At 53.8% G+C, this 57,671-nt stretch carries 38 protein-coding genes, 1 tRNA gene and 2 rRNA genes (2 of these 41 cut by a window edge); 24 read left to right on the top strand and 17 right to left on the bottom strand.

Annotated features, from left to right (window positions below):
- Together PORAS_RS03200 and PORAS_RS03195 are read left to right on the top strand one after the other, a co-directional pair.
- Nucleotides 1–483, top strand: the 3' portion of a protein-coding gene (locus PORAS_RS03200) for a rhomboid family intramembrane serine protease (protein ID WP_013760163.1). 321 nt of this gene lie to the left of the window's left edge; 483 of the gene's 804 nt are visible here — the last part of the coding sequence; its start codon lies beyond the left edge, outside the window; its stop codon occupies nt 481–483.
- Nucleotides 484–496: 13 nt separating this feature from the next.
- The gene (locus tag PORAS_RS03195) at nt 497–1,669 is read left to right on the top strand and encodes an endonuclease/exonuclease/phosphatase family protein (protein ID WP_013760162.1); all 1,173 of its coding nucleotides are present in this window, start codon (nt 497–499) and stop codon (nt 1,667–1,669) included.
- A gap of 30 nt (nt 1,670–1,699) precedes the next feature.
- Here the strand turns inward: PORAS_RS03195 and PORAS_RS03190 are convergent, their stop codons facing one another.
- Entirely contained in the window at nt 1,700–3,574 is a 1,875-nt protein-coding gene (locus PORAS_RS03190) for a leucine-rich repeat domain-containing protein (protein WP_013760161.1), read from the bottom strand.
- Nucleotides 3,575–4,176: 602 nt separating this feature from the next.
- Between PORAS_RS03190 and PORAS_RS03185 the strand changes: the two genes are divergently transcribed.
- The 16 genes from PORAS_RS03185 (at nt 4,177) to PORAS_RS03110 (ending at nt 20,957) form a co-directional block, all read left to right on the top strand.
- Nucleotides 4,177–4,250, top strand: a tRNA-Arg gene (locus tag PORAS_RS03185).
- A 131-nt stretch (nt 4,251–4,381) separates the two neighbouring features.
- Nucleotides 4,382–5,377, top strand: a complete 996-nt coding sequence (gene trpS / locus PORAS_RS03180) for a tryptophan--tRNA ligase (protein WP_013760160.1) — start codon at nt 4,382–4,384, stop codon at nt 5,375–5,377.
- A gap of 42 nt (nt 5,378–5,419) precedes the next feature.
- Nucleotides 5,420–5,905 carry a DUF3127 domain-containing protein gene (locus PORAS_RS03175; RefSeq protein WP_004330751.1) on the top strand — a complete coding sequence of 162 codons (486 nt, stop codon included), beginning with the start codon at nt 5,420–5,422 and terminating at the stop codon, nt 5,903–5,905.
- A gap of 18 nt (nt 5,906–5,923) precedes the next feature.
- The gene (locus PORAS_RS03170; protein WP_004330734.1) at nt 5,924–6,403 is read left to right on the top strand and encodes a 23S rRNA (pseudouridine(1915)-N(3))-methyltransferase RlmH; all 480 of its coding nucleotides are present in this window, start codon (nt 5,924–5,926) and stop codon (nt 6,401–6,403) included.
- A 17-nt stretch (nt 6,404–6,420) separates the two neighbouring features.
- The gene (locus tag PORAS_RS03165) at nt 6,421–6,774 is read left to right on the top strand and encodes a PAS domain-containing protein (RefSeq protein WP_013760159.1); all 354 of its coding nucleotides are present in this window, start codon (nt 6,421–6,423) and stop codon (nt 6,772–6,774) included.
- 2 nt (nt 6,775–6,776) lie between these two features.
- The gene (locus PORAS_RS03160; RefSeq protein ID WP_004330732.1) at nt 6,777–7,001 is read left to right on the top strand and encodes a hypothetical protein; all 225 of its coding nucleotides are present in this window, start codon (nt 6,777–6,779) and stop codon (nt 6,999–7,001) included.
- Between the two features lie 27 nt (nt 7,002–7,028).
- A complete protein-coding gene (locus PORAS_RS03155) occupies nt 7,029–7,964 on the top strand; it encodes a type I phosphomannose isomerase catalytic subunit (protein WP_013760158.1) in 936 nt (311 codons plus the stop codon).
- Complete coding sequence (locus tag PORAS_RS03150) at nt 7,961–8,578, top strand: DUF3109 family protein (protein WP_013760157.1); 618 nt, start codon at nt 7,961–7,963, stop codon at nt 8,576–8,578. Before PORAS_RS03155 ends, PORAS_RS03150 begins: the two co-directional genes overlap by 4 nt.
- Before the next feature lie 31 nt (nt 8,579–8,609).
- Nucleotides 8,610–10,004 carry an SGNH/GDSL hydrolase family protein gene (locus tag PORAS_RS03145; protein WP_013760156.1) on the top strand — a complete coding sequence of 465 codons (1,395 nt, stop codon included), beginning with the start codon at nt 8,610–8,612 and terminating at the stop codon, nt 10,002–10,004.
- Nucleotides 9,994–11,256, top strand: coding sequence for a GDSL-type esterase/lipase family protein (locus PORAS_RS03140; protein ID WP_245528053.1), 1,263 nt, complete (start codon nt 9,994–9,996; stop codon nt 11,254–11,256). The genes PORAS_RS03145 and PORAS_RS03140 overlap by 11 nt, the downstream gene beginning before the upstream one ends.
- A gap of 7 nt (nt 11,257–11,263) precedes the next feature.
- Nucleotides 11,264–12,790: an MBOAT family O-acyltransferase gene (locus PORAS_RS03135; protein WP_013760154.1), complete on the top strand. Its 1,527-nt coding sequence runs from the start codon at nt 11,264–11,266 to the stop codon at nt 12,788–12,790.
- Between the two features lie 166 nt (nt 12,791–12,956).
- Entirely contained in the window at nt 12,957–14,438 is a 1,482-nt protein-coding gene (locus PORAS_RS03130; protein WP_013760153.1) for a butyryl-CoA:acetate CoA transferase, read from the top strand.
- Nucleotides 14,439–14,522: 84 nt separating this feature from the next.
- On the top strand, nt 14,523–15,428 hold the full coding sequence (gene folP, locus PORAS_RS03125; RefSeq protein WP_013760152.1) for a dihydropteroate synthase: 906 nt from the start codon (nt 14,523–14,525) through the stop codon (nt 15,426–15,428).
- A 25-nt stretch (nt 15,429–15,453) separates the two neighbouring features.
- Complete coding sequence (gene cdaA / locus PORAS_RS03120) at nt 15,454–16,236, top strand: diadenylate cyclase CdaA (protein ID WP_004330740.1); 783 nt, start codon at nt 15,454–15,456, stop codon at nt 16,234–16,236.
- A gap of 338 nt (nt 16,237–16,574) precedes the next feature.
- Nucleotides 16,575–19,571 carry a TonB-dependent receptor gene (locus PORAS_RS03115; RefSeq protein WP_013760151.1) on the top strand — a complete coding sequence of 999 codons (2,997 nt, stop codon included), beginning with the start codon at nt 16,575–16,577 and terminating at the stop codon, nt 19,569–19,571.
- Nucleotides 19,572–19,613: 42 nt separating this feature from the next.
- On the top strand, nt 19,614–20,957 hold the full coding sequence (locus tag PORAS_RS03110) for a hypothetical protein (protein ID WP_013760150.1): 1,344 nt from the start codon (nt 19,614–19,616) through the stop codon (nt 20,955–20,957).
- A gap of 174 nt (nt 20,958–21,131) precedes the next feature.
- Here the strand turns inward: PORAS_RS03110 and PORAS_RS03105 are convergent, their stop codons facing one another.
- Complete coding sequence (locus tag PORAS_RS03105) at nt 21,132–21,503, bottom strand: hypothetical protein (RefSeq protein ID WP_155811462.1); 372 nt, start codon at nt 21,501–21,503, stop codon at nt 21,132–21,134.
- A gap of 252 nt (nt 21,504–21,755) precedes the next feature.
- Between PORAS_RS03105 and PORAS_RS03100 the strand changes: the two genes are divergently transcribed.
- From PORAS_RS03100 to PORAS_RS03075, 6 genes are all read left to right on the top strand, one after another.
- Entirely contained in the window at nt 21,756–23,750 is a 1,995-nt protein-coding gene (locus PORAS_RS03100; protein ID WP_004330712.1) for a urocanate hydratase, read from the top strand.
- A gap of 410 nt (nt 23,751–24,160) precedes the next feature.
- Nucleotides 24,161–26,848 (top strand): calcium-translocating P-type ATPase, PMCA-type, encoded by a 2,688-nt coding sequence (locus tag PORAS_RS03095; protein ID WP_013760148.1) that lies wholly within the window; start codon nt 24,161–24,163, stop codon nt 26,846–26,848.
- A 129-nt stretch (nt 26,849–26,977) separates the two neighbouring features.
- Nucleotides 26,978–29,815 (top strand): excinuclease ABC subunit UvrA, encoded by a 2,838-nt coding sequence (uvrA, locus tag PORAS_RS03090; RefSeq protein ID WP_013760147.1) that lies wholly within the window; start codon nt 26,978–26,980, stop codon nt 29,813–29,815.
- Between the two features lie 6 nt (nt 29,816–29,821).
- Nucleotides 29,822–30,205, top strand: a complete 384-nt coding sequence (locus PORAS_RS03085) for a MerR family transcriptional regulator (RefSeq protein ID WP_004330716.1) — start codon at nt 29,822–29,824, stop codon at nt 30,203–30,205.
- 508 nt (nt 30,206–30,713) lie between these two features.
- Entirely contained in the window at nt 30,714–33,308 is a 2,595-nt protein-coding gene (gene mutS / locus PORAS_RS03080; protein ID WP_174258533.1) for a DNA mismatch repair protein MutS, read from the top strand.
- A 278-nt stretch (nt 33,309–33,586) separates the two neighbouring features.
- Nucleotides 33,587–34,897: a DUF6383 domain-containing protein gene (locus PORAS_RS03075; protein WP_013760145.1), complete on the top strand. Its 1,311-nt coding sequence runs from the start codon at nt 33,587–33,589 to the stop codon at nt 34,895–34,897.
- Nucleotides 34,898–35,519: 622 nt separating this feature from the next.
- On the opposite strand, the gene ltrA is transcribed toward PORAS_RS03075, so the two are convergent.
- The 15 genes from ltrA to PORAS_RS02995 form a co-directional block, all read right to left on the bottom strand.
- Nucleotides 35,520–36,800 (bottom strand): group II intron reverse transcriptase/maturase, encoded by a 1,281-nt coding sequence (gene ltrA / locus PORAS_RS03070; RefSeq protein ID WP_013759989.1) that lies wholly within the window; start codon nt 36,798–36,800, stop codon nt 35,520–35,522.
- A 565-nt stretch (nt 36,801–37,365) separates the two neighbouring features.
- The gene (locus tag PORAS_RS03065) at nt 37,366–37,716 is read right to left on the bottom strand and encodes a PG0541 family transporter-associated protein (RefSeq protein ID WP_013760143.1); all 351 of its coding nucleotides are present in this window, start codon (nt 37,714–37,716) and stop codon (nt 37,366–37,368) included.
- 1 nt (nt 37,717) lies between these two features.
- Complete coding sequence (locus tag PORAS_RS03060; RefSeq protein WP_004330847.1) at nt 37,718–40,858, bottom strand: efflux RND transporter permease subunit; 3,141 nt, start codon at nt 40,856–40,858, stop codon at nt 37,718–37,720.
- A 4-nt stretch (nt 40,859–40,862) separates the two neighbouring features.
- The gene (locus tag PORAS_RS03055; protein WP_013760142.1) at nt 40,863–41,942 is read right to left on the bottom strand and encodes an efflux RND transporter periplasmic adaptor subunit; all 1,080 of its coding nucleotides are present in this window, start codon (nt 41,940–41,942) and stop codon (nt 40,863–40,865) included.
- 20 nt (nt 41,943–41,962) lie between these two features.
- Nucleotides 41,963–43,372: a TolC family protein gene (locus PORAS_RS03050; RefSeq protein WP_013760141.1), complete on the bottom strand. Its 1,410-nt coding sequence runs from the start codon at nt 43,370–43,372 to the stop codon at nt 41,963–41,965.
- Between the two features lie 28 nt (nt 43,373–43,400).
- Entirely contained in the window at nt 43,401–44,189 is a 789-nt protein-coding gene (locus tag PORAS_RS03045; protein ID WP_004330848.1) for a LytR/AlgR family response regulator transcription factor, read from the bottom strand.
- Nucleotides 44,186–45,313, bottom strand: a complete 1,128-nt coding sequence (locus PORAS_RS03040; protein ID WP_004330860.1) for a sensor histidine kinase — start codon at nt 45,311–45,313, stop codon at nt 44,186–44,188. Before PORAS_RS03040 ends, PORAS_RS03045 begins: the two co-directional genes overlap by 4 nt.
- A gap of 131 nt (nt 45,314–45,444) precedes the next feature.
- The gene (locus PORAS_RS03035) at nt 45,445–46,149 is read right to left on the bottom strand and encodes a porin family protein (protein WP_013760140.1); all 705 of its coding nucleotides are present in this window, start codon (nt 46,147–46,149) and stop codon (nt 45,445–45,447) included.
- Nucleotides 46,150–46,331: 182 nt separating this feature from the next.
- Complete coding sequence (locus PORAS_RS03030; protein ID WP_013760139.1) at nt 46,332–48,884, bottom strand: S9 family peptidase; 2,553 nt, start codon at nt 48,882–48,884, stop codon at nt 46,332–46,334.
- 191 nt (nt 48,885–49,075) lie between these two features.
- Nucleotides 49,076–50,275, bottom strand: a complete 1,200-nt coding sequence (locus PORAS_RS03025) for a T9SS type A sorting domain-containing protein (RefSeq protein ID WP_013760138.1) — start codon at nt 50,273–50,275, stop codon at nt 49,076–49,078.
- A gap of 29 nt (nt 50,276–50,304) precedes the next feature.
- Complete coding sequence (locus PORAS_RS03020; protein ID WP_013760137.1) at nt 50,305–51,924, bottom strand: InlB B-repeat-containing protein; 1,620 nt, start codon at nt 51,922–51,924, stop codon at nt 50,305–50,307.
- A gap of 146 nt (nt 51,925–52,070) precedes the next feature.
- The gene (locus tag PORAS_RS03015) at nt 52,071–52,727 is read right to left on the bottom strand and encodes an HmuY family protein (RefSeq protein ID WP_245528052.1); all 657 of its coding nucleotides are present in this window, start codon (nt 52,725–52,727) and stop codon (nt 52,071–52,073) included.
- Nucleotides 52,728–53,307: 580 nt separating this feature from the next.
- Nucleotides 53,308–55,788, bottom strand: a complete 2,481-nt coding sequence (locus PORAS_RS03005) for an outer membrane beta-barrel protein (RefSeq protein ID WP_013760135.1) — start codon at nt 55,786–55,788, stop codon at nt 53,308–53,310.
- Nucleotides 55,789–57,019: 1,231 nt separating this feature from the next.
- Nucleotides 57,020–57,130, bottom strand: a 5S ribosomal RNA gene (gene rrf, locus PORAS_RS03000).
- A gap of 129 nt (nt 57,131–57,259) precedes the next feature.
- Nucleotides 57,260–57,671: ribosomal RNA gene (locus PORAS_RS02995) — 23S ribosomal RNA — on the bottom strand (it continues 2,465 nt past the right edge of the window).

Raw genomic sequence — 57,671 nt, 5'->3', positions numbered from 1 at the left:
GGGGGAGCAGTCGTAGGTGGAGGAGCCTTCGTCCTTTTTACCACGCTGCTACGTACTGGTGGGGTGCTTCTGCTGGGACTACCGCTCGTGGGAGCCTCTGCGTCGGTCATTGCCCTCGTAGGCTATATGGTGGGGGCTGCTCCTCGTGAGGAGATACCGCTACCCTTGATCGGCTCGCTCCGTGTGTGGCAGGTAGGGCTATTCGTCTTCCTCCTGCTACTCCTAGCCTATGGTGGGTACAACGTAGGCGGACTGATCGCCCACCTCGCCGGTGTCCTGTGGGGCTGTGGCCTAGGACTGTACCAGCGTCGGCGCCAGCGCACTACTCGCCAGCAGGCGATCCTACAAGATGCTCAGACGGCTCGCTATCGCCAGCTCCTAGAGAAGGTGCAGCAGTCTGGCTACCAGAGCCTATCCGATGAAGAACGGAAGCAGCTCATCGATCACAACAATCAGTGGCTTGACTCGTCAGACCACAACTAATCATGCAGTCTCTATGGATAGCACAACGCCCACGCCCGTAGCTCCTAGCCAGAAGCATACGCAGCAACCCGCGAAGAGACGTACCCTCTGGGGTATGATCCGCGGCTTCTGGCACACTTTCGTCTCCTTTGGCAATCTGCTGCTCTTGCTGCTCTTCGTAGGAGCGCTGCTCAGTCGCTATATCTCGCCGACGACGATGACGCTCTTTGCTTATCTAGGATTGTTCTTTCCCCTGCTCTTTGCACTGGTCGTACTGCAGGCGATCTATTGGTTTATCATCCGTGCCTGGAGTCGCGCCGTGATCAATACGGTGATGCTACTCATCTCCCTCCCGACGCTCCTACTATACGCCCCGATACGAGTGCTTCAGACGCCCCCGATCGATCGTGAGAACTGGATCAAAGTGGTGAGTCTCAATGCCAACGCCTTTCAATTTGCCGAGCTAGGAGCACACGATCAGCACCCAGCCACCGATTATCTCGCCGAGAGCGATGCCGACATCATCTGTCTGCAGGAGGCGTGGCTCAGTGACAACGACTCGAAGTATATGTCTGAGCGTAGTCTGCACCACACCATGCAAGCGTATCCCTACTACAGCTCCGCCTATGCCGTCAAGGATCACGGCAGCCGCCTCATCGTACTCTCCAAGTACCCTATCCTATCGACACGTCCCATAGATCTGCACTCCAAGTTCAACGGAGGAGCGGTCTTTACGATCCTCGTTGGGGAGAAGAAGCTCGTCCTCTACAACCTTCATCTAGAGTCTTTTGGCTTTACAAAAGAGGAGCAGAAGCTTTACTTTCAGCTGGCGCAGGAAGGCAACCCCAAGGGCTTCACCCAAGCTGTCGGAGGGCGCTTCTCCCCGCCCTTCGTACGTCGGGCTAAGCAGGTCGAGCAGATCTATCAAGATGTCAACTACCAGGAGTCGCCCTACGTGCTAATCTGTGGAGACTTCAACGACACACCGATCTCCTACACGCACCATCGGCTTTCGACAGGGCTGCACGATGCGATCGCCACGACAGGGCGAGGGACCAACTACAGCTACTACTTTAAGTCACTCATCGGTGTACGGATCGACCACATGCTCTACAGCGATCATATAGAGGCACGAGCAGCCTACGTAGACCGCACCGCAGAGATCTCAGATCACAAGCCGATCATCTGCTACTTCAAGCTGAAGTAGTAGAGCGATTGAGGAGGTCTTCAAGCTCATCTAGAGCGTTATGGTGCGTGCGTCTTGCCTTACGACTAGAACATATTGCCCAGCAGGGAGCACTCTCACATCTAGTGTAGTAGTGCCGTCTTGTGTAGTCCCCTGTGTGAGGATCTCGCCCGCTAGACTATATAGGCGGTAGGTCTCGCCCGCGGTCGTGCCGTCGAGGATGAGCTGATTGCCACTCCTATATATTATAGGTGTTACTGCCGAGGGGCGCTCGCTTATAGAGGCAAACGATCGCTCATTGATAGAGCCAAAGTCTCGCCACACGTCACGGGCTTCATAATCTGCCCGAGCGCCTGTGGGGACAGTGAGCGTAGCCTGTCCCAGCGTCACACCCATAAAGGGATTATTTCCGAGGTCTGGTGGTGTCGTACTGGCTGAGGTGAAATTAGTTAGACCGACGCATAGCGCAAACGCCTCATGACCTATTCTCTCTACTTGCGCTCCTATCTGAACGCTCTTGAGAGCGGGGCATCCATAGCACACGGCAGGGGGGATCTGCGTCAAGCTATTGGGGAAATAGACCTCTTCAAGCGCATCGCAGTAAGCCAAGAGCTGGCTGCCTAGACTGTCGGGCTGCTCGGGGAGTGTGATGGTGCGCAGGGTCGTGCAGTGACTGAAGGCTCCCTCACCAGCATAGCGCAGACTCTTCGGGAGCTCGATACTCTCGAAGCCCACACAGGCTCTGAAAGCTTCACGCTCTATGACGCTGAGCTGCGCCGTCTGAGGCAGAGCTGTCAAGGCTTGACAGGCTCGAAAAGCTTCCGCCCCAATTGTGTCTAAGCTCGTGGGGAGCTGCACCTCTCGGAGCGCTGTGCAGTAAGCAAAGGTCTCAGCGGGTAGACTAGACAGGGCTGCCTGCATATCGACTCGCTCGAGGTTACTACATTGCGACCATACGCCTTCGCCAAGTTGCTGTACGGAAGCTGGTATAAGCACCTTGGTAAGTGCGAGGCACTCTTTGAAGCACCCTTTTCCGATCTTTTCGATGCCATCAGGGAGATCGGTCTCTCCGAGAACTTTACAGCCGCTGAAAGCGAAGTCTCCGATCTGCTTGAGATCCTTGGGCAGGGGAACTGTCGTAAGTAGTGGATTTTGGCTAAAAGCATACGCCCCGATCTCCGTCACAGTACGGGGTAGTATCACACTTGTCAGGCTAGCACAGTTACAAAAAGCTCCATCGCCGATGCTTAGTAGCCCCTCGTCAGGTAGGTCGACCACAGTCAGAGCTGAGCAATCTCTGAAGGCATCCCGACCGATACTATCTACCGATGAGGGGATCTGTACTGAGACAAGCTTTTTGCAGAGACGGAAAGCTTGATGTCCGATCAGCTTAGTCCCCTCGCTGATTGTCACCTTGGAGAGGGTACGGCAGTAGTTAAAAGCGTTGTCCCCGATGGTGATGAGGCTTGCCGGCAGCTCTAGCTCGGTAAGCTTACCACAGTAACTGAATGCGGTACTCCCTAGCTCTTGTAATCCAGTACCAAACCGTATCGTAGTGAGCCCACCACACTTATAGAATGCTTTGAACCCGATCCGCTGCAAACTGTTCGGGAAGGTAAGCTCCGTAAGCTTCGAGCAGTTCATAAAAGCCTCGTCGCCGATCTCCTCCAGTCCATTGGAGAAGGTTACAGCTGTGATATTTCGATTTCCTTGAAACGCCTTGTTTCCAATTTTCGTAACCGACTGAGGGATGATTATTTCGCCTGTTGCCTCGGGCCACGCAGTGAGTACACCCTGCTCGATCGTTTGTGCTGAGAGTAGCGTACTACTCATGGCAAAGAAGGATACAAAAAGGGATACAAACCCGATAAACCTTTGCTTGCTAGATAGTCTATCGGATAGATGAGATAGTTGATGCTGTTTCATACCTTGTTTGTGTGACGGGATCTGCTAGTGACACAAATGTACAAATTCTTCCTCGTATCTCAGAGCGATAACCCTGACTGGGCAAACCCGACGTCGGCTCGTTACAATAATTTAGACCCGACTACAAATCGATATGGTGCCGTGTCGAGGAAAACTGATTTCCACGTGGATATTTCGAAATATCCAGGTGGAGAATTTTTATTTTCCACGTGGGGAAGAAAAAACTCTTCGGAGGAATGAAATGAAACTTCGGAGGAAATGAATGACGCCCACGTGGAAAATAAAAAATATCCACGTGGAGATTTGAGATTTTCCACGTGGATATTCGAGAAAGGAGGGAATCGGACGAATTTCCTCGTAAAGATATGTAAATAGAGATTGGAGACTAGAGGTTAGAAATTAGGGGGCAGGGGTGACACATTATTGTGAGCTCATCTATGCCTCACTTGTCGCTAATGTGTAGTTCCTGACAGAGCGATTATAATGCGTCAGCCCTGCCAGCTAGTTCCTGCGAGCATCACGATAGGATCTCTTACGACATGAGACGCTTCTCCCTCTAACTTCTAATCTCTTTTTTCCGTACCTTTGTAGCGATGATAGAAGGCTCGGTAGCTTAGCTGAATAGAGCGTCAGATTCCGGTTCTGAAGGTCGTGGGTTTGAATCCCACCCGAGTCACTACACCTTATGTAGGGAGATGCTATGCAGACTCCCTACGTTTGTTTTGGGATCGTATGAAGTGCAGAGACCTCAAAAAGTACTACCTTTGCGCTACAACTATACATTAATATAGAGAGTACATTCACAGTATGGAACGAGTCGTCAGTGGTATCCGGCCTACCGGTCATCTACATATAGGCAACTACTACGGAGCTATGCGTAGCTTCCTAGAGATGCAGGAGCAGTATGATTGCTACTTCTTTATCGCAGACTGGCACTCGCTGACCACGCACCCTCACCCTGGGGACATCGTGCAGGATACAGACACGATCCTCGCTGAGTACCTCGCGTGTGGGCTCGACCCGAGCAAAGTGGTCCTCTACCGTCAGAGCGATGTGCCTGAGGTTCTGGAGCTATACCTTTACCTGAATATGAATGCCTATCTGGGTGAGCTACAGCGCACCACCACCTTTAAGGAGAAAGCGCGCAAGCAACCAGACAACGTCAATGCTGGTCTGCTCACCTACCCGACGCTGATGGCGGCTGACATCTTACTGCAGCGCGCTGTCAAGGTGCCCGTAGGCAAGGATCAAGAGCAAAACATGGAGATGGCGCGCCGCTTCGCCCGACGCTTTAACACGATCTACGGCGTGGAGTACTTCACAGAGCCAGCCTCGTGGACCGCTATGTCTAAGCCGATCAAGGTGCCTGGGCTCGATGGCTCTGGCAAGATGGGCAAGAGTGAGGGCAATGCAATCTACCTCTACGAGGATGACAAGTCTATCACTAAGAAGGTGATGCGCGCTGTCACGGACGCCGGCCCTACGGAGCCAGACAGCAAGCCCTCGGAGCCTGTGGAGAACCTTTTCACCATTATGGATCTGGTCTCCGCGCCTGAGACGGTGGCACACTTTCGCCAGTGCTATGCGGACTGCTCGATACGCTACGGCGATCTGAAGAAGCAGCTAGCAGCTGACTTGCTCACGGCGATCGCTCCAATCCGAGAGCGTATCCTAGAGCTTTCTAGCGACAAGGAGCAGCTACACCGAGTGGCTACTGAGGGAGCTATGAAGGCGCGCGAGAGCGCTCGCAAGACGATCGAGGAGGTCAGAGAGATCATAGGCTTTGCTCCGACACTCCGATAACTATTCACTAACCACTAACTACTAACCACTTATAGACTATATATGGACAGCAACAATAACCGCCCCAACCCACTCATCGCCAGAGGCACCGTCATACGCATTCTCCCAGTACAGGAGGGTGTCAGCAAGTCGGGCAACGCTTGGCGCAAGGGGGCTTTTGTCATTGAGACTGACGCACAGTACCCACGCACCATCTGCTTCAACATTTGGAATAATCGTATCGATGAGTTTTCACTCACAGAGGGTGACTTCGTCGAGGTACGCTTTGACGTAGAGAGCCGTGAGTATATGGAGCGCTGGTACACAGATGTGACAGCATACAATGTGTCCAAGGTAGACCAGACTGCGGCTGCTGCTGCACCTGAGGCTGATCCCTTTGCGGACAAAACTCCTTACGTAGGGGGCAATGCAGCTCCAGCTCCTAGCACGGGCTTCGCTTCGCAAGCTCCTGAGGCAGGAACGCAAAATCAGTTTGGCGGATCTTTTGACCCAGCCGCTGGTGACAACGCTGACGACCTACCTTTCTAAGAGTTAGCTCTGCATCGTATGCGTACGACACTCCTCGTAGTGGGTGAGACCTCTTCGCCAGAGCTACACCGACTCATCGAGGAGTATCGGCAGCGCATCGGCGGATATATACCTTTCGACATTGAGGTCTTGCCCGACCCTAAGCGGCGCAAGCAGCAAGCCTCCATAGCTAATCAGCAGCAAGCGACCTGCGAGGCTATCGCCTCGGTGATCGCCCCGAGTGATCTGGTGGTCCTGCTGGATGAGCGTGGCAAGGAGTACACGAGTCGTCAGTGGGCGGAGCAGCTCCAGCGCTACATGAATAGCGGTGCTAAGCGACTCCTCCTAGTGGTGGGTGGTCCCTACGGCTTTACGCCTGAGTTTAAGCAGCACTACGGACAGCAAGCCTGGTCACTCAGTCGCTTGACCCTGACGCACGAGATGGTGCGTCTCTTTGCGGTCGAGCAGATCTACCGAGCCTGCACGATACTGCGGGGAGAGCCTTACCATCACGACTAACCTATAGTTCCAATCACATGATACCATTCTTTGAAGAGGCAGACGTAGCGGTCACGATCTGTGACCGTGAGGGTCGCATTATAGAGATGAACGAGCAGTCACGTCAGGTCAATCTCAAGCCAGGTCAGAGTTTGATCGGCAAGAATGTCCTCGACTGCCACCCAGAGCCAGCACGCTCACTACTAGCCGATATGATGGCACATCAGACGAAGCATGTCTACACCATCACAAAGGGCGACAAGAAGAAGCTCATCTACCAGATCCCATGGTACGAAAATGGGGAGTATGCGGGCTTTATAGAGCTCTCGATGATCATTCCCCACGAGATGGCACACTACGTACGTCAAGTGCCTCCCGAGAAGAAGGCTTAGCCATGTTTCGCAGAGACCGTCTCAAGCTTTACTTCCTCCTCATCTGGTGGATCGCCCTCAATGTGTGGGTCTGGATCCTGCAGCGTACCCCCTTTGACTGGATCCGTGTCGGCTCTAGTGTCGGCACGCTCGTGGTGATCGCACTACTCGCCTGGATATGGCATAGGAACTACCGCACCGAGCAGGAGCGCCGTGCTCTAGAGCAGTCAGAGGACGAAGAGAAGTAACCATCGCTACATCTTCCTATTATATATATGTCTCGTAAGCTCACGCCAATACGCTGCACACCCCAATACTATCACAAGATATGGGGTGGGGGTCATCTTGCGCCTACAGGAGGAGACAAGCAGATCGGAGAGGTGTGGCTACTCTCGGCTCTCGCAGGGCAGGAGACGCCCACAGCGGGTGCGGACTACGAGGGTGCTTCGCTAGATGCTTTGGTAGCTCGCTATGGAGATCGCTTACTAGGGCGAGGACAGACGGCACGATGCGGTGGAGCTTTCCCCTTATTGATCAAGCTGCTAGACGCAGCGGCAGATCTCTCTGTGCAGGTACACCCATCACCAGAGGAGGGGGGCAAAGATGAGATATGGTACTTCCTAGAGACGGAGCCGACGAGCCGTATCTGTCTCGGACTGACTGAGTCGATGAGTGCCGACGCCTTGCGCTCTGTCATCGAGCGCGCGGCTCTGATGCACTATCTGCACTGGGAGCCTGTGAGACCAGGAGAGGCTATCGCTCTACCGGCTGGCACGATCCACGCACTAGGTGCCGGATCAATGCTGATCGAGGTGCAGGACACGAGCGACACGACCTATCGTCTCTACGACTACGACCGAGTAGATGACGAGGGAGCCCGGCGTACGCTACACATCGAGGAGGCGCTCCGCAGTGCTACTCTAGAACCGTACAGACTGGACTCTCGCCAGTTGCCCCTGGGTACGCCACGCTTCGTCTGTCACGAGGTGACAGCCACACCAGACTCGTCTCAGTTCATTACAACCGAAGGCACGAGCTGTGCGATCCTTGTTGGCATCTCCGGGAGCTTGCTGCTAAGCGGGGACGATACGGAGCCGTGGCAACTAGCTTCCCATGAAGCATTACTGCTCCCCGCCGAGACACTTCCGATGCAGGTAGCACCTGGCGAGGGTAAAGCTTTGATGATAACCTTAACGCCTGCAGAGGGATGATACAGATAGATGACAAGGTAGTGAGCTTTGAGATCCTTGAGGAGTGCTTCGCCTGCGACTACGCTGTATGCCGTGGAGCTTGCTGCGTGCATGGCGATGCGGGTCCTCCCGCCACAGAGCGTGAGTGTCGCAGCTACCAGCGCCACCTCTCGCTCCTTGAGCCACACCTAGCTCCCGAGGCGTCTGAGCTAATCCATCATCAAGGGGTGAGCTACATAGATATGACTGGCGAGCGGGTACTCTCTATAGTGAACGGCGAGAACTGCGCCTTCACGCTTCACCCGACACCGCCCGAAGGGGTACGCTGCGCCATCGAGTGGTACGCCTCGACCCATCCCGAGGTGCAGCTAGAGAAGCCCATTAGTTGTCGCCTCTACCCTATTCGTGTGCGTCAGTTCAAGTACTTCTCATCGCTACATTACGACCGCTGGGACATTTGTCAGGCGGCTGTGGAGCGAGGGCGCAAACTCGGCATCAAGGTCTACCAATTCGTTCGCGAGCCACTGATAGCAGCCTTCGGGGCGCACTTCTACGATCAGCTCATTGAGGCGGATAAGCTACTCCAAGAGGCGCGGCGCAAAGAGGCTGAGGATAGAAGAGCCGCCAAGCATTAACGCCCAGCTCTAGCGTATCGTCTCATAGTTCATGAAAAGAAAGAATCTTCTCTACCGTAGCTTCTTGCTACTCCTCGTTGGCGGTCTGCTAGCGTATGGACTCTCGGAGCTACTGGTCGCTGTCGGTCCTATCGCAGGCTACCACTTCAAGGGGTTCAACCCGCTGAGTGATCTCCTCGATACGACAGCAACCCAATCGTCGGAAATGCTCTCCATACCCTTAGACGAATCAGAAGGGTCCTTTGATCCGGAAGATGCTTTGGAGGGCTCCACAACCGCAATAGGGGACTCGACCAGTCGTACGCAAGTTGCGATCGATACGCTTCCTCCGCTAGAGCTCTCCAGCCGTCTGATGGACTACTCTGAGGGACAGAGTGCGCTGCGCCGTCTGCGCGCCACGCTGCGGGAGGGGCACTCGCGGGCGGTACATATTGCCTTCGTCGGTGACTCCTTTATAGAGGGCGACATCTTGGTGGCTCCCTTTCGCCAGGCTCTCCAACAGACTTATGGTGGTCAAGGCGTGGGCTACGTACCGCTCACCTCGCCTGTGGCTCGCTTTAGGCAGAGCATCCAGCAACGCTTCGAGGGGGCTTGGCAGGAGACTTCCGCCAATAAGAGTAAGTCTCGTACGCTCTTCACACTAGCAGAGACCTTTGCCACAGCTACTGCAGCCGCCTCCACAAGCTACAAGCTAAAGAGTGCAGCCGATCGCGTCACGCTCCAGTACGTCAGTGACTCGATCCCGGTGACGATCACCTACGGCATCAATGGAGGCGAGCGTCAGCGTGTCGAGCTGCCAGCTAGTCACGGAGCAATGGCCGAGTATACCCTTCCGCATAGTGGTGTCAAGCGGGTTGAGCTAGCCACCGAGGGGGGCGATGGCACACGCTTTTATGGCGTCTGCTTCGACGGCGCAACGGGCGTTTCCGTGGACAACTACAGTCTTCGTGGCTCTATGGGGACAAAACTCAACGCTGTCTCCTCAGCCCTGACGGCACAGCTCTCACGCTTCCGCCCCTACGACCTGATCATCCTTTCCTATGGGCTTAATGTGGTAAGCGCTCAGGACAATAACGACAGCTACGACTGGTACTACGCCGCCATGTCTAAGAGCATCGAGCATATCCAGAAGCTCTACCCGCACGCCACGATCCTACTCCTGTCACTCTCTGACCGCGCCACGCTGCGTGAGGGAGAGATACACCCGCTCAATGGGGTGGCTCGTGTACTCCGCACACAGCACCGCTTAGCGCAGCGCTACGGACTCCTCTTTTGGAACACGCATGAGGCGATGGCTTCGCTCGGCGGCATCAAAGGCTTTGTGGACAAAGGGTGGGCGGCAAAAGACTACACCCACATCTCTATGGCAGGTGGGCGGCAGCTCGCTAAGTTACTCACAGCAGATCTGATCGGTGATGAAGAGTAGATTGATACGGATCAGTTGTGTCATCATAGGGAGTCTACTCCTTATGGTGCAGACGCTTATGGCACAGCGGGTGCCACAGCTCGTAGCCCCCGACGGTTACCTCGATAAGTTTTGGTCCGCTTGTGACGAGGCGAGAGCGACTGGACAGATCGTCTCGATCATTCACCTAGGCGACTCGCACATACAGGCAGGACACTTCACGATGCCGATCCGTCAAGCCTTTACGCAGCGTTGGGGCAATGGTGGACTTGGCTGGGTAGGTCCTTTTCGCCTATTGGGCACCAATCCGCCTATCCACACGGTGATACGAGCCTCCTCAGCCGGAACGTCGGGCGTTAAGATCACCCAGAGAGACTACGATCGGGAGAGTCCTACGGGCATGGTGCTACAGACGAGAGCTAGTAGTGCCGTCACCTATACCCTGCAGTGCGGTGGCGGGCAAACCTTCGACCGCATCGTCATCTACCGACAGCGGGGAACGCAACCTTTCACCTTAGCTGGCCATAGCCTTGGCGAGATCGCTATCGCTCACGACACTTTGACCACAGAGCAGATCGTCACCGACACGCTCCTCGTGGGTCGTTACGTAAGCTCGGCAGAGGTGACCGCTCCCGCCTCGGCCGTCTGGTATGGTGCTAGCCTAGAGCGTAATAGTGGCGGCGCACTCGTCCACACGATCGGCTACAATGGTGCTACCTACTACACCTACAGCAAGGGGAGCTTCACTAGTTCCGTTGCCATCCTGCGTCCTCGGCTGATCATCCTTTCGCTGGGTACCAATGAGTCGCTCGCACGGCAGTTTGACCGCAACAACTTTGGCGCAGAGGTCGCTCGACTAGTACGCAGGCTCCAAGCGAGCAATCCCGACTGCGCCATCGTCCTTACCTCGCCTGTCGCCAACTATCAGAAGATCCGCACAGCACACAAAAGGCGTCGTGGCAGGCGTAGGCGTCGTCGCACGGTCTACCGCACGAGTTATCGGGCTAATGCCAATTGCCAGCTCATCGCCGACGAGCTACAGCAGCAAGCTCGGGAGCTGGGGTGTGGCTACATCGACCTCTTCGCTCACTTCGGCGGGAAGGCGGGTGCTGCGCAGTTGCTCTCTAGTGGCATCCTCTCTGGCGATCGCGTCCATCTGACCGCTGCTGGCTATAATAAGGTAGGAGAGACGATTGCCACAGCCCTTCAAGACAACTATAAGCAGTGGTGCCAACGCTCCTCCCACGTCACCCCTCAAGCCTCCGAAGACTAACCCCCGTATGCTCACCCCCTATCTCTCACGAGCTGCCGAGCTACTCACCTACGATAGCTCCGCGCCGATGCTCTTCAATAGTGGACTTTTTCTCGTCCTCTTCCTGCTCTTCCTGCCGCTCTACTACCTGCTGCGTAGGCACACGTTGGCACGGATCATCTATGTAGTGTGCTTCTCGCTCTTCTTCTACTACAAGAGCAGCGGCTACTACGCTATGATCCTCATCATGACCGCCACGGTCGACTTCATCATCGGGCACCTCATAGCAGCCACCCCAGAGCGCAAAGTCAAGCGCCGCTGGCTCACGCTCTCCCTCTGCTTAAACCTCGGCATGCTCGGATACTTTAAGTATACCAACTTCCTCCTAGAGCTTTTCACCCCGCTCGTGCAGTGGGTCGGCGGACTGGTTGGGCTTGGCGAGGTAAGCACGACACAGCTAGGGCCGCTTGACATCTTTCTCCCCGTCGGCATCTCCTTCTTCACCTTCCAGTCGCTCAGCTACGTCATCGACATCTATCGAGGCGAGATACGTCCGCTGAGACGCTGGGTCGACTACCTCTTTTACGTCTCCTTCTTTCCTCAGCTCGTGGCGGGGCCTATCGTACGTGCCAAAGACTTTATCCCGCAGATCTACAAGCCCGTATGGGTTACCAAAAAGGAGTTTGGCGAGGGACTCTTTCTGATCCTCTCGGGACTCATTAAGAAAGCGATCATCTCCGACTATATCTCGCTCAACTTTGTGGATCGTGTCTTCGACGCCCCTACCCTTTACAGTGGCTTCGAAAACCTCATGGCCATCTACGGTTACGCACTCCAGATCTACTGCGACTTCTCTGGCTACTCCGATATGGCTATCGGCATCGCCCTGTGGCTCGGCTTTCGCTTCAACATCAACTTCGACTCGCCATACCGCTCCGCCACCATCACCGAGTTCTGGCGGCGCTGGCACATCTCCCTCTCCTCCTGGCTGCGAGACTATCTCTACATACCGCTCGGGGGGAGTCGTCGTGGTCGGTTGCGTACCTATCTCAACCTCCTGATCACGATGCTCCTCGGCGGACTATGGCACGGAGCCAGCCTGCGCTTTATCCTCTGGGGTGGTATGCACGGTGTCGCCCTTGCCCTGCACAAGCTCTATATGCAGATCTGCCCGTGGGCACGCCCCGACGGAGCCTCTGTGGGACGGTTCAGACGCTACCTAGGCATGTTCATCACCTTCCACTTCGTCTGCTTCGCATGGATCTTCTTCCGTATGCCGACGATGGAGGGCATCGGACAGATGTTTGAGATGATACGGTACGAGTTCCACCCCGAGATCATCCCACAGTTCCTCGAGGGTTACTGGCTCGTCGTGACGCTCATCGTGCTAGGCTTCGTGGCGCACTTCGTCCCGCAGCGCGCCTTCCGCCCCCTCGAGCGCAGCATCAGTCGTATGCCGCTCGTCGGTCAGGCACTCCTCTTCGCCCTCGTCGTGCTGCTCGTCGTCCAGTTCCAGAGCAGTGGTGTGCAGCCCTTCATCTACTTCCAGTTCTAGCGATTGACTAAAGTCCCTAGAGCCACTAGCACTCCTAGAGAAAGCCTCCGCTCTCTAATCTCTAACTTCTAATCTCTAATCTCTTTTTTCCGTACCTTTGAGAAACGCAACCGCAGCGAGGCGGTGGCGCCCTCTTATAGCACAAACACTTAACCCAATATATAGTATGTCTTACCCAATCATGACTGCCGAAGAGGCAGCGAGATTAGTTCACGATGGCGATCAGGTAGGCTTCAGTGGCTTTACACCAGCTGGTTGCCCTAAGGTAGTGCCACAAGCCATCGCTCATTACGCCGAGGAGGAGCATGCGGCGGGGAGACCGTTTCGCATAGGTGTCTTCACAGGCGCCTCGACCGGCGACCGCCTCGACGGAGCCCTAGCACGTGCTCACGCAATCAAGTTTAGAGCACCCTATCAGTCCAACAAAGACCTACGCGCCGAGATCAATAGCGGTGAGGTCGCTTACTGCGATATGCACCTCTCGCAGCTGGCGCAGGAGATGCGTGCTGGCTTCTTTGGCAAGATCCACGTGGCTATCGTCGAGGCTGCTGAGCTAACGGAAGATGGTCAGCTGGTACCCACCACGGGCGTCGGTATCCTACCCACCATCTGCCGCCTCGCAGACCGGATCATCGTTGAGATCAATGACCGTCACCCGGCCAAGATACGTGGTCTCCACGACATCGCAGAGCCTCTTGACCCACCCGCACGTCGTGAGCTACCTATCTACAAGCCCTCTGATCGTGTCGGCAAGCCTTACGTACAGCTCGACCCGAAGAAGGTCGTAGCGGTCGTCAAGACCAGCGAGCCAAACGATGACGGAGGCTTTGCACCGCTCGATGAGGTGACGCAGGCAATTGGGGACAATGTCACGAAGTTCCTCGAGGAGGAGATCCGCACGGGGCGCATCCCTCGTGAGTTCCTCCCGCTGCAGAGTGGCGTAGGCAACATCGCCAATGCGGTCCTAGCCTCCGTAGGTAAGAGCCCGAAGATCCCACCCTTTGAAGTTTACACCGAGGTGATCCAGGATGCCGTCATTGGGCTGATGAAGGAGGGACGCGTTAAGTTCGCCTCGGGCTGCTCGCTCTCAGTCAGTCGTAATGTGATCCTAGACATTTATCAGAACTGGGACTTCTTCAAGGACAAGCTACTCTTGCGCCCTGAGGAGTACTCCAACAACCCAGGCATCGTGCGCCGCCTCGGGGTCATCACGATGAATACCGCTCTAGAGGCAGACATCTATGGTAACATCAACTCGACACACGTCCTAGGCACCAAGATGATGAACGGCATCGGCGGCTCGGGCGACTTCACCCGCAATGGTTATATCTCTATCTTCACCACGCCTTCAACCGCTAAGGGCGGCGCCATCAGCGCCATCGTGCCGATGGTGAGCCACGTGGATCACAGCGAGCACTCGGTCAAGGTACTCATCACCGAATACGGTATCGCAGACCTCCGAGGTCTCTCTCCACGACAGCGTGCGGAGCGCATCATAGAGAACTGCGCCCATCCCGACTACCGTCCACTGCTACGTGCTTATCTAGCTCAGGCTTCGGAGGGACAGACTCCTGTTTGTCTAGAGAAGGCTTTCGCTTTCCACAAAGCCTTTGCAGAGACAAAGGATATGCGCCAAGCGAAGTTTTAATCTATAAAAGCAATCGCTCCTCGCCACTACCATGTAGTAAGTGACGAGGAGCGATCACAACAATCCACAAGACCTGACACGCTTATGTCTTATATACTCAATCTAGGGGGACGCGCCTTCGACCTGTCGGAGCCTGTCGTGATGGGCATCCTCAATGTGACGCCCGACTCCTTCTATGCGGGTAGTCGCAAGCAGACCGCTGAGGCGATCGCTGAGCGTACCCACGAGATCGTCCAGGAGGGAGGACGCATCATCGACATTGGCGCCTGCTCGACACGCCCTGGAGGCGAGCTGGTCAATGGCGAGGAGGAGCTACGCCGACTACGCCACGCACTAGAGATCATCCGTGCTGAGGCACCCGACCTGCCTATCTCGGTAGATACTTACCGTGCTGACGTGGCGAAGGCGTGCGTCGAGGAGTATGGCGTGGAGATCGTCAACGACATATCGGGCGGTCAGGCCGATCCGAAGATGTACCGCACTGTAGGGGAGCTAGGCGTCGCCTACATACTGATGCACCTAGAGCACAACGTCGAGGGGATGCATCAGGTAGTGGACTACAAGCCCTCTGTAGAGGTGTGCGTAGCGGACTACTTCCGTCGCCGCCTCGAGCAGCTTCACGACTGTGGTGTAAAAGATGTGATCCTCGACCCCGGCTATGGCTTTAGCAAAAGCATGGACGACCACTACCGCCTGTTGACACATCAGCGAGAGGCACTGCAAGAGTTTGCCGAGCCAGTACTGGTCGGCTTCTCGCGCAAGCGTATGGTGCAGACGGTCATCGGAGCCGACGCTATGCACTCAGGCGATGCGACCAACGTGCTACATACCTATGCCCTGATGGAGGGCATCGCACAGATCATCCGCACCCACGACGTGCGTCTCGCTGTCGAGGCGATCAAGGTGACCGACATGATCCGCAAGCACCTCCCTGACGCTACGGGGGCGAGTAGCTACACCCACTGGCAGAGACCGCTAGAGACCCTTTAACTATCACGCTTAGAGACTTAGGACTGTGACGCTAGACTGGTTATCCTTTACACTTGTCGACCTCTTTGACATTATCCTCTCGGCACTCCTCTTCTACTATGTCTATCGGACACTGAGAGCGACCGCCTCGAGAGCGCTGATCTTAGGTATCTTCACCTTTATCCTCGTGTGGGTCATCGTCTCCAAGTGGGCCGGCATGATCCTCTTGGGGGGTATCCTCGATGAGTTGGTCGGCACGGGGATGCTTATTCTAGTGATCATCTTTCAGGAGGAGATAAGACGCTTCTTGATCACGCTGGGCAGTACCCACCGATGGCGGTTCTTGCGAAAGGTCTTCAAGGGGGATGATCAGAGTGCTCAGGAGGAGCAGCGTTGTGTCGCAGCACTCGTCCTAGCCTGCATGAATATGGCGCGCAAGAAGGTAGGCGCCCTCATCGCTATCGAGGCCAAACAAGAGCTGACCGCCTACCTCCACACGGGAGAGGTCTTTAAGGCAGAGATCAATGCCCGTCTGATCGAAAACATATTCTTCAAAAACAGCCCGCTCCACGATGGCGCCATGATCATCGTTGGCAATGACATACGAGCCGCCGGATGTATCCTCCCCGTTTCCAATGATCCCAATCTCTCGAAAGACTTAGGCTTACGTCACCGTAGTGCCTTAGGACTCTCGCAGGCTACGGACTGCCTCGTCATCGTCATCAGCGAGGAGCGTGGCAAGATCTCTCTAGCGCAAAACGGAGTCATCGACGTTGATGTCGACATAGACACCCTGCGCCAGAGACTAGACGCTATCTACGCCAGCTAGCTCAGAGACACATATAATATAGGTCAGAAGGAATGCACCGAGCGTGCGTTCCTTCTTTTCGTTTTCAACCCGATCGTATCGTGCTCTCTTCGTAGTAGATACGAGTTCCAAAAAGAGTTCCCCTCTTGGAACTTTTTAGTTCCAAGGCAGGAACCTTTCAGTTCCAACGGAGGAACCTTCGAATTCCAAGGGTGGAACTTCTGTCAAGTAGCGACCTTCTTCCCTAAGGAGAGCCAGCGAGCTGTCCCCTTGTCAGCAAAAACGAAACAAACGAGTAACCATATGATAACATCGCCACGCTACCTTTGCAGCGTAAGATTTGAAACAGGACATTTCGTATGCTATACAAGGCGCTTTTCTACACACTCGCCCTTTTGACACTCTTCACCGTTGGCACTACGCTGATGGCTCAACCACACGGTCAGCCCATTCCTCACAGCGAAGCAGACCTACGACTAGGCACCCTCACGGGGCGCATCGTCGACGAGCACGGAGAGGGGCTCATCGGAGCCACTGTGCGCATCATCGAGACGGGTGGCGGACAGGTTACGGACTTCGATGGCAACTACTCCTTACAGCTCGCCCCCGGCACCTATACCGTAGAGATCGCTTACGTGGGCTATGCGACCAAGCAGGTGGAAAACGTAAAGATCACCTCCGGACGAGAGACCAGTCTCTCGGTTGATCTCGCCATAGCAGACAATGTCCTCGGCACCGTCGTCGTGACCGGCTCCTACAAGACGAGCAATACGGCGGGCGCGATGAAGATACAGCAGAGCATGCCTCAGCTCTCCACGGTCGTATCGAGCGAGATGATTGGCAAGACGGCCGACAAGAACCTCGGCGAGGCACTCAAGCGTGTCACGGGCGTCACCACCATGAGCAATAAATATGTTGCGGTGCGTGGTATGGGCGAGCGCTGGAACGAAGCTTCGCTCGATGGCATCCCGCTACCCAGTACAGAGAGCAACTCTAAGGCTTTTGGCTTCGACCTGATCCCCACCTCGCTCATAGACAATGTAACAGTCCTCAAGACCGCTACGCCTGACGTCAGTGGCAACTTCTCGGGCGGCCTCATACAGATCACCACGAGAGACATCCCGACGAAGGACTTTATCTCCATCAGTGCTGGCACTAGCTACAACTCGCTCAGCACCTTCCAGACACAGAAGTATCGCATCAGGGGAAAGTGGGACTGGCTCGGCTATGACGATGGTCGGCGCGCCCTACCTAAGGGACTGCACGAGATACCTTTTGACCCGTACAACCCCGTTCCTGAGCTCTTCGAGCAGAGTAAGCGACTGACCACCGACAACTTTACCATCCACGAGGGCAAGACCCCGCTCTCGCAAAACTACCAAGTCTCTCTCGGCAAGAGCTGGGATCTCAACAAGAGCGGTAACCATCGGCTCGGACTGATCGCCTCGCTCACCTATCGCAACACACAGCAGCAGACCATCATCGACCACATAGAGCGTGGCGAGTGGATGAATGCCAAGCAATACAATAAGGTACAGGAGAGCTTTGTCGATACCGGCATCCGCAATAGTGGCGCTAACTACAAGTACAACACAACCCTTGCCGGCGTCCTCAATATCGGTTGGCAGCGAGGCACTAATCGCCTCAGCCTGCGCAACACCTACACTCATAAGTATGACAACGACCTCTCAGAGCTAACTGGTCTAAGTGACGAAGACCCCAACCCCGAGAGCAATCCTTACCGACAGCAGGTCAACTACCCGACCTTCCAGGACCTCTTGCAAAACAAGCTCAGCGGCAAGCATCAGCTAGGCGAGTCACTCCGCCTCGACTGGGCGCTAGCACACACCTACGTACAGCGCAACCAGAAGGACGCCGCCTTTACACAGCAGGTGAGCCGACTAGACGAGGCTGGAGCGCGTCACTTCTACAATCAGGTTGGCGTGCAGTCGGGGACACTCTTCCCGCTGACCCGTGCTTGGTACCTCAACCATGAGCGAGACTTCAACGGGCAGGTCAATGTGGAGCTACCTTTCGAGCTCTTTGGCAATGACTGGACGCACAAGTTCAAGGCGGGGTACGACGGTGCTTTCAAGGAGAACCGCTTTGAGTTTTGGGAGCTCTCGATGCACCTCTTCAACACACAAGGCTTTGACTTCACCACCAGCACGATTGCTGACCTCATCAAGGAGGAGAATATGCGCGACGGTGGCTTCGCCTGGGACCTCAAGCGTCTCCAAGGTGACGGACGTATGTACCACGGACGAGTCATTCAGAATGCGCTCTACGCCATGCTGGACGACCGATACAGCGAGCTACTGCGCCTCGTATGGGGGCTGCGTGTCGAGCACTACCTCTACCAAGAGCTGAGCAACCCCTCTATGTCGATGGGCGAGCTAAACATCGTCGAGCAGGATCGCAAGGAGCGGCCCGTGGCTATTATGCCGTCGATCAATCTCACGATCACTCCGATCAAAGACCTCAACGTACGACTGAGCTACAGCCGCAATACGGTACGCCCGCAGTTTATGGAGCGCACAGCTTACCGCTTCTACGATCCCTTCCTCGGTGGAGAGATCTTCAACCAGAGCGTCATATCGACGACTGTAGACGGTGCAGACCTGCGTGTCGAGTGGTACCCTGGGGCTGGCGAGGTGATCTCCATCGGTGGCTTCTACCGCTACCTGGACAAGCCTATCGAGCGCATCGCGCAGAAGACTGCCTCCTTCGCACGCTTCTACATGCTGATGAATAGCAACAAAGCGCACAGCTACGGCGTCGAGCTAGAGCTTCGCAAGAACTTCGGCTTCATACCCCTAGGCTCATGGCTCGAGCATCTTTACCTCAACGCCAATGCGACCTTCACACAGAGCATCGTCACCGGTATGGTCTCACGTGCCGACGAGGGCGGTATCCTCCACTGGGTACCCGTCACACAGCGCCGACCGATGTATAGTCAGGTACCCTATATGTACAATGTGGGTCTCTCCTACGAGAGCGACACCTTTGGGGCCAACCTCACCATGAACCGCTCCGGACGCAAGCTCGTCCTCAACACGAACCAAGCCTACGAGCAGGAGTACGAGGCACCCTTCAGTCAGCTCGATGCACAGCTCTCCTACACCTTCCCCAAGTATGGCGTGACCATCAAGGTCAATGGCTCTAACCTGCTCAACTCTAAGCATATCATCTATACCAACCATGTGGACGACTTCGAGCGCGCCGCTGACAATAATCAGATCCTAGACACCATGCGACATGGCACCTCTAGCGACTACGACCCAGGACACGACAACATCGTCTACCAGTACCGCGATGGCATCTCGCTGAGTGCCTCCGTTAGCTGGACTTTCTAAAGAATCAGAGATACTTACACTTCAACTATCTATCATAATATCATGAACAAGACAATCCGTTTACTAAGCCTCGTGATGGCTACCCTCATGAGCCTAGCACTACTTACCTCATGCGACGAAACAGGCAATGAGCCTAATGGTGGTGGAGACAACAACAAAGTCACTGGTCGCACCATCGGTGGCAAGGAGCTCGTAGTCATCGAGGGCCGCATCAATGGCAAGAACAACCACTGGACAGCTGACAAGGTCTACGCACTTAAGGGCATCGTCACCGTACCAGCTAATGAGACACTCACCATCGACGCTGGTACCACCATCATCGAGGAGCCCACACCATCAGGAGCTACGGGCGTACTCGTCGTAACTCGTGGCGCTAAGATCATGGCCGAGGGTACCGCACAGAATCCTATCGTCTTCACCTCCTCCAAGGCTGTCGACAACAACGCTGGTCGTCCCGCTCCTGGAGACTTCGGTGGAGTCATCTTACTAGGTAAGGCTAAGGTCAATACACCGACCGACGCTCAGTTTATCGAGGGTCTCAACCAAGGTGTCGAGGAGTATCGCTACGGTGGCGACAATGACGAGGACAACAGCGGTGTACTGCGCTACGTACGCATCGAGTACGCTGGCTTCATCCTAGGCGACAGCAACGAGATCAACGGTCTCACCTGCGGCGGCGTAGGTCGTGGCACCACGCTAGACCATATCCAGGTCAGCTGGGGGCTAGACGACAGCTTCGAGTTCTTCGGTGGTTGCGTTAATGCTACCCACCTCGTCTCCTACGCTTGCGACGATGACAACTTTGACTTTGACAACGGCTTCACCGGTAGCATCACTTACGGCGTAGCTATTGCCAATCCCGCCTCCACACACTCCGACAGCAAGGGTAAGTCTGACAGCAACGGCATCGAGCTAGACAACAATGCAAAGGCTCAGGACGAGACCTTCTCGCTAATACCTAAGACGCACCCCACACTGACCAACGTCTCTATCATCGGCGCAGCTACTCGTGTAGCCAACGTCCATAGCAACTTCCAGGGCGATGCTTACAAGTACGCAGCTCGTGTACGTCGTGGTGGTCAGATCACGCTCAAGGACTGTATCCTCACCGGTTATCCTAAGGGCTTCGTCCTCGACCCCGATGCCGACAAGATGGAGCATAGCAAGATCGAGGGCAGCTCCTTCCACGGCTTTGACGCTGCCTTTGAGATCAAGAACGGCTCCGCCAAGCCTACCACCGGCATCATCGAGGTGATCAACAAAGACTCCGCCGCTACCTTCGGCATGAAGGCTCCCTTTGGGACGCCAGCCGACTTCACAGGAGCTCAGGTCGGCGCCTTCCCTGCTAGCAAGGGCAACTGGCTACAAGGCTGGACCGCTTTCTAGTCGTCCTATACCAAACGCACAGAGCACTAACAAAATAGGGACGGACCTTGTGTCCGTCCCTATTTTGTTTGGTGGTCTTTCTGTGATCCGGCTTTTGGCTACTACGTCTCGGGGTGTTGTGAAATCGAGCCTTTGCGATGAGATGAACGACTAACTCAATAAGCGTAAGGTCGTCTAGCTCTTTTGGGACTTACTAACTTCTCCGACCCAGAGAGAGACTATAAGCAGTAGCTGAAACGCAAAGGCGTAGATCCAATATCTATCTAACCAGAATAAGAGGCTAGGCAGAGAGAGTATATAGCTGGCGCCTAAGACTATGAGGAGCTTTTTGACACCTATGATTGGATAGTCTCCATGATTGACCTTGCGACACACCCAGGCGACCAGCACGATCAGTAGGAATGTGACCGAGAGTGCTAGACTCTTTGCCATCTGCGCATGAAGCTCACTAGAGGCTTCTCCTAGAGAGGAGACCATCAGCACCCAAGCGGCAATAAAGGAGCAAAACCATGAGAAGTTGCTGTCTAGGCGGAATCTGTTTTTCATAGGGCTCGTATACTTTTCTTTCTTCATTGAGTCTAGCTGCAAATGTACAAATTATCAATCAGCTCTCAACTTCGCAAATCTTACATGTAACAACCTATAGGGCACACGACTCGCCCATCCCGACTAATTCCAGTTTTGAGATGCTGGGAGAGAATTTACTTTGAATGCCTATAAGAGAAACCAATTGTGTCGCCGTATCGGCGACTTTTTAGTATCTTTGTGCAATATGAACTTAGATAACAGCCAGTAAGTATGAAGAGAACCTGTAAGTTTACGCTCGACGCTACGCTGCCCAAGTATCCCACTTTTGAGGAGGGCATCCGTCGAGCACCAGATAGGGGATACAGTTTGACCCCTGCACAAACACGTGTGGCACTACAAAATGCGCTACGCTATGTACCTAAAGAGCTACACGCTGAGCTAGCTCCCGAGTTCCTCAAGGAGCTCAAGGAGCGTGGTAAGATCTACGCCTATCGTTATCGTCCCGAGGGTGACCTCAAAGCGGGTCCTATCGATAGCTACAAGGGTAAGTGTATCGAGGGTAAGGCCTTCCAGGTGATGATCCACAACAACCTATCACACGCGGTAGCACTATACCCTTATGAGCTTGTCACCTATGGTGAGACAGGTCAGGTGTGCCAGAACTGGCTCCAGTATCGTCTCATCATCAAGTACCTCGAGGAGCTCACACAGGATCAGACACTAGTCGTCGAGAGCGGACACCCGCTGGGTCTCTTCGCTTCGCACCCCTCAGCTCCTCGTGTCATCATCACCAACTCGATGATGGTCGGTCTCTATGACAATATTAAGGACTGGGAGATAGCTGCTCAGATGGGCGTCGCTAACTATGGTCAGATGACTGCTGGTGGATGGATGTACATCGGACCACAAGGCATCGTACATGGTACGTTCAATACACTGCTCAACGCTGGCCGTCAGCAGCTACATATCCCAAGTGGTGGCAACCTCGCTGGCAAGCTCTTTGTCTCCTCAGGTCTAGGAGGTATGAGTGGTGCACAGCCTAAGGCTGCCGACATCGCTGGTGCTACCTCGATCATCGCTGAGGTAGATATGTCTCGTATCATGACTCGCTACAATCAGGGTTGGGTCAAGCATATTGCCAAGACGATCCCCGAGGCACTCAAACTAGCTGAGGAGGGTATGAAGGCTGGTGAGCCTTGCTCTATCGCTTATCATGGTAATGTGGTCGACCTGCTGGAGCACTGTGTCGAGCACAATGTACATATCGACCTACTCTCTGACCAGACGAGCTGTCACGCTGTCTACGAGGGTGGTTACTGCCCTGTGTCGCTCACCTTCGAGGAGCGCACCGACCTACTGGCACATGACAGAGAGCGCTTCTGCCAGGAGGTGGACAAGGGTCTGCATCGTCACTACGAGGCTATCAAGGCGCTTGTAGCTCGTGGCACTTACTTCTTTGACTATGGTAATGCCTTTATGAAGGCTTGCTTCGATGCGGGCATTCAGGAGATCTCACGCAATGGCGTAGACGACAAGGATGGCTTCATCTGGCCAAGCTACGTAGAGGACATCATGGGTCCTGAGCTCTTTGACTACGGCTACGGTCCATTCCGCTGGGTATGCCTCAGCCACGACCATGAGGATCTGATCAAGACCGATCACGCCGCTATGGAGTGCATCGATCCAGATCGTCGCGAGCAAGATCGTGACAACTATATATGGATACGTGATGCGGAGAAGAATCAGCTCGTCGTCGGTACCGAGGCTCGTATCCTCTACCAGGATGCTGCGGGTCGTCTGAAGATCGCGCTCAAGTTCAACGACATGGTACGTCGTGGCGAGGTCGGCCCGATCATGATCGGTCGTGACCACCACGATGTGAGCGGTACGGATAGCCCCTTCCGCGAGACATCTAACATACGTGACGGAAGCAATGTGATGGCCGACATGGCTGTCCAGTGCTTTGCGGGCAACTGCGCTCGTGGTATGAGCCTCGTCGCTCTGCACAATGGCGGTGGCGTCGGTATCGGTAAGGCGATCAATGGTGGCTTTGGTATGGTCCTCGATGGTAGCCGTCGTGTCGACGAGATCCTCCGTCAGGCTATGACGTGGGACGTCATGGGCGGTGTCGCTCGCCGCGCGTGGGCTCGCAATGAGAACGCACTGTCTACCTCTCGTGAGTTCAACGAGGAGCACTCCGATCTCTACCATATCACAATCCCCTTCCTCGTGGATGATGCTCTCCTCGATGAGGTGCTGAAGTAAACCTTCACCTAGCATAACGAAAAGCCTCGCCTCTCTAAGCAGACAGCTTAGAGGGGCGAGGTTTTTTCGTGCGCTCCCGATCCTGCTCTCAGGACTCAAGATGCTTTTCTTGCAGAAAAAGGGGATCCCTACGTGGGGATTCTCAATTCTCCACGTGAGAAAAGAAAATTCTCCACGTGGGCGAGAAAAAATTCTTCGGAGGAATCAAATGAAACTTCGGAGGAAATGTTTCTTCCCCACGTGGAGAATAAAAAATAGCCACGTGGAAAATATTAAATTTCCACGGAGCTATCGTGCTAGAGCCGTTTGACTACGATACATGATCCCTAGATCTTTTCCTGACCTTCCAGTAGGAATTAACTGAAAGTCGAAGTTTTTTTTCCGTACTTTTGCCGGACACACACTGACTAATGAAAGAAAGACACCACTACATAGGACTGACTGACGCGCAGGTCCTAGAGAGCCGCAGGGTGCATGGGGCAAACATCTTGACACCCCCTAAGAAAGCGCCCTTATGGCGGCAGTTTTTGGAGAAGTTTACCGATCCGCTCATCATCATCTTACTGATTGCTGGCGGACTGTCTATAGGCATCTCCTGCTACGAGTACTTTTGGCTGGGACAGGGTGCCGAAGTCTTCTTCGAGCCGGTAGGGATCTTCGTAGCGATCCTGCTTGCTACGGGACTAGCCTTTTACTTTGAGCTACAAGCAGACAAGGAGTTCACGATCCTCAACCAGGTGCATGACGACGAGCTGGTGACCCTCATACGCAATGGCAACGTAACGCAGGTGCCACGCCGTGAGGTGGTCGTAGGCGACATTGTACGTCTAGGCACTGGCGAGGAGGTGCCGGCAGACTGTCAACTGCTCGAAGCGACGATGCTGCAGATGGACGAGTCGACACTCACGGGAGAGCCTTTCTGCAACAAGAGCGTGCGCCCAGAGGAGTTTGATAAGAGTGCCACCTACCCTACCGATCAGGTAATGAAAGGAACTAAAGTGATGGAGGGGCACGGCATCTGCGAGGTTCTCGCCGTGGGCGACAAGACGGAGCAGGGCAAAGTGTTTGAAGCGGTTCAAATTGAGGACGATGTCAAGACACCGCTCAGCGAACAGCTCGATGGTTTAGGTCGATGGGTCACGAGGGTGAGCTACGGCATCGCTGCCCTCATCGTGGTGGGGCGTATCGTCGCTTATCTTGTCGCCAATGGCACCGACCTCTTTGGTTCTCTAGAGCAGGTGACACCGTTCTTTGCCTACATCTTGCAGACCTTGATGATTGCGGTGACGCTCATCGTCGTGGCGGTGCCAGAGGGCTTGCCGATGGCGGTGACGCTGAGCTTAGCCTACAGTATGCGTCGCATGCTACGAACCAACAACCTGGTGCGCAAGATGCACGCCTGCGAGACAATGGGTGCGACGACTGTCATCTGCACCGACAAGACTGGTACGCTGACGCAAAACCAGATGAGTGTCGATGAGATGAAGCTCTACGGAGACACGCCACAGGCACTACTTCACGAGGGTATTGCAGTCAACTCAACCGCCTCGCTCGATCTCGCTAACCCTGCCGACCCACAGGTGCTGGGTAACCCGACGGAGGGTGCGCTGCTCCTATGGCTTCACAGTCAGGGGGTAGACTACCGCTCTTTGCGAGAAGAAGCGGGGACGGTGGCTGAAGTGCCTTTCTCCACAGAACGTAAGTATATGGCGACGCTCGTTACGTCGCCCTCGCTGCAAGGCAAGCGGGTACTCTATATCAAAGGAGCACCCGAGATCGTCTTTGATCTATGCGCTGAGTCCGCTGTCAGCCGTGAGGAGCTGGAGCTGCAGTTAGCAGAGTATCAGCGTCGCGCCATGCGTACGCTAGGCTTTGCCTATCAACTAGTCGAGGAGGGTGACTCGGTGATTGAGTCAGGTCAATTGACCGCCAGCAAACTTCACTTCGTCGGCGTAGTGGCCATCGCTGACCCTGTCCGCGTGGAGGTGCCTGCAGCGGTGCAGGAGTGTATCGATGCGGGGATCAATGTGAAGGTGGTCACGGGCGATACCTCTGGCACGGCACGCGAGATAGCTCGTCAGATAGGTCTGTGGGACGATAGTCTAGATGGGGCGCATAGCATCATCACGGGGCCGGACTTTGCGACGCTATCTGACGAAGAGCTCCTAGCACATGTCAACGAACTGAAGATTATCTCTCGGGCTCGCCCGATGGACAAGAAGCGACTTGTAGAGGCACTCCAGAGTAGCGGTCACGTGGTGGCGGTCACGGGCGACGGGACGAACGACGCGCCGGCTCTCCGTGCGGCTCATGTGGGGCTCTCGATGGGCGATGGCACGAGCGTTGCCAAGGAGGCGTCTGACATTACGATCATCGACAACTCCTTTAGCAGCATCGGCAAGGCGGTGATGTGGGGACGCTCGCTTTATCAAAACATTCAGCGCTTCCTTCTCTTCCAGTTGACAGTCAATGTGACCGCCTGCTTACTCGTTCTCTGCGGAGCTTTTATGGGTACGGAGTCCCCGCTGACTGTCACGCAGATGCTATGGATCAACCTGATTATGGACACTTTTGCGGCTATGGCGCTCGCCTCGCTACCGCCCTCCGAAAGCGTGATGAAGGAGAAGCCGCGAGACCGCAACGCCTTCATACTCAACAGACCGATGCTACGTGAGATCATTGGCGTGGGCGTCTTCTTCTTTGCGATGCTCCTGGTGCTGCTCTACATCTTCCAGCGCACCGATGTGACGCAGCTGACCGACCTTCTTGGCGTGGAGCTCGGCCCGAAGGGACATGTCTCAGCATACGAGCAGACGCTCCTCTTCACGATCTTTGTGATGACCCACTTCTTCTACCTCTTCAATGCGCGTGCCTTCGAGACGGGACGCAGTGCGCTTCACTTCGAGGGGTGCCGCGGACTGCTCACCATCGTCGTGATCATCCTCATTGGTCAGATAGCAATGGTCGAGGTGCCGGGACTACAGCAGTTCTTCAACGTGACAGGGCTCAAGCTTATCGACTGGGTCATCATCTTCGTCGGCTCCTCGCTCGTTCTCTGGGTACGTGAGCTGTGGCATCTCGTGACGAGTAGAAGTTAGAGATTAGAAATTAGAAGTTAGAGATTAGAGATCGGAGATCGGAGGAGTCGGAGTGCTAGTGCCTCTAGGGTCTAATTTCTAACCTCTAACCTCTAATTTCGTATCTTTGTTCTGATAAAAGGAGTAGCTATGAAAAGAAGTCCCCTCAATGACATCATAATCCGTGGTTGCCGTGTCAACAACCTCAAAGGTATAGACCTCGACATACCCCGTGGGGAGCTAGTCGTGATCACGGGTGTGAGCGGTTCGGGTAAGAGTTCGCTCGCCTTCGACACGCTCTACGCTGAGGGGCAGCGCCGCTATGTGGATAGTCTCTCGTCGTACGCACGGCAGTTTCTCATGCGCATGAAGAAGCCTGAGTGCGACCAGATCAAGAACCTTCCGCCAGCCGTCGCTATTGAGCAGCGGGTGGTCAGTCGCAACCCACGCTCTACCGTCGGCACCTCCTCCGAGATCGACGACTACCTGCGTGTCTTGATGGCTCGTGTGGGCAAGCTCTACTCGCCTATCAGTGGCGAGCTGGTCAAGCGGCACACGGCTGCCGACGTCGTCGAGGCAGCACACCAGATCCCGACCGATAGCAAGCTCTACATCCTAGCAGATCTCTATCCGCCTGAGGGGCGACGTCTCATCGAGCATCTGATGCTCCTGCAGGGTCAAGGGTACAACCGTGTCCTCATCGACGACACCATCTATCGTATCGAGGATGTGAGCAATAAGGAGCTACGTGAGGCGGAGCATGTGCAGCTGATCGTGGATCGTCTGACCGTTCGCACGGGCGACGACAGCTACGAGTCTCGTCTCGGGGACTCTATCGAGATAGCGCTCTACGAGGGGCGGGAGACCTGCACCCTCCGTTGGCAAGATAGTGAGGGAGCGTGGAGCAGCGAGGGCAGGCGCAACTTTAGCGCACGCTTTGAGGCGGATGGACGCACTTTTACGGAGCCTACGCCAGACCTCTTCAACTTCAACAGCCCCGCGGGAGCCTGCACCGTCTGCGGAGGCTTTGGCTCGATCCTCGGCATTGACCCCGAGCGGGTGATCCCCAATGACAGCCTATCGCTCTACGAGGGGTGCGTGGATTGCTGGCGCGGGGCTAAGTCTTCCGAGTGGGCGAAAGCTTTCATCCACGAGGCGAAGCGCTTTGACTTCCCTATCCACACGCCATACGCTGAACTAACGCAGGAGCAGCGTGACCTGCTCTGGCACGGACATGAAGGCGGAGGTTGGGGCAAAGGAACGCTCTACGGCATCGACGACTACTTCGCCATGCTCCAGAAGGATGTTTACAAGATCCAGAACCGTGTGCGCCTGGCGCATTATCGAGGCAAAAGTGAGTGCTACGCCTGCCACGGCGGTAGGCTTAAGGAGGATGCCTTGCTCTTCACCTATATGGGTAAGAACTTTCACCAGATCGGGCAGATGTCGATCCGTGAGGCATTGACCTTCTTTGCCCAAGAACTAGAGAACCCTGAGGAGGCTAAGATTGCGGAGCGTCCACTCAAGGAGATCCGCAACCGACTACGCACACTAGACGGCGTGGGGCTCGGTTACCTGACCCTAGACCGACGCTCTAACACCCTCTCGGGCGGTGAGAGCCAGCGCATCAACCTAGCGACACGTCTGGGCAATAGCCTCGTCGGCTCGATGTACATACTCGATGAGCCGAGCATCGGACTGCACGACCGGGATACCGATCGGCTGATTGCGGTCATCAAGGAGCTACGTGATCAGGGCAATACAGTCATCGTCGTGGAGCATGACGAGCTGACGATACGTGCGGCCGACTACCTCATTGACATGGGGCTTGATGCGGGCCGTCTCGGTGGCGAGGTGATCTACCACGGCAAGCCGAGCGACATAACGCCCGAGACACCAGGCTACACGGCGGCTTATCTCACGGGGCGCGAGGAGATACCTGTGCCAAAGCATCGTCGCCCGGTACAGCGCAAGCTGACGATGCACCGGGTGCATAAGAACAATCTGAAAGGCTTCGACGTAGACATACCGCTCTTTACCATGACGGTGATCACAGGCGTGAGCGGTTCGGGCAAGAGTACCCTCATCTCCGACCTCCTTGTGGAGGAGCTACAGCGCATCATCAATGCACGTCCTCGCGAGACTCAGAGCCGTATGCTGACGGGCGACATTGACCTCGTGGAGCAGGTCCTTTACGTGGACCAAAACAGCGTGGGGCGCAGTTCGCGCTCCAACCCTGTCACCTATATTGATGCCTTTACGCCGATCCGCGAATTGTACGCTGACCAGCCTTTGGCAAAGCAGATGGGCTACAAACCTTACTTCTTTTCCTTTAATAAAGAAGGCGGACGCTGCGAAGTGTGCAAGGGCGATGGTGTCGTCGAGGTGCCGATGCAGTTTATGACGGATATCACGTTGGTCTGCGATGCGTGCGAGGGAAAGCGCTTTCAGAAGAACATCCTCGAGGTAACTTACCACGGGGTCAACATTTACGACCTGCTGGAGATGACGGTGGACCAAGCGATTGAGTTCTTTACCAAGTACCCTGCCGACCAGACGACCTCGATCATTCGTCTCCTCGAGGGGTTGCAGCGTGTCGGCCTAGGTTACCTACAGCTAGGGCAAAACAGCTCGACGCTCTCGGGCGGTGAGAACCAGCGTCTCAAGCTCGCCTACTACCTCGGTCGCGATCACGAGCCGCACACGCTCTTCGTTTTCGACGAGCCGACTACGGGGCTACACTTTCACGACATATCTACGCTCCTAGCCGCTTTCAGAGACTTGATCGACCAGGGGCACTCGGTACTGATCATCGAGCACAACATGGAGGTGATCAAGAGCGCCGACTACATCATCGACCTAGGGCCCGATGGAGGCGACAAGGGTGGACAGCTCGTGGTAGCTGGCACCCCCGAAGAGGTAGCTGCTTGCCCCGACTCGATCACCGGTCACTACCTCAAGGAGAAGCTCACACCCCGCAAAGCGTAAGACCCTATGGACAGCAAAAAGCTCTACTACTCTCACCGAGAGGTGTCTGAAACGCTCCAAGAGAGTCAGTCGACGGTGCGCTACTGGGTCGATACCTTTGCCGTGCAGGTGCGTCGTAGCAGCACGGGACGACTCAAGTACTCGCAGGATAATCTGCGCGAACTGCAGCTGATCCGTCACCTGCTACGAGAGTCCAACCTAACGATCGACGGTGCCAAGGCGACTCTCCGCCACAATCCCCAAGAGGCGGAGCAGCGTGCCGAGGCGATCGCCCAGCTCAAAGCGGTGCGTGACGAACTTGTCGAGCTACGCCAGCTCATCGAGCAGATCGAGCGCTACACCTCCGCCAGCGAAGTGCGTGACCGCCTTCGCCAAGAGGGACTTCTCTAGCCCCCTCGCTTCAGTTCCTCCAATCTTACGTGTAGCGATCTGCTTTCTAAGTTCATATGCAAGTAAAAAGCGAAGTTTTTTCTCGTTTCGGAAGTTCGGTCGACTTCTCGTCGGGGAACCGCTCGGCGGGGTGGAAGCTTCCACCGTAGGGGCGGACCTGCGTGTCCGCCCGTCCTCACCTGAGCGCAGTCTATTCTGCGGGCGGACACGTAGGTCCGCCCCTACACAAGCTACGTCAGCACGACAATTCCATTCATCAAACGCTGTAACCTCGATCTGTAGGGACGCACGGCTCGGACGCAGACCGTCGGTGCGTCCGTCCCCGTTAAAACTACTATGCTGTAACCTTTGATACAACGGACGCTCAGACCGAGCGTCCCTACAGCGAGTTACAAGGTTTTAGGGGGATGCCGAGACGAAGCGTATGCTTTTTTTTGGTACTTTTGGGGCTATAACGACCTAAGAGACTATTTATCCCGTGGCTAAGAAAGAGATCGCCGAGACCCCGATGATGCGGCAGTACTTGCAGTTCAAGAAGAAGCATCCCGATGCTATCTTGCTCTTTCGTGTGGGCGACTTCTACGAGACCTTTTCCGATGATGCCATCGAGGCGTCTAAGATCCTCGGGATCACGCTCACCAAGCGTGCCAACGGAGCCGCGCAGCATGTCGAGCTGGCCGGCTTTCCCCACCATGCGCTCGACACTTACCTGCCTAAGCTGGTACGGGCGGGCAAGCGGGTGGCTATCTGCGATCAGCTCGAAGATCCGAAGCTAACCAATAAGTTGGTCAAGCGTGGCATCACCGAGATCGTTACCCCTGGCGTGGTCACCACGGACAATGTCCTCCAGAGCAAGCAAAACAACTTCCTCGCAGCCGTTTATCCGCAAGCTAAAGGGGAGAACCGCTACGGCCTAGCACTACTCGACCTCTCGACGGGAGAGTTTTACGCCAGTGAGTGCACCGATCAGGTACTCGCCAAGCTCGTCTCTGGCTACAACCCCAAGGAGATCCTCATCGAGCGCAAGCATCGTGACCATCTGCAGCGCCTCCTTCAGCCCGAGGGGCATCTCTCGGACTACGACGACTGGATCTTCTCCGAGAGCAACAACCGGGAGCGTCTCCTGCAGCACTTCGGCACGCTCTCGCTCAAGGGCTTCGGCATCGACACCCTCCCGCTAGCGATCACCGCTGCGGGCGCCGTACTGCACTATCTCGACATGACGAAGCACACCGAGATAGGTCACATCACCCGCATCGTGCGCATTGATGAGCAGCGACATGTGCGCATCGACGGCTTTACGGCACACAGCCTAGAGCTCACCACCCCGATGAATGCGGGCGGCACCACGCTCCGCCAGATCCTCGACCAGACGGTCACCCCGATGGGCGCTCGTCTACTGGATCAGTGGATAGCCTTCCCGCTAAAAGAGCTCCAAGCGATCCAACAGCGTCAGAGCATTGTGGCAAACCTTGTGGACAATCCGCAGCTGCGCACCCAGCTCACTGACCAGATGAAAGAGATAGGCGACCTGCAGCGCCTCGTGGGGCGTGTCGCCATGGGGCGCATCACCCCTCGCGAAGTGGTCCGCCTCGGGCTCTCCATCACACTCATCGCCCCCATACGCCAGCTCGCTCTAGATGAAGGCGAGGAGACCCTCACGGCACTCTGCTCGCTACTCGATCCCTGCGCGCAACTGTGCCAGCAGATCACCTTCCAGCTCAACCCCGAGGCGCCACAGCAGATCGGCAAGGGGGAGACCATCGCTGAGGGCTTTTGCGAAGAGCTAGACCAGCTGAGACGCTTGCTCAAGTCCGGCAAGCAATACCTCGACGACCTCCTCGCCCGTGAGACAGAGCACACCGGCATCAGTAGTCTCAAGATCGGCTTTAACAATGTCTTCGGCTACTACCTTGAGGTGCGCAACACCTACAAGGAGCAAGTACCCGAAGAGTGGATTCGCAAGCAAACGCTCGTCAGTGCCGAGCGATACATTACCCAAGAACTAAAAGAGTACGAAGAGAAGATCCTCGGCGCCGAAGATCGTATCCTAGCACTGGAGCAGGAGCTCTTTGCGAAGCTCATCGGGACGCTTCAACAGTTTGCCAACCAACTCCTACAGGATGCGCAGATCTTAGCACAGCTCGACGTCCTCGCCTCACTGGCAGCTGTTGCCAAGGCGTATGACTACTGTCGCCCCACGCTCAACGAGGGGTACGATTTGGAGATCGTTGACGGTCGCCACCCAGTCATCGAGCGCACCCTCCCAGCGGGGCAACCTTACATCCCCAATGATGTGCGGCTCTCCCCCATCGACTGCCAAATCATGATCATCACAGGCCCTAACATGAGCGGTAAGAGTGCCCTGCTCCGCCAGACGGCGCTTATCGTGATCATGGCGCAGATGGGAAGCTTCGTGCCCGCTACCTCAGCCACCATCGGCATCGTCGACTCGGTCTACACCCGTGTGGGTGCTTCGGACAATATCGCCGTGGGCGAGTCCACCTTTATGGTTGAGATGCAGGAGGCTGCCAGCATCCTCAACAACTTGACCCCTCGCAGCTTGATCCTCTTTGACGAGTTGGGGCGTGGCACCAGTACCTTCGACGGGGTCTCCATAGCGTGGGCTATCGTCGAGTACCTGCACAGCACGACACAGGGACGTGCCAAGACGCTCTTTGCCACGCACTACCACGAGCTCAACGAGCTAGCCGACCACCTCGAGCGGGTGCAGTGCTACAACGTCTCGGCACGTGAGATTGACGGCGAGATGCTCTTCCTCCGCAAGCTGGTCCCAGGCGGCTCAGCGCACAGCTTCGGTATACAGGTAGCGAAGTTGGCCGGTATGCCCACCTGGATCGTGGCGCGAGCTGGCGAAGTGCTCCAGCACTTAGAGGCTTACCGCACCGAAAGCGACCAAGCCCCCGACTCAGCCACCCCCAGCACCTCCCAGAGCGGAGGCATGCAAATGTCTATCTTCCAGTTAGACGACCCGGTCCTCACGGCTGTCCGCACCAAGATCAACGAGCTAGACATCAACAACCTCACGCCCCTGGACGCACTCAAGCAGCTCGACGCACTCAAGCAGATGCTCAACAACTAACGAGTAGCGACACTCATACAAGTAACCCTGTGTAGGAATACGTTTCTACACAGGGTTACTTGCTTGAGTCCTGTCGATGCTAGCCGTGCGTCCCTAGACAAGGCTACTCGTAAGATTTGCAAGATCTAGCCGTTATAGAGAAGTTGCTTGGTTATAAGTTTTTTTATATTTGCCGTCGAGGAGGTTATCCTAATAAAGGAACAGCTCAGAAGTTGCAGCGAGCTCCCTTGCCTCTTCACTTGGATGCTTTACTATTAACCCTTTAATGCCTCATCGCTATGAAGAAATTACTACTATGCTGCTTGGTCGGGCTCTCCATGTTGCTCGTCAAGCCTCTCTATGCCGGTAGTACAGACAAGCTACTACCTGTGGGGAATAGTATCGAGAACCGCCTCGTCTATGAACCGATTGAGGTGGTTTATCTCGACTTTTCCGTTGCTATCGCCATCTCTGATGGTGCCAAAGCCACGATCACCTGTGATGGAGAGCGTATGGCAGAGGGTGTCATCACGATGGGTGATGCCCGTGGTCAGAGTCAGGCTGCCATCCTCTTCGACAAGACAATCCTGCCAAAAGGTAAGTCCTACAAGCTGGAGGTGCCTGCGGGTGCTATTTATACTCGCGATCAGCCAACTATTGTGATGGATAGCTACGTCACACCCTTTACGGTACCTGAGTACATAACTACTAGGGAGTGCTCTATCCAGGAGGGTGATACCGTCGGGTATACCAACTTGATTAGCTTTTACTACGACACGGAGACCGAGCCTCTAGGCACTCCTATCGCTACACTCTATCGAGAGGGGGTACCCATCAAAAGCGTTGCTGTGAACATCACATGGGACTGGGAGCTAGGTCAGATGCATGCACACTTTGGTGAGTACGTGGACTTTGAGGAGGGTGTACACTACACTTTCACACTGCCCGAGGGGAGCATGACGCCACGATTTCGTACAGACATCACAAATGCTGAGAGTAGCGTGAACTTCATCGGAGGTGCTGCCACTCCTCCATCTGGAACTCCAGACCAGACCCCTTCGCTCTGCTTCGTAAAGTGTAGCCTCTTTGATGGGACTACACATTCAGATATACTCAACGAAGTGTACTTCTACTACAATGAGCCGATCAAGCTCTCTGATGATCCTAAGATACAGCTATTTAACTATAGCGATAAGAGCCTGATCAAAGAGGTGACACCGACATTGACGCATGATGATGTCTGGTGGATTGTTGCTTGTGACTTTGGTGGAGTACGCATTCCAGATGATGGAGCTACGCTCGTTATCACAGCGGGCTCTATACTCAGAGCTGGTGATAATAAGGGACAAAACGATAAGAACACGATCCGGGTCACCCCGACACCTCAAAGTACCGATCAGGTAGAGGCTAATAACCCATCTATATACGGACATAATGGGCAGATCATCATAGACAATGCTCCCATGGGCGAGCCAGTCTCAGTCTATGCCGTAGATGGAGGTCTCATCGCCAGGAATGTGATCTCAGCGCACTCCTTTGTGCTCAGCGTGGAGCCTAATGCTGTTTACGTAGTCTCCTTGCAAGGACGCACTTACAGAGTCATACTCTAGAGTCGATGTCTCTGCACTGACTTGTCGCAGAGCATCAGCACTCAGCTGTATCTAGACACGAAGGTGTACTCCTTTGAGGTCTGATCCTTAGCTCCTAGAGCTACTACCATTTATTCAGTCTCACGATCTCACATAAGGTCGTGAGACTATTTTTTTGTACGATTGCCAGACTAGGAGTTAGCGGGAGGGCGTCCGTTGCATCAAAGGTTACAGCAGCGTGTTTTTGACGGAGACGGACGCACGGACGGTCTGCATCCGAGCCGTGCGTTCCTACAGCGGTTTACTCGTCTCTAATCTCTAACTTCTAGTCTCTAATTCAATCTCCACGTGGAAAATCCCAAATCTCTACGTGGCTATTTTTTATTTTCCACGTAGGCGAGAAACATTTCCTCCGAAGTTTCATTTGATTCCTCCGAAGTTTTATTTCGTCCCCACGTGGGGATTTTTTCGTTCCTCCCTGGGGATTTGAGAATTCCTCCCTAGGGATTTGAGAATTCCTCCCTGGGGATCGTTTTTTCTGCGAGGTCTATAAATCGAGTAGGTCGGGAAACGAAAGTTTTCTGACCTACTTTCGTTTCCTTTCCTCTCACACCACCGTACGTGCCGTTCGGCATACGGCGGTTTAATTCGTTTTCAAAGAGTGTCTAATCGCATAGTAGTCCAAACAGCTTACGAGGCCTCTGCGGGCTAGCACATCTTTCGATATTGCTCGTACCACGCATGTACGTCTCACCACCCATTCGTAGCGGTCTCCGCTGCACGAGGTGAGCTTGGCTAAGTCGTTGCAGATACCAAGCTTGCGTAGCCCCCAGGCTCGCTTTCGAGGTGTTTTCCATTGCTTCCATATCACCTTACGTAGCATCGTGCGCAGATGTTCGTCTATCCCTACCATCTTGCCTTTCATAGCTCCAATGGCAAAGTAGTTTATCCATCCACGTATCACTCTGTTCAGCATTGTGATACGGGCAGTCATGGAGATGCTCCACGAGCGTTTGCATAGTTTCTTCAGCTTCCTGACAAACTTCGCTACGGAGTCCTCGTGAGGTCTTGCCGTCCACTGCTTGGTCTGAGGGGATTTGTAAAATCCAAAACCGAGGTACTTAAGTTTGCTCGGTCGGCAGACGTGCGTTTTGGTGGCATTGACCTTAAGCCCGAGGACACGCTCTATCCATTGGGTGACAGAGTGCATCACTCGTTTGGCACTTGCTTCGCTTCTTACTGCTATGACGCAGTCGTCTGCGTATCGAACATAGCGCAGCCCCCGTCTGACCATTTCCTTATCTAGCTCGTTGAGCATCACATTGCTCAACAAGGGGGACAAATTGCCACCTTGGGGCGTGCCGAGTTCTGTGGCTTCGTAAAGACCATTCTCCATTACGCCCGACTTCAGATACTTGCGTATCAGACTTTCGGTGTCTGGGTCATGGATCACACGACCCACATAACTCATCAGTTTGTCTTGTGGAACATTGTCGAAGAACTTCTCCAAGTCTATGTCAACTATCCACTCCGCTCCCTCGTTGAGGTATTCCAAAAGCTTCTGAACGGCTTGCTCACAGCTCCTGCCGGGGCGGAAGCCGTAGCTGTTCTCTTGAAACTCTGCCTCGAAGATGGGAGTCAGGACTTGGACAATCGATTGTTGAAGGGTTCGGTCGACAACGGTCGGGATACCGAGCTTGCGTACGCCTCCGTTGGGCTTAGGTATCTCAACCCTCCGTACGGGGGCTGGCTTGTACCTACGCTCTAGGATCGACTGCTTGATGCTCGTCCAATTGGCGTTCATATAGTCGCGGAGCTCCTCGACTTTCATACCGTCTATACCCGAGGCGCCCTTGTTGCTCACAACACGATTGAGTGCCTCGCGTACATTATTCTTGGCGAGTATCTGTTCGATTAGTTTCATCTTCCGTCTTTCTTAATTTCCGCTTCCGATGCTCGCGTGCTTAGCTCTATGTGGTCGATCGCATTGACGTTTTGACCGTTGCCACTCGTCAGCAAAAACATCGGAACATACATTCTTGATTAACGTTACGAATTATTCGGTCCTTCGCCTTGTTCTGCGCGAGAACGGCTACTTCGACCTCTGCTGACTCCTCGACATTCGTTGTTACTATCCTTGAGGACTGCCGAGGCCTCACGGGATAAGCCATACATCTTTCATCGTTTACCTGCCTAATTTACGCATCAAGGTTACGGTTGCCTTTTGGAGCTTCACTGTCGCGTGCCAGCTTGTCCGCTTGATACGCCTTGGTATTAGGTTTCTGTTCGTCAGGCCACGAATTCGCTATTGCTTCTTCTCTCCCAAGGGTCACCCCTTGAAACTTGCAAGTCGCTATGGGGTTCGTTGGCAACTACGCCCCGTGTGGACTTTCACCACAGATGTATGACATGCCCGTCATACACACAAAGATGCGCCAGAGTACAAGTGACTCTGACGCATCCTCTCCAATCACATACTAAATGTAGCCTTACGCTCCACTTAATGGGTCACGCTCCTGCACCGGCGTGATGGGCTCGGGCGCTACGAGGTCATCGACAGACCAAAGGTATGCCGCGACGAGCTCGCTGTTGTTGTATGCCTGAGCATTCATCTCGCGGATACGTGCTAGGAGGGCGTCGCTCTTGGTGACGTCTGCCTCCTGCACCAGCAGGCAAGTGTTGAAGCCTGGCCATACGGCGGTGTCCTTGTGCGGGATGTCGAAGTTGCTCTCGGCAAGTGCCTTCGGGATGACTTGGTAGACGCTTATCTCCAGATCCCGCAGGAGCGACTCCATCTGCTCCTGCATACTGACATTGCAGGTGATATAGATAAATCTCATACTAGTTATTCTTAATGTGTTTCCTCAATCTAGATACTCTGCGCTCTCTATTGAGCTTGCGCTGGTGCATAGCCGCATAGGCTGTGGGTACCAAGATGAGCGTCACGAGCATAGAGATCAGGAGACCTCCGATGATGGTGATGCCTAGCGGTGCGTAGAGCTCCCGGCCCATACCTCTACTGAGTGCCATGGGTAGCATACCCAGTATGGTGGTCATAGAGGTCATCAAGACGGGGCGCAAGCGTGAGCGACCGGACTCCATCACCGCATCTCGTATCGTATAGCCGCGGCGCACGAGCATATTGCTGTAGTCCACCAGGACGATACCATTGTTCACCACAATACCGACTAGCATGATGAGCCCGATGAAGGTCACGACACTGAGCGTGGTACCGGTAATGAGGAAGGCTAAGATAACGCCTACGAGGGTAAAGGGTATCGCAAAGAGGATGATAAAGGGATCGAGCAGTGACTCAAACTGAGCAGCCATCACCATAAAGACTAGGAGCAGACCGATGATAAAGATGAGTGTGAGCGAGGAGAAGGTATCCCCCTGATCCTCCACCTGACCACCTAGTGAGACGGTCACCCCTTGTGGTGTCTCGAGGTCGTCGATGATCTGCTCGGCAATCTTAGCGCCATCACCGAGCGAGACACCGTTGAGGTTGCTTGTGACCTTGACATAGCGCTGCTGGGTGAGTCGCTCGATCTGTACGGGCCCCTCCTTCTCCTGAATATCAGCCACGGCAATGAGTGGCACCTGCTGTCCCAGGAGGTTGGTTACCTGCATCTCGCGCAGTTTGCTGATCGAGTTACGATAGTCTGGTGCATACTGTATGCGGATGTCGTAGTCGGTACCATCTTCGGTATAGGCACCCGCCTTAGCTCCATAGAGGTTCTCGCGTACCTGCAAGCCGATCACGCCAGGATTGAGAGCCATCTGAGAGGCTTTGTCCTTGTCCACGAGGATGTGAACCTCACGATTACCCGCCGAGACAAGCGCCTCGACATTGGTAAACTCAGGATGCTCCTTCGCTTTGCGCTCGATCTCAAAGGCGATCTCATTCATCTCGTCTAGGTTCTTGCCATAGACGACAAACTCTATCGGTGCTCTATTACCCGTCAGCGCGGTCGCCATAGCACTACCACCGGAGACGGTCACCTTCTCAATCTCAGGGATCGCCTCAATCAGCGGACGTATATCATCGGCTATTTGCTGACTGCTACGCTTACGCTCATCGACGGGCTTGAGGTGGCAGAAGATGGTGCCGATGTTCTTGCCCTCCTTAAAGCCAACGGCCGTCAGGACGCCATCATCGGTCTGTCCCGTAATGCTGGCGATACCACCCTCGGCAACCTCTGGCACATGGTCCTGCAGTAGATGTACGATCTGATTACCAACCTGCTCTGTGATCGTGTGGGAGGTACCCTGCTCCGTCTCAAACTGGATAGAGACAGAGCCCGCATCGATATCGGGGATGTAGTCTGTACCGACTGCCTTACCTAGGAAGAGAACTAGGACAAAGATCACTAGCGCCGACACGAGGGTAATGCCCTTGTGAAAGACTGCCCACCCGAGGAAGTTACGGTAGACACGCTCGATGCTCTCGAAGACACGCTCGCTCCAGTTGTAAAGCTTGCCGTGCTTCTTGCCTTCGCCATTGCGGGGAGCGGGCTTGAGCAAGACGCTCGAGAGCATTGGCGTCAGTGCTAGCGCGGTAAAGAGTGAGGTGATCATACAGGTCACCGTCAGGACGGCTAGCTGCTTAAACATCACACCGACGATACCGCCCATGAAGACGAGCGGGAGGAACACCACAATCGTGGTCAGCGTCGAGGCGGCAATAGCTAGTCCCATCTCTGAGGCTCCAAACATGGCCGCTTGCTTCGGCATAGCGCCTCGCTCGATGTGCTGTGTGATGTTTTCGAGTACGACGATAGCGTTGTCCACCACCATACCGATAGCGATCACGAGTGCTACGAGTGAGAAGATGTTGATCGTGTAGCCTAGCAGATTCATGACGATAAAGGCCGAGATGAGCGACACGGGCATCGTCAGGAAGACGATGAGACTGGACTTCCACTCTCGTAGGAAGAGCAAGACCACTAGGGTCACGAAGATCAGAGCGTACCAGATCGACGAGCTCAGGTTGTTGATCGACGAAGTGACCAGCTCGTCCGAGCCTATCACCTCAAAGATCTGCACATCTGAGGGTAGATCCTTCTGTATCTCGGAGATCTCAGCACGTACCGCATTGACTACGTCAACGGTATTTGCTCCAGACTGCTTCTGTACGAGCAGGGCAATACCCTTGCCTACATGGTTGAAGGCAGAGGCATCGGTCTCCTTGAAGGTATCTCGGACGGTAGCGACATCTTTAACACGTACTACCCTACCATTGACCGCCTTGATGACGGTATTCTCCAGCTCCTCGACACACTCGTACTTGCCAGGCATACGCACGGAGAAGTCGTAGGCACCCTCGGTGACAAAGCCCGAGGGGACGTTGATGTTGTTTGCCTTGAGCATCATCGACAGCTGCGCCACCGACATTCCATAGGCCTGCATCCTCGTAGGGTCTATCTCAACCCGTATCTCACGCTGAGGCTGTCCTAGATAGATGACCGTACCGACGCCATCGACCTTCCTCAGAGCTGAGGCGATCTGATCTTCGACGATATCCTCTAGTCCATTGTAGTTCTCGTCCGCATTGACTGCATAGCCGAGGATAGGCATCATGGAGGCATTGATCTTGTAGATGATCGGTGTATAAGCTTGCGACGGCATACGCGACTTGACCAGCTCGAGGAGGTCTCGAGCATTGTTTGCCGCAGCCGTAATATCCTCCTCCCACTCATATCGAAGCTGTATGAAGGAGACGTTCTCCTTAGAGATAGACTTGATCTCGACGAGGTTCTCCGCCGAGGAGAGCACCGCCTCCAGAGGCTTGGAGACCTGCTCCTCGACCTCTATCGCTGAGGCTCCCGGGTAGACCGTGATGACCGTCAGGGAGGGGAACTCCATGTTTGGCATCAAGTCTAGCGGTAGCTTCGTCAGCGAGAAGACACCGATGACCAGTATGGCGACGAAGATCATCGCCGCCGCAATGGGTCGTTTTACACCAAATTCGGGAAGTTTCATAGGCTTACTTCTTCACAACGTTCACCTTAGAGCCGTCGCTAAGCTTATTCTTGCCATCTACTATGATGGTGTCGCCGCTCTTGACCTCATTGCTCTCTACGTAGACCCAGCCGTCCTTGATCTCGCCACGCTTTACGGCGATGCGGCTCACGGTCGTGCCATCTTCGTTGAGCTTGAAGACAAACTCCTCAGCCGTACCTGCTAGACGATAGATAGCATTGAGGGGTACGAATAGTCCCTCACGGTCGGGCAAGGCAATAGAGACATTGCAGTACATACCAGGCTTGAGTCGGTTGTTGCTGTTGGGGATATTGACCTCCACAGAGGCGGTGCGCGTCATCGACGAGAGGACTGGAGAGATGTAAGAGATCTTGCCTGTAGCAGGCTCATCGGGATAAGCATCGAAGATGATCGTGGCTTGCTGCCCCTTCTCTATATAGCTCAGGTCCTTCTCATTGACCTCTATGGTTGCTTTGAGCGGGTTGATCTGGCGCAGCTCGACGATCCCGCTCTCGAGCTTGAGGTCACTACTAAGGCTGGGGGTGAAAGCGTAGGTCTCGCCCTCGTTGATCATAATCTCCGTGATGACTCCGCTAAAGGGTGCCACGATGGAGGTATTCTTCCTGAGCATCGAGACCTTAGCGACAGAGGCATCGTACTTAGCCTTGACATGGTCGTAGTCCATCTGGCTAATGCTCTCCTTCTCTCTCAGACGTGTGACACGGTCGAAGTCGCGCTTGATCGCTTCGTTTTCAACCTGTGCTTGTAGTAGCATCTCGTCCGACATCTCTACGATGACTGCCCCCTTGGGGACAAAGCTTCCCTTGCTGTAGCGTATGCGCTCTACCTTGCCGGGTAGTGCCGTGCCTAGATTGGCACTCTTGGAGGCTTCGGCTGTACCTGAGAAGCGAATGCTCGGCGTAAAGGTCATCTCTTTAGCCTGTGTGATGGTTACGGGGACCACCTTGTCCGCCTCGGACTCCTGATCCTGATCTCCTTGCTTGCTGCAGGCTGTCATGGAGCCTAAGGAGAGCAGGAGTAATATTGTTGGGAGCAAGTAGCTCTTAAGTTCTTTAGTATGCATATTGTGTTGTGATCTTCTATTTATTTCTCCTCTTGGGTCTGTGTATGCTCGGTCGCATACTGATAGAGCGCACCGGTGGTCTTCTCTAGCTCAGAGAGCGTCACGGCAGCCTCTACGCGTGCATCGATATCTTCGGCGGCGGCTTTCTCCCACATAGTCTGCGCCTCGAGGATGTCACGAACGTTATTCATCCCCTCTAGGAGGTTGTTTTTGGTAATGCGGAGATTCTCCTCAGCCTGCTCCTTCGAGAGCTTCGTCAGCTCCATCTTCTTAAGCGCCTCGGCATGCTTAAATCTATTCTGCTGTACCTGCAGGGTAATCATCTCCTGAGCATCTTGTAGCTCGAGCTCCGCCTTGGCTACCTCTTGGTCGGCCATATGTACTTGGTGTATCCTATCTCCCCAAGTGAGTATGGGGACCTGTACACCAATACCTATCATCCAGTCTCCACCAAGATTGCTCTGACTACCCTTATAGATGTTAGGCTCGACCCAGTTGTAGCCAGCGGTAAGGAAGACGTTAGGGAGAAACTGCGACTTGACCATCTTCCTGGCCGACTCCGTGAGGGCGAGCTTGCTGCGCAGCATGACGATCTCAGCCCGCTCAGCATTACTGCTCTCTAGTGCCAAGAGACGGCTGCTCAGCTGCTCCTCGCTAATGATCGCACTATCTAGCTCGATCTGCTCAGCCTCTAGGCCAATGATCTGCCCCAGTAGCATCTTGGAGAGCTGAAGGCCGTTTTGCGCCTTCACGAGGGTGAGCTCCGCTTCGTTTTGCTTGACCTGTACCTTCAAGACTTCGTTTCTAGTCGTCATGCCCTCGGCGTAGACATTCTCCAAGTCCTGCACGAGGTGATCTAGAAGCGACTTGTAGGTCTGAGCTAGGCGCACCTTCTCCTGTACAGAGATGACACGCCAGAAAGCCTCATCGACATTGGCTAGGACGTCGGCTTCCTTCATCTTGACCTTTTCATGTGCTAGGTCGGAGGTGTAGCGAGCCATCTTATTAGCCTCGACAATCTTACCGCCCATAAAGATCGGCTGACGTAAGGTGAAGCCACCCGTATAGATCTCCCGAGGAGCTACACTGATGAAGTCTAGCGGGATCGATAGTCCCGGCGGTGTCACGCCTGGTATGTTGAAGTCGATCGCAAAGGGGCGAATGTCTCTATCTCCTGGATTGATCCAAGCCCCAGCGAAGTCGACGCGTGGTAGATACTTCGTCTTGGCCGACTGAACTAAGTAGTCGGAGGCTACAGCATCGGCCTGAGCCATCTGTATCTGCTTGTTGTGCTCTAGAGCGAGATCTCTACACTGCTCTAGCGACATCGGCACTTGCTCTTGGGTCTGCGCCTCGGCACACCACCCAAACGTAAGGACAAGAGCCGTGCCTAGGAGAAGAATACTCCTCCCATTAAATCTATATCTCATGATTTGCTAATGTCTACTCGTTACGACATCACTTGGTGTCGGGATCGTAAGCTCCCTGATACCACTCCTTAAACTCTTTGTTTTTCGCTTTGCTTACTACGATCTTCTCTGGCGTCTCTATGGCAAGGGTTACCGTCAGCTTGCCACCGAACCATACCGACATACTCTGTATCGCACTGTGTGCCACGATGTACTGTCTATTGGCGCGGAAGAAGAGCTTAGGATTGAGCTCCTGCACCATCTTTTCTAATGACAGGTCGACAAAGTGCTCCTTTCTATCCGTCGTCACTATGACCGAAGCCTTACTATCCGCACGTATGTAGGCGATCTTGTCCACCGATAGGGGTATCAGCTTGTCTCTCCACGGGATCAGGAAGTGGCTCTTGTAGCTTACCTGCGACTCATTGAGCGCCTGCATCATCTTAGCCATCAGAGCTTGGTTGTCTACCTTCTGCTCTGTATGGCTAAACCGCTTCACCTTGTCTAGAGCTCTCTGGAGATCTGTCTCCTTGATCGGCTTGAGGAGGTAGTCGATGCTGTTGACCTCAAACGCCTTCAGCGCATACTCCTCATAAGCTGTCGTGAAGATGATCGGACAGGTGACCTCGATCCGCTCAAAGAGTGAGAAGACGGGACCATCTGCCAGGTGAATATCCATAAAAGCCAGATCAGGCTCCGGATGACTACCGAACCACTCGACACACTCAGATACACTCTGCAGTATGGTCAGCACCTCTATGTCAGGGTCTATCTCAGTGAGGAGCGCTTGCAGCCCAGTGGCGGTAAAGTACTCATCCTCTACGATTATTACTCTCATATCAGTGATTTGGCTTTGGGTTCGACTTCTTCTAAGCTCCGGATCAAAGGCAGTGAGACGGTAAAGTGCCCATCCTTAGAAACAATATCTATATCCTTGCCAAAGAGCAAGTGATACTGTTCCATCAGATTGTCTAGCCCTACGCCCGTACTACCCGACTTACTATCCTCTCGTAACTGGATCTTATTGTCCACCACGATCTGATTATCTATCGTACGGATATGTATCGTGAGTGGCACCTTGGCACTAGCTATATTGTGCTTGATCGCATTCTCCACCAGGATCTGTAGTCCCGATGGTATGACATAGTAGTCTAGATACTGCTTGTCCACATCCCACTCCACACGCAGACCATCGAAGTAGCGGATACACATCAGGTAGAGATAAGAGTGGACAAACTCTAGCTCCTCTGACAGACGCACCACAACCTTGTCTCGCATCGTGTGCCGGAAGACTGTCGCCAGCTCCTGCACATAAGCTCTAGCGCGCTCATCATCGCGGCCTATCAGCCCATTGAGCGTGTTGAGACAGTTAAAGAGGAAGTGCGGATCCGTCTGGTTCTTGAGCGCCGTGTACCTGTTCTGCAGATTCTCAAAGTCTAACTCTTGCATACCGACCACCGCCAAGTGATTTTGCTTCATCAGGTAGATGGTCATAGTAAAGAGGAAGGTCACCACGAGGATCACCAAGTCCTTGACATACTGCATCGCAGCATACGCATGGTAGCTAAAGAGATCTCTAAACCACCAGCGCTGTAGTCGGGACAAGTAAGGCGAGAGCAAGATCACCCCCACGAGTAGTCCCAGCAAGATCAGCCAGAGCTGATACTGACGTATCTCGTATCTATTGATCGCCCAGGACTGTATGCTGAGCAAGAGATAGAAGAAGACCATATTGACCAGTAGCGAGGCTAGCGAATTTAGCGATAGGATCGCTCCTAGGTCAATCTTTCGGTCCGTATCCAGCAAGCTGTAGTAGTAGATCGATGACGACAGCATCACAAACGCCAGCAAGAAGCTGATGATAAGCGTAGCCAGTAGCACGCTCTTGCGCTCATTGCTGAGCAATATGAAGCCCTTGCCTTTTCGCCGGCTCAGGCGACTCGTTATGATACGTCTCGTCATATATCTCTGTCTGCTCTATATAGAGGCTCTGCCGCTATCAGTATACTTACGCTAAGGTAGTAAGAAAAAGCAAACCCTATATCCCTCTCCCTTAGGGCGAAGGAGATAGGGTACTTATTCCTTACTGGACACTAGAAGCGATAGCCCAGACCTACCGTAAAGACGCTAGCATTAGCCTTGTAAGCATCATCCTGGAGAGAGGTGCCGAACCGAGAGACGACATCGTTGACAGTTGACTTAAGATCGTCGACTTGGTTGACAAAGCCATACTTGTAGCCTGCATTGATCTGGATACCATTGGCAAACTCATAGCCTAGCTGACAAGCGACACCTACGTCCCATCTCTGGAGGGCAGACTTGTCGTTGTGCTGCTCATAGAGATCTATCGGATCCTTCTTAAATGGACCAAACTCGATCTCATCAGTCTTGGCAGAGAAGCCTACACCGACGTAAGGACCTACACCTCCGTAAAACTGTCCCTTGCCTAGCTCGACCTTACCCAGTGCGTAGACAGGGATCTGCATACCCCACTGGTTGATCTTATTCTCTAGAGAGACGGGACCAGCCTCAGCCTTGAGACCCGTGCCTCTGTAGTAAAACTCTAGCTCAGGCTGGATTGCAAAGTTCTCGTGCAGATTGATCCTCATAAACCCTCCGAAGTCAGCTCCGGGCTTAACCTCTGTCTTGAGGACGTTAAAGTCATCACTCAGGATCATACTGGAGCAGTTGACACCAGCCTTGACTCCATAGTTGAGTGATGTGGTCTGTGCGACAGCTGAGACAGCTGTCATACCCATCAGGGCAGTTGCTACGATAACGATGATGTTGCGTTTCATACTTTCTTCTGTTTGTTTCGTTAGACTTATACGTTTCTGATTCGAGTCGTGTGGACCTATCCGATCGCAATAGATCAACGAACTCTGGGGCAAAGGTAGGGAGCACAAGATGGCTCCACAACCCTTTGCCCACCGAAACGCATATAGTGCTTACCGAAACGACTGAAACGCTTACCGAACGACTATAAGTGTGCCTCCGGATAGCGAGCATCCCACCAGGTGGGGTCGTCTTTGAGCCACTTCTGGAACCACGCGAAGAGCGTATTCGTCCACTCGATCTTCTTCTCGGGAGCCGTGATGATATGATCTTCGCCATGCACCTTGACAAAGGCTACCTCACGACCTAGGATCTTCAGAGCGTTGTACATCTGGATGCTCTCGCCGATGGGAACGTTCGTATCGGCCGTGCCGTGGATCAGCAGAAGAGGCGTGTGGATCTTGTCGGCATGGAAGAGCGGACTCTGCTCCGTGTAGAGCTGAGGATTATTCCACGGATAGCTGTTGTAGCTCGCCACCGTACTGTAGCCAATGCCCCAGGTGCCCCCACCCCAGTAAGAGGAGATAGCACTGATACCTGCATGGCTGATCGCTGCTGCAAAGATATCGGTGATCGTCTGCAAGTACTGAGTCATAAAGCCTCCGTAGCTGGCACCCATACAGCCGATCTTCTTCGCATTGACATAGGGGTGCTCTTGGCAAAACTGCTTCGTTGCAGCCACGATCTCATCGGCCGTCACCTTGCCCCACGCATTGACGTGGCGAGCGGCATACTCCTGGCCGAAGCCGGTGGTGCCGCTCGGGTTAAGCGTAAGGACCACGTAACCCTGCGCCGCATACATCGGCAGTGAATAAGAGCCCTCGAAGAAGCGTGTCGTCGGCGAGGTACCTCCATAATAATATACGATCATCGGGTACTTCTTCGTCGCGTCAAAGTGAGGCGGCAGATAGTAGCGTCCCTCCACCTTGTCGCCATTGGGCATCGTGTGTACCCAGTCGCTCATGGTACCCAGCTCTAGATCCTGCATCTTGCTCTTAGCTAGATCGTAGAGGAGCGTCTCACGCTTTCCTCTGAGCGTATAGAAGCGATCTGCATTCATCGCACTCTGCCCATAGTAAGCGAGCTGACTAGCGTCATCGCTGATGTCAAAGGAGCGCACGAGATCTTCCGTCGTAGCTACCTGCTCGATCTGCTTGCGTGTGAGGTCGAGGCGATAGAGGGAGATGCGATCTTTGTTTTCCGCTGTAAAGTAAGCGACAGGCCGGACCGTGCTGACCTTGACCCGCTTGATGGCGGGATCAAACTCCTTCGTCAGGGGCGTCGCCTGCTGGCTCTGACGATCATAGAGGAAGAGCTGACCATCATACGTATTGGTGATCATACCCTCAGGCAGATTGCGCCCGATCCCGTCGAAAGCATTCGCATCACCCTGTATGAGCAACACATGAGGCTGCGACGTGTAAGAGATCGACGAGATAGAGCGCTCCTGGCTAAAGAGCGGCTTGACCTCCAGCGTCTCTAGACTCATCGTATAGAAGTTGCTCTGAGAGAAGGGGATCTCGGTGATATCCTCCGAAGTGCTCAAGATGATCTCACGAGCATCGGGACTGACATCATGTAGATAGGTAGAGCGGTGCCCGAAGGTGAGCGGCTGATAGCGACCGCTCTCAAGGTCGTAAAGGGCTAGGAAGGTACGCTTGCGAAAGTCTGCCATACGGTCATAGCGTCCCAGTACCTGCTCGGTGATCTTGCCTCGTACGGGGCCCTCCTCCTCGATGGTGTAAAGAAGCTGCTTGCCGTCAGGGAGGATCAGGAAGGAGCCATCTGGGATCTGCTCTGCTACGACACGCTCCTCCTGCGTCTTAGGATCGTAGCTGATCAACTGCCGTCCATCATCTGTCGTAAGCGTGCGGTAGAGCTTGTCCTCGTGTGGCATCCAACTGGCGAAGCGATACTGCTCGCTCAGCGTAGAGAGGAGCTTATCGCCTTGGTATAAGTAGGTGCGGTAATTGCTCTTCAGAGCAGTCGTCTCGCGCTCTATGAGGAGCGTATAGCGACCCGTAGGCGACACTGACACTGAGTAGAGGTTGCGCCCCGTCATCATATACTCTAGGCTCAGGTACTCCTTGTCGTCGTGGCGTAGCTCTATCTGGCTGTCAGCCTTGGCGGGGATAAGCTTCATACGATACTGCGCTGGCTCATCGCCCTTAGTGAGTAACTGCAGCGTCAGCAGGTGCGACCGTCCAGGCGTTAGCGTGAGAGACGCTGGCGAAGCACCCTTTAGCTCGCTCTGATACTGTGTAGCAGACGAGAGCTTCGTACCATCGAGGGCTAAGACAAAGGGAGCCGTCGCCTCGATCTGCAGCGTCGCCTGCTCGTAACTAGGCGTGCGAAGACGTATGGCATAGGTCGTGATTGCATCCTCTGGTGTGCGCAGCGTGACGACACCCTCCTCCGCGACGGGTAGGGTGCCATGCGCGTGGCTCAGCTTGATGTGGTTCACCGGCTTGAGCAGGTCGGTAGCATCGTACGCCTTGCCCTGCACATTGAGACTATCCGAGATAAAAGGCATCATCACCCGATACTGCTGCACCTGTAGCGGTACGACGGTGAGGGTGTCTGGTTGATCCGTTGTCGCTGACGTAGCTACTGCATCTGGCTGCTGAGCTGTCGCGCAGAGAGTTGCGAGCACCCAGAGCGGGAGCATCGTAAGTAGTCGTAATACGTTTCGTTTCATCTGCTGTTGTTGATTATTTACCTTGATAGCGTCGCTCCGTAAGAGCTCCGGCTAAGTTTCTACGGTACAAAGTTAACCTTTTGTTTTCTCATCGGGTAGTCCATACCTTCTGACGCAAAGCTTCCCGTGTGCAAGTTCGTTTGCACACGGGAAGCTTTCTTTTGCCATAAGTTTGCTCCCTAGAGAAGCTCTTAGCGTAAGACCTTGAAGGTCTGACTCCCTGCCTTGATTAGGTAAGAGCCAGCGGGCAGCGTCGTCGTGCTGATGACGACTTCACCCTCGATGGGCAGTGCTACTTGCAGGCATTGCCCCTGTAGGTCATAGAGAGCCACGGCGGTCGTCGCATTAGTAATCGTCCAGCTCATATCGTCACAGACTAGCTGACTCTGAGAGGGTGTAGCTAGAGGCTCTAGTCCGAGAGGCTTAGAGGTCTCATAGACGAAGGTTCCTCCATTGGTAGCATCGGTTGCTACAGCCTCTTTGGAGCCGTTGTACAGAAGAGGATAGGACAGCGTTTCGATCGTGTAGTTCTTAAATCCATATAAGAAGAGGTCAGCTAGTGTGGGGAGTGGGTAGTAGCTTTGAGCCGCAGGTTGACTCGTCATAAAGGTGAACTGATAGATAAAGCCTCCACTACCGAGGGTTGACACATTGCCATTCTTGTCATAATCAAAAGTCCACTCGACTAGTTCAGACCCCTGCTTCAGATAGGATAAGAGTAGCATATACTGCCCCTCAGAGTCAAAGGTTATCTCTTCTGATTCAAAGGGACTGCCGTCTGCATTGATGGCTGTTCGCTTGTAGAGCTGACCTTTTTTGTTGTATTCGAGAGTCGTCGTAAAGCCTTCGTACCATTCGAAGGTGTTGGGGTCGACAAAGTGAACTATACCTTTGCTCGGCAGCCCCTCTGCGGTGTACTCTATATCGAGTTTATAGTCCTCCACGAGGCTTGTATCGGCAGGGTTGGTATTCAAGTTGTTCCAGCGTACGAAGTGGGTCATCTGCCCCTTGTCGTTGTATTCGTAACAAAAGCGTCTAGCGACGACTAAATCAGGAAACCCGGCACGCTCGCCATACTCAACCTTTTGGATGCACTGATGCTTGTCATTGTAGAGATAATCTAGGTATAGCCCTGAGTTACGGCGTCCCGTTATCGTATCCGTCTCGAAGTAGCTACAGCGAGTGATGTCGTTGTGGGCATTGTATTCAAATTCAATATCCTGATCACCAAAGACGCCGATCACCTTAGAAAGACGATAGGAGGCTTGGTCGGGTACATGGTAGAAATCGCTGAGGGTCTTAAGATCGTTTTCCAGCATCTGAGCTGGTAAGAGTAGCACACTGCAAGCAAGAGTGCCGAGCAGGGCAAGGGCTTTATGTAATGATTTCATATTGAGAAGTTGATGTTGCAGTCTTGTCGTTATAGATATAGTTTGAGCGTTACATCTCCGATGGTCAGTAAGTAGAGTCCTGAGGCTATCGTTGTGAGATCGAGATGCTCTAAAGTCAATCCTGTAGCTGTGGCTGAGACAACCGTCTCGCCAAGTAATGAGCGAAGTGAGATAGGGGTACCTACAGAGGCTCCTGAGATAGAGATATAGTTAGCGTGTACCTCTATGGAGTAGCGAGTCTCACCAGCTAAATGGTCTATAGCAGTACCTCCTATGTTTTGAAAAGTTGCCTCGACACGAACATCTCCTCCCTCTATAATGAAGCTTTGGCTCTCCATAATGTTTTCGTCATTAGCTCGAAGGTACTTAAGCTGATAACCCTCTTCAGGAGTACACGTCAGCCCTACTTGCGTGCCATCAGGCACTGCTTCAAGATTCGGATAGTCAGCCTCTATTTTACCCTTTCCCAATACAGCTATAGTCACCTTGTAAGTTTCTACAGGGATAAGTTTATAGGAAGCAGTAATCTCCACATCGCTCCTCACAGAGATATACTTTTCTGCAGTGATATCTTTGTCGCCAGCCATAAGACGCTCTAGCTCGTAGCCCTCGTCTGGGGTACAGATAATGTGTAGGATAGCCCCCTCGGGGACTTTTTCTAGATTATACTCGGACTCTCGTACGGAGAGGGTCCCATGCTCAGGCTGCTGGAGAGATACTCGATAGCTTTTGATAGGACTAAAGGTCGGCGTAATGGTGACATCCTCCTTGACGATAAGCGTGCGGGTGTTGGTTATATCTTCGGTGCCAGCCATCAGTTTAGTCAAGGCATAACCCTCCTCGGGCTTAGCCGTAAAAGTTACAGTTGCTCCTCCGAGGAGATGCGTTAGGTCTACCCCCTCAGGGGCTACAACACATCCATGCTCTGCCTCGGCGATGGACACATGATAGTATGCTTGCTGAGGAGCTATGATGACTTTACCAGCGTACTCTTCCTTACCATCTGCGGTTATAGACATAACCTCATTAAGCTCTGCCACTTGGGCCCCTTCTGGTGCCGATATGGCACACCTCTCGAGGGTCAACTCCTTGAAGTATCCGATGGAGACCATGCCCTGATCGTTTAGCGTTGAGGCGGTGACGTAAGAGTTGTCGATCAAGAGGCGAGAAGCCACAAAATCTCCGACTAGCCCCCCATAATTACCCACTGCCGTTACTGACACGCCACCAGCAATGGTGAGACTGGCTCCATTACGACAAGCGTACGCATATGCACCTTGCGATGTTATGCTCAGAGAGCCAGAACCTGTAATGCGAACGGGTGAGCGCATCGTGATAGCATCGTCAGAACCTGTCGAGATCAATTGATTAGTCCCCTCGACTAGGAGAGTCATCTCCTCAGGCATATAGCCAGAGAGTATCTTGGACTGAGTATTAATACTGACATCTTTCATCGTGAGAGTATTGGTAGACGCTGTCCAAGAGACCGTCCCCTTTTGGTCTGCGGGTAGTAGCTGAGCTTGATCCATAGATGGATCAAAGGGGGACTCCATAAATATCATCTCTTGCGCTCCCAGCGAGAGCCAAAGAAGGCTGGCGAATAGCATCAGCCCTGTACGTCTCAGCATACGAAGTATCTGTTGATTCATAAGCTAAAGGGTGTTTGTTATCGAGTCTCCCGCAATAAGTGCAGTAGCCTCATATATTAGAATAGCAAAAGTCCGCACCGAGTCCCCTCGACTAGCACTACAAGACAAGAGTGCTGCGAGAATCCCTGATCGGTATTGTCGTGTGATTACTTTTTGTCTACCAAGATGGCATACTCTATGGTGATATGACCACGCACTTTCTTATTGTTTTGGTAGTCATGAACACGGAGGCGAGCTATCTCTCCCGAAGCTGTACGAATAAGGAAGATAGCGTTGTCTATATAGACTTGAGGTGGCATACCCTCTTGCGTGATGATCCCCTTATTGATGAAGCCTCCCAAGCCGTCACACTCCGAGGTGAGGAGGAAGTTAGCCATCTGCATCTCGTACTTGGTCTGATGGTTCCCGTCTCCATTGTTCACGAAATTCATCAGGAGTAGCCCCTCACGATCCAGTATCCACTGGTCATCGGCGGGTGTAGGGATCTCTGCTGTTAGGCTCTTCTGCTTGGAGATGCGAACAGCCGCACCTTGACCCTTACCAGAACTACCCCCATTAGTCTTGAAATCGTAGCGGTGCAGACCGAGATCCCACGATAGATCATTAGCCGGATCTGTCACTTTGACTAACTCTCCTGAGGAGAAATTGAGATATACCCACTTTGTATAGTCGGTCGCATCAATGGTCATCTTTTTGGTCACCCACTCCTTTTGAGGGTTGACGGGAGGTGTTATCGTATCGCCGCCTTCGTTTTTAGGAGGTGTCGGTACAGACTTGTTGCAGGCACATAGTAGTAGTACCATCACTGAAATTAGTGCAAGTTTCTTCATTGGATAGGTTGTTTTATTTGTAATGTAAATCCCTTATTGATTGAACCCTGCAAAGGTACGATTTGACACCTGCTCTTATCAATACCTATCTATCAGTAATTTCCATACCCTTCGTACTAGTTTTTACGTACTTGTATGGATAAGGAGAGCTTCGCCACGTAGATATATGTGCCAAAAGAGAAGTTCATAGAACTCCCTTTGCAGACTGGCAAAAACAGTGAAGGGACTTCCTCAAAGAGGAACCAGTTAACGAAGAGACTAAGCTCATGACGATTCGGCTTGTCGCTTTTGCCACCCATCAAGATAGCACGCATGCCACAAAAGCTCCGTGGCAAATCCGAAATATCTACCGAGGAAAAAAAGATTTTCCACGTGGGGACGAAATGAAACTTCGGAGGAATCAAATGAAACTTCGGAGGAATTTTTTCTCGCCCACGTGGAGAATAAAAAATAGCCACGTAGGGATTTAGAATTCTCTACGTGGCTATTGGATTAGAGGTTAGAAATTAGAGACGAGTAACCCTTTGTAGGGACACTCGGATAGTGTCGAGCGTCAGATACCGAAGCGGTCGGTCGAGAGCTGTGTGGGCTCCTTCGTCTGCACCTTGTCAAAGCTACCGAACGTGTAGCTCAGATGAAGTGAGAAGCGGGTATTGTAGCGCGAGGGACGGAAGTCCACCTGATGGATGCCGTAGTTGACCCGCACCCGAGGCACACCCGCATTGAGGAGGTCGTCTCCCCGCAAGGTGAGGCTCCACTTCTTATCCTGGCTGGTCCACTTAGCACGACAAGCGAGGTTGTATATATCGCCTAGACTATAGTAGCCCTGTATGGCTCCATGCAGATAGCTTCCGTCTAGCCCGATGGTGATATTGTGCTTTTGGCTGAGCCTAAACTCATTAGAGAGGGCGACATAGTACTGAGGCTTGGTGCACTGATAGGTCGGCTCGTAGGGGATCTCTAGCTTGACCGAGTTAAGCTGACCATTGAGGGTCAGGCGCGCGTTCCACCACTTGGTCTGAGGCAGTGGCACGACAGCTCCGATACTAGCATTATTGGCATAGTGCCAATTCCACGTTTTGTAGACGAGACGACTCCTATCAGGGTCTAGATACATCTGCTGCTCGAAGCGATGAGGCTGATAGTAACCGCTCAGGAAGAAGACATACCGCTGCTTGAAGATGTAGTTCACCTGCCAAAAGTACGTCACGTAAGGCCTAATCTGTGGATTGCCCTCCCAGAGCTGGTAGCGATCATCCGACCGTGAGAAGGGTTCACGCTCCCAATAGCTCGGGTCCCTCTTGCTGGACTGGATATTCACCTGTAGGACATGGTTGGGATTGCTTGCGTAGCTGAGACTGGCCTGCGGAATAATCTGAAAGGTCTCATCCGCTCCTATATAGTTGGCGTAGTCTCCGATCAAGGTTAGCCCGAGGCTTAGCCCATTATTAAACTGCTTCTTACCGCCTATATAGAGGTCCGCCAGGAGCTCTTTACTGGTTCCTGACACTGCACCGTTTGGCACTTGCTGACCATTTCGCCAGAGGTAAGTTTGTCCATTGATCGTCTTGGAGTAGGAGACCTTGGATCCGTACGACAGCCCCCAGCCACTCTCCCAGCTATGACTATTGTCGATATGCCCGCCCCACACCTGCGAGAGCTGGTCGCTCGTATAGCTCGTAGCATAAGGTGAGCTGGCCGACTGCTCCATACCATAGAGCACCTCTCTGTGATCCCGATAGTGCGTGTAGAAGAGACCCGCCAGCAAGTTGCCGCCCAGCCTATAGTTTATGGCGACGTGATGGGTATTATCATTGCCTTTATTGAGTGACTCCAGAGGTGTGCGCTCCTTTTGGTTGACTTGGTATCGGGTCGTTCCCCCGGGAGGGGTCAAATTCCCGTAGTAGTCAACAGATAGTGAATGGCGCCCAAACTTATACCCCAGCTCGGCAAAGAGCGTATGCTTGTTATAGTTCGTGTAGCCCGTATTCTCTATCTCAAGCCCCTTGGTGTAGCGACCAAAGGGAGCTATATCGTAGATCAAGTCACTTCGGATTTTACCTAGACTAGCCCTATAATTAGCGGTAACGGAGAAGCCATTGGGAGCGGAGTAGTTGACACTACCACCCGCAGCGTAGTTGCTGTAATACCGATTGCTATACTCGGTAAAGAGCTGACCAGAGGTGCCACTCAGAGGAGTGCCCGCAGTCTGCCCCTTGAAGACTACATTGATCGAAGCGCCCTTAGCCCGATAGCGGGCAATGGGAGTATAGGAGATCTCCACACTAGCGACCATCTCTCGGGGGATGCTCTTGAGACGCTCGAGCAACATCTCCTGAGGAACATCCGAGGGCTGACCATTGAAGACCAAGGTATAGCCATTGGTCCCGACGAGCGTCGGCACATCGCCCTGCATCGACATACCCGGGAGCTGACCCAGCATCTCATAAGCGGTGGTGACGGAGCTATGTGCGAAGAGCTGATCAATATCGTAGCTCGGTGTGGTACCATCGACGAGCTTCATGAGCGGACGCTCGGCCTTGACCACCACCTCGCCCAGTTCACCTGTCGCTTGATCCATATAGAGCACGTCAGGCAGTGGAGCATCCAGGCTCACGCGGAGCGTCTGGTACGCTAGATGGTTCACCTGGAGCCAATGCGCCCCCACCCCTGAAAGTTCAAAGGTCCCCCCGTCGCTCGAAAGCGTCGTGGAGACCACGGTCGAATCTGCCGAAAGCAATATGACGGTCGCCATAGAGATAGGCTCCTCGGTCACTCTATCTCTGAGCTGTCCGCGATAAGTCTCTCCCTGCTGCGGCTGCTGCGTCTGGGGCTGTGCGCTCTGAGCTTGCTGAGGTTGCTCTTTGACAGCCTGTCCACTGAGGTCCTCTTTGACTGTTTGCCCGCTGGAACTTTCTTTAAGCGTTTGTCCGTTGAGGTCTTCTTTAAGCGTTTGTCCGCTGAGACTTTGGGTGAGCATCAAGCTAACCACAACCAATATAGCAAGGATTCCGCTCTTTCTTCCTAAGATCATAGCTCTGTTTGTCTGTATGTTACTGCACTGCTTGTCGCAAAGGTACTTTTTTTTTTAGATGCGCAAGCCAACACTGAGACCTCAACTCCGCACATCTCACAAGTCGCCAGATGAGGCCAGTAGCCCACCGTAGGGGCGCACAGCTCGTGCCTAGCAGAAGAGCGTTCGCTACATCCGTTAGCTGTTGGCTTTTGGCTAGTGTTACTGCGCCGTGTAGGGACGCACGCTAGTGTCTAGTGGGATGGCGTCCGTTGTGTCAAAGGTTACGACGTCGTGGTATTAACGGGGACGGACGCAGACCGTCGGTGCGTCCGTTGTATCAAAGATTACAGCGTCTTGTTTTAACGGGGACTGCCACTCGTCTTGATAGGACTCCGACACCTCCGACACCCTCCTACACCCTCCGATACCTAACTTCTAATCTCTAATATCTAATCACCCTCCGATACCCTCCGATACCTAACTTCTAACCTCTAATCTCTAACCTCTAATCACCCTCCGATAGCTCTGATCCATTCCGATCCTCTCTAATCTCTAACTTCTAATCTCTAATCACTATCCTATGGATAGGACCTCGCAAGAGGTCCGACGCATCGTAGCCGTCGGTCGGAGGGGCAAAGCCCCGAACGACCGATGGGGACAAGACGATAGTCGCTTATCGACCCCTTGTGGGTCGGACTAGACAAAGGCTACAGCCCCACTCCGATACCCTCCGATCCGCTCCGCCCCACTCCGACAAAGCCAGTTTAGAGAGCAAAAAGAAACCGACCCATGATTAGGCCGGTTAGACTTGTTTGTATTGTAGTAAGGTAAGGACAGCAACCAGAGGGTAATCTACCGTCCCTACGAGGCTTGAAAGCCAATTTGTTGTAGACAAACCCCTCCGGTGTTCAGCTACTCGAGACTCATTAGAAAGGAAATTCGGCTCAGAGCCTATTAAAGTATTAGCGTCACAGTAGCCTAGCTGCCTTATTCTGCTTACAAAGGTATGAAAATTTGACTTACTAGCATCGTCCTCCTTCTGCACGAAATATCAATGCTTTCGACTACATCCGATCCAGTCCGACACCTCCGTCTCCCCCGATCCACTCCAACAGCTCTGATCCGCTCCGACAGCTCCGAGACCTCTGATCGCCAACAGCAAAAAGTAAAAAGCCAAGGGCAAACAGACAAGGGCAAAAAAAAAGAGTCCCCAGACAGGTATCATACCTATCTGAAGACTCTTCAATGGGAAAGGCGGTTACCTACTCTCCCGGTTTTACTCAGTACCATCGGCGCTATTGGGCTTAACTGCTCTGTTCGGAATGGGAAGAGGTGGATCCCCAACGCTATAACCACCTTAATGGGTGACATACGTAGACTTATATAGTTACTCTAGTTAATTTATGAGTCAGCGAGTCTATCAAACTCTCGAATACGCTGCTTCGTTTTTAGGCGTACACTCTAAGCAAGTCGTATAACTCAACTCTCTTAGCGAATCGTTCGGGTAATTAGTACTACTCGGCTTTGACATTACTGTCTTTACACCTGTAGCCTATCAAGGTCATCGTCTTTGACCACCCTCAATGAGATCTTATCTTAGGGTCGGCTTCGTGCTTAGATGCTTTCAGCACTTATCCTAGCCCGACTTAGCTACTCGGCATTACACCTGGCGGCATAACCGATAGACCAGCGGTCGGTCCAACACGGTCCTCTCGTACTAGTGTCAGAGCCCTGCAAATCTCTACGCCCACAACAGATAGAGACCGAACTGTCTCACGACGTTCTGAACCCAGCTCGCGTGCCACTTTAATGGGCGAACAGCCCAACCCTTGGGACCTTCTCCAGCCCCAGGATGTGACGAGCCGACATCGAGGTGCCAAACCGCTCCGTCGATATGAGCT

This window comes from Porphyromonas asaccharolytica DSM 20707, from assembly GCF_000212375.1.
Classification (GTDB): domain Bacteria; phylum Bacteroidota; class Bacteroidia; order Bacteroidales; family Porphyromonadaceae; genus Porphyromonas; species Porphyromonas asaccharolytica.
This window is presented reverse-complemented; position numbering and strand designations above follow the sequence as displayed.

Bases quoted from the DNA above. Each gene is read 5' to 3' on its own strand.
- PORAS_RS03195 (WP_013760162.1), top strand. From the start codon at position 497: ATGGATAGCACAACGCCCACGCCCGTAGCTCCTAGCCAGAAGCATACG.
- PORAS_RS03190 (WP_013760161.1), bottom strand. From the start codon at position 3,574: ATGAAACAGCATCAACTATCTCATCTATCCGATAGACTATCTAGCAAG.
- trpS (WP_013760160.1), top strand. From the start codon at position 4,382: ATGGAACGAGTCGTCAGTGGTATCCGGCCTACCGGTCATCTACATATA.
- PORAS_RS03175 (WP_004330751.1), top strand. From the start codon at position 5,420: ATGGACAGCAACAATAACCGCCCCAACCCACTCATCGCCAGAGGCACC.
- PORAS_RS03170 (WP_004330734.1), top strand. From the start codon at position 5,924: ATGCGTACGACACTCCTCGTAGTGGGTGAGACCTCTTCGCCAGAGCTA.
- PORAS_RS03165 (WP_013760159.1), top strand. From the start codon at position 6,421: ATGATACCATTCTTTGAAGAGGCAGACGTAGCGGTCACGATCTGTGAC.
- PORAS_RS03160 (WP_004330732.1), top strand. From the start codon at position 6,777: ATGTTTCGCAGAGACCGTCTCAAGCTTTACTTCCTCCTCATCTGGTGG.
- PORAS_RS03155 (WP_013760158.1), top strand. From the start codon at position 7,029: ATGTCTCGTAAGCTCACGCCAATACGCTGCACACCCCAATACTATCAC.
- PORAS_RS03150 (WP_013760157.1), top strand. From the start codon at position 7,961: ATGATACAGATAGATGACAAGGTAGTGAGCTTTGAGATCCTTGAGGAG.
- PORAS_RS03145 (WP_013760156.1), top strand. From the start codon at position 8,610: ATGAAAAGAAAGAATCTTCTCTACCGTAGCTTCTTGCTACTCCTCGTT.
- PORAS_RS03140 (WP_245528053.1), top strand. From the start codon at position 9,994: ATGAAGAGTAGATTGATACGGATCAGTTGTGTCATCATAGGGAGTCTA.
- PORAS_RS03135 (WP_013760154.1), top strand. From the start codon at position 11,264: ATGCTCACCCCCTATCTCTCACGAGCTGCCGAGCTACTCACCTACGAT.
- PORAS_RS03130 (WP_013760153.1), top strand. From the start codon at position 12,957: ATGTCTTACCCAATCATGACTGCCGAAGAGGCAGCGAGATTAGTTCAC.
- folP (WP_013760152.1), top strand. From the start codon at position 14,523: ATGTCTTATATACTCAATCTAGGGGGACGCGCCTTCGACCTGTCGGAG.
- PORAS_RS03115 (WP_013760151.1), top strand. From the start codon at position 16,575: ATGCTATACAAGGCGCTTTTCTACACACTCGCCCTTTTGACACTCTTC.
- PORAS_RS03110 (WP_013760150.1), top strand. From the start codon at position 19,614: ATGAACAAGACAATCCGTTTACTAAGCCTCGTGATGGCTACCCTCATG.
- PORAS_RS03105 (WP_155811462.1), bottom strand. From the start codon at position 21,503: ATGAAAAACAGATTCCGCCTAGACAGCAACTTCTCATGGTTTTGCTCC.
- PORAS_RS03100 (WP_004330712.1), top strand. From the start codon at position 21,756: ATGAAGAGAACCTGTAAGTTTACGCTCGACGCTACGCTGCCCAAGTAT.
- PORAS_RS03095 (WP_013760148.1), top strand. From the start codon at position 24,161: ATGAAAGAAAGACACCACTACATAGGACTGACTGACGCGCAGGTCCTA.
- uvrA (WP_013760147.1), top strand. From the start codon at position 26,978: ATGAAAAGAAGTCCCCTCAATGACATCATAATCCGTGGTTGCCGTGTC.
- PORAS_RS03085 (WP_004330716.1), top strand. From the start codon at position 29,822: ATGGACAGCAAAAAGCTCTACTACTCTCACCGAGAGGTGTCTGAAACG.
- mutS (WP_174258533.1), top strand. From the start codon at position 30,714: ATGATGCGGCAGTACTTGCAGTTCAAGAAGAAGCATCCCGATGCTATC.
- PORAS_RS03075 (WP_013760145.1), top strand. From the start codon at position 33,587: ATGAAGAAATTACTACTATGCTGCTTGGTCGGGCTCTCCATGTTGCTC.
- ltrA (WP_013759989.1), bottom strand. From the start codon at position 36,800: ATGAAACTAATCGAACAGATACTCGCCAAGAATAATGTACGCGAGGCA.
- PORAS_RS03065 (WP_013760143.1), bottom strand. From the start codon at position 37,716: ATGAGATTTATCTATATCACCTGCAATGTCAGTATGCAGGAGCAGATG.
- PORAS_RS03060 (WP_004330847.1), bottom strand. From the start codon at position 40,858: ATGAAACTTCCCGAATTTGGTGTAAAACGACCCATTGCGGCGGCGATG.
- PORAS_RS03055 (WP_013760142.1), bottom strand. From the start codon at position 41,942: ATGCATACTAAAGAACTTAAGAGCTACTTGCTCCCAACAATATTACTC.
- PORAS_RS03050 (WP_013760141.1), bottom strand. From the start codon at position 43,372: ATGAGATATAGATTTAATGGGAGGAGTATTCTTCTCCTAGGCACGGCT.
- PORAS_RS03045 (WP_004330848.1), bottom strand. From the start codon at position 44,189: ATGAGAGTAATAATCGTAGAGGATGAGTACTTTACCGCCACTGGGCTG.
- PORAS_RS03040 (WP_004330860.1), bottom strand. From the start codon at position 45,313: ATGACGAGACGTATCATAACGAGTCGCCTGAGCCGGCGAAAAGGCAAG.
- PORAS_RS03035 (WP_013760140.1), bottom strand. From the start codon at position 46,149: ATGAAACGCAACATCATCGTTATCGTAGCAACTGCCCTGATGGGTATG.
- PORAS_RS03030 (WP_013760139.1), bottom strand. From the start codon at position 48,884: ATGAAACGAAACGTATTACGACTACTTACGATGCTCCCGCTCTGGGTG.
- PORAS_RS03025 (WP_013760138.1), bottom strand. From the start codon at position 50,275: ATGAAATCATTACATAAAGCCCTTGCCCTGCTCGGCACTCTTGCTTGC.
- PORAS_RS03020 (WP_013760137.1), bottom strand. From the start codon at position 51,924: ATGAATCAACAGATACTTCGTATGCTGAGACGTACAGGGCTGATGCTA.
- PORAS_RS03015 (WP_245528052.1), bottom strand. From the start codon at position 52,727: ATGGTACTACTACTATGTGCCTGCAACAAGTCTGTACCGACACCTCCT.
- PORAS_RS03005 (WP_013760135.1), bottom strand. From the start codon at position 55,788: ATGATCTTAGGAAGAAAGAGCGGAATCCTTGCTATATTGGTTGTGGTT.